At 66.2% G+C, this 57671-nt stretch carries 42 protein-coding genes and 4 pseudogenes (2 of these 46 running past the window's edge); 21 read left to right on the forward strand and 25 right to left on the reverse strand.

Annotated elements, in window-relative coordinates; genetic code table 11:
* Together CHB99_RS12230 and CHB99_RS12235 are read left to right on the forward strand one after the other, a co-directional pair.
* On the forward strand, window positions 1-2620 hold the 3' portion of the coding sequence (locus CHB99_RS12230) for an efflux RND transporter permease subunit (protein ID WP_042129304.1). Its footprint begins 560 nt before the window's first position; 2620 of the gene's 3180 nt are visible here — the last part of the coding sequence; its start codon lies off the left edge, out of view; it ends in the stop codon at window positions 2618-2620.
* The gene (locus CHB99_RS12235; protein WP_042129301.1) at window positions 2617-4041 is read left to right on the forward strand and encodes an efflux transporter outer membrane subunit; all 1425 of its coding nucleotides are present in this window, start codon (window positions 2617-2619) and stop codon (window positions 4039-4041) included. Before CHB99_RS12230 ends, CHB99_RS12235 begins: the two co-directional genes overlap by 4 nt.
* A gap of 114 nt (window positions 4042-4155) precedes the next feature.
* Here the strand turns inward: CHB99_RS12235 and CHB99_RS12240 are convergent, their stop codons facing one another.
* A complete protein-coding gene (locus CHB99_RS12240) occupies window positions 4156-4596 on the reverse strand; it encodes a nuclear transport factor 2 family protein (RefSeq protein ID WP_042129299.1) in 441 nt (146 codons plus the stop codon).
* 231 nt (window positions 4597-4827) lie between these two features.
* Between CHB99_RS12240 and CHB99_RS12245 the strand changes: the two genes are divergently transcribed.
* The 6 genes and pseudogenes from CHB99_RS12245 to CHB99_RS12270 all read left to right on the forward strand — a co-directional run bounded on the left by CHB99_RS12245 (window position 4828) and on the right by CHB99_RS12270 (window position 10264).
* A complete protein-coding gene (locus CHB99_RS12245; protein ID WP_042129297.1) occupies window positions 4828-5613 on the forward strand; it encodes a carbohydrate binding domain-containing protein in 786 nt (261 codons plus the stop codon).
* A gap of 120 nt (window positions 5614-5733) precedes the next feature.
* Window positions 5734-5964 carry a type II toxin-antitoxin system VapB family antitoxin gene (vapB, locus tag CHB99_RS12250; RefSeq protein ID WP_042129295.1) on the forward strand — a complete coding sequence of 77 codons (231 nt, stop codon included), beginning with the start codon at window positions 5734-5736 and terminating at the stop codon, window positions 5962-5964.
* Window positions 5964-6068, forward strand: a pseudogene (locus CHB99_RS30085) (VapC toxin family PIN domain ribonuclease); the annotation flags it as partial. The gene vapB and the pseudogene CHB99_RS30085, both read left to right, overlap by 1 nt.
* Window positions 6069-6494: 426 nt before the next feature.
* Window positions 6495-6800, forward strand: a complete 306-nt coding sequence (locus CHB99_RS12260; protein ID WP_084702955.1) for a hypothetical protein — start codon at window positions 6495-6497, stop codon at window positions 6798-6800.
* Window positions 6801-7017: 217 nt separating this feature from the next.
* A complete protein-coding gene (locus CHB99_RS12265; RefSeq protein ID WP_042129293.1) occupies window positions 7018-8073 on the forward strand; it encodes a HEAT repeat domain-containing protein in 1056 nt (351 codons plus the stop codon).
* 559 nt (window positions 8074-8632) lie between these two features.
* A complete protein-coding gene (locus CHB99_RS12270) occupies window positions 8633-10264 on the forward strand; it encodes an ATP-binding protein (RefSeq protein ID WP_052419544.1) in 1632 nt (543 codons plus the stop codon).
* Between the two features lie 82 nt (window positions 10265-10346).
* Here the strand turns inward: CHB99_RS12270 and CHB99_RS12275 are convergent, their stop codons facing one another.
* Complete coding sequence (locus tag CHB99_RS12275; protein ID WP_042129289.1) at window positions 10347-12413, reverse strand: ATP-binding protein; 2067 nt, start codon at window positions 12411-12413, stop codon at window positions 10347-10349.
* 25 nt (window positions 12414-12438) lie between these two features.
* Window positions 12439-12909 carry a nucleoside deaminase gene (locus tag CHB99_RS12280; RefSeq protein ID WP_042129287.1) on the reverse strand — a complete coding sequence of 157 codons (471 nt, stop codon included), beginning with the start codon at window positions 12907-12909 and terminating at the stop codon, window positions 12439-12441.
* Window positions 12910-13054: 145 nt separating this feature from the next.
* Between CHB99_RS12280 and CHB99_RS12285 the strand changes: the two genes are divergently transcribed.
* Window positions 13055-13768, forward strand: a complete 714-nt coding sequence (locus CHB99_RS12285; RefSeq protein WP_042129285.1) for a type 1 glutamine amidotransferase domain-containing protein — start codon at window positions 13055-13057, stop codon at window positions 13766-13768.
* Between the two features lie 128 nt (window positions 13769-13896).
* Window positions 13897-14694: a CSS-motif domain-containing protein gene (locus CHB99_RS12290; RefSeq protein WP_084702953.1), complete on the forward strand. Its 798-nt coding sequence runs from the start codon at window positions 13897-13899 to the stop codon at window positions 14692-14694.
* Between the two features lie 50 nt (window positions 14695-14744).
* Here CHB99_RS12290 and hppD read toward each other — a convergent pair whose 3' ends face one another.
* A complete protein-coding gene (gene hppD / locus CHB99_RS12295; protein ID WP_042129281.1) occupies window positions 14745-15821 on the reverse strand; it encodes a 4-hydroxyphenylpyruvate dioxygenase in 1077 nt (358 codons plus the stop codon).
* Between the two features lie 358 nt (window positions 15822-16179).
* On the opposite strand from hppD, the gene CHB99_RS12300 reads away from it, so the two are divergent.
* Both CHB99_RS12300 and rarD read left to right on the forward strand, forming a co-directional pair.
* On the forward strand, window positions 16180-17760 hold the full coding sequence (locus tag CHB99_RS12300) for an EAL domain-containing protein (RefSeq protein ID WP_042129279.1): 1581 nt from the start codon (window positions 16180-16182) through the stop codon (window positions 17758-17760).
* Between the two features lie 43 nt (window positions 17761-17803).
* Window positions 17804-18691 (forward strand): EamA family transporter RarD, encoded by an 888-nt coding sequence (gene rarD / locus CHB99_RS12305; protein ID WP_042129308.1) that lies wholly within the window; start codon window positions 17804-17806, stop codon window positions 18689-18691.
* On the opposite strand, the gene CHB99_RS12310 is transcribed toward rarD, so the two are convergent.
* The 7 genes and pseudogenes from CHB99_RS12310 to CHB99_RS12335 all read right to left on the reverse strand — a co-directional run bounded on the left by CHB99_RS12310 (window position 18654) and on the right by CHB99_RS12335 (window position 25962).
* The gene (locus tag CHB99_RS12310; protein WP_042129278.1) at window positions 18654-20225 is read right to left on the reverse strand and encodes a TerC family protein; all 1572 of its coding nucleotides are present in this window, start codon (window positions 20223-20225) and stop codon (window positions 18654-18656) included. The genes rarD and CHB99_RS12310 overlap by 38 nt on opposite strands.
* 725 nt (window positions 20226-20950) lie before the next feature.
* The gene (locus tag CHB99_RS12315; protein WP_042129271.1) at window positions 20951-21859 is read right to left on the reverse strand and encodes a LysR family transcriptional regulator; all 909 of its coding nucleotides are present in this window, start codon (window positions 21857-21859) and stop codon (window positions 20951-20953) included.
* Window positions 21860-22012: 153 nt separating this feature from the next.
* Window positions 22013-22768, reverse strand: a complete 756-nt coding sequence (locus CHB99_RS30570) for a methyl-accepting chemotaxis protein (protein WP_428977841.1) — start codon at window positions 22766-22768, stop codon at window positions 22013-22015.
* Window positions 22769-22930: 162 nt separating this feature from the next.
* Window positions 22931-23647 (reverse strand): annotated as a pseudogene (locus CHB99_RS30575) (cache domain-containing protein); the annotation flags it as partial.
* A gap of 145 nt (window positions 23648-23792) precedes the next feature.
* Window positions 23793-24056, reverse strand: coding sequence for a hypothetical protein (locus tag CHB99_RS12325; protein WP_042129268.1), 264 nt, complete (start codon window positions 24054-24056; stop codon window positions 23793-23795).
* Entirely contained in the window at window positions 23983-24828 is an 846-nt protein-coding gene (locus CHB99_RS12330; RefSeq protein WP_042129266.1) for a coiled-coil domain-containing protein, read from the reverse strand. The genes CHB99_RS12325 and CHB99_RS12330 overlap by 74 nt, the downstream gene beginning before the upstream one ends.
* A 126-nt stretch (window positions 24829-24954) precedes the next feature.
* Window positions 24955-25962 carry an AraC family transcriptional regulator gene (locus CHB99_RS12335; RefSeq protein ID WP_052419543.1) on the reverse strand — a complete coding sequence of 336 codons (1008 nt, stop codon included), beginning with the start codon at window positions 25960-25962 and terminating at the stop codon, window positions 24955-24957.
* A gap of 388 nt (window positions 25963-26350) precedes the next feature.
* Between CHB99_RS12335 and CHB99_RS12340 the strand changes: the two genes are divergently transcribed.
* The 5 genes from CHB99_RS12340 (at window position 26351) to dkgB (ending at window position 32022) form a co-directional block, all read left to right on the forward strand.
* The gene (locus tag CHB99_RS12340; RefSeq protein WP_042129264.1) at window positions 26351-27325 is read left to right on the forward strand and encodes a helix-turn-helix transcriptional regulator; all 975 of its coding nucleotides are present in this window, start codon (window positions 26351-26353) and stop codon (window positions 27323-27325) included.
* A gap of 97 nt (window positions 27326-27422) precedes the next feature.
* The gene (locus tag CHB99_RS12345) at window positions 27423-28298 is read left to right on the forward strand and encodes a transporter (protein WP_170946380.1); all 876 of its coding nucleotides are present in this window, start codon (window positions 27423-27425) and stop codon (window positions 28296-28298) included.
* Window positions 28299-28314: 16 nt separating this feature from the next.
* Entirely contained in the window at window positions 28315-29478 is a 1164-nt protein-coding gene (locus tag CHB99_RS12350; protein WP_042129262.1) for an MFS transporter, read from the forward strand.
* Window positions 29479-29513: 35 nt separating this feature from the next.
* Window positions 29514-30620, forward strand: coding sequence for a class II histone deacetylase (locus CHB99_RS12355; protein WP_042129260.1), 1107 nt, complete (start codon window positions 29514-29516; stop codon window positions 30618-30620).
* A 598-nt stretch (window positions 30621-31218) separates the two neighbouring features.
* The gene (dkgB, locus tag CHB99_RS12360; RefSeq protein WP_042130703.1) at window positions 31219-32022 is read left to right on the forward strand and encodes a 2,5-didehydrogluconate reductase DkgB; all 804 of its coding nucleotides are present in this window, start codon (window positions 31219-31221) and stop codon (window positions 32020-32022) included.
* A 1-nt stretch (window position 32023) separates the two neighbouring features.
* Here the strand turns inward: dkgB and CHB99_RS12365 are convergent, their stop codons facing one another.
* The gene (locus CHB99_RS12365; RefSeq protein ID WP_042130706.1) at window positions 32024-32275 is read right to left on the reverse strand and encodes a DUF2790 domain-containing protein; all 252 of its coding nucleotides are present in this window, start codon (window positions 32273-32275) and stop codon (window positions 32024-32026) included.
* A 151-nt stretch (window positions 32276-32426) separates the two neighbouring features.
* On the opposite strand from CHB99_RS12365, the gene pdxR reads away from it, so the two are divergent.
* On the forward strand, window positions 32427-33860 hold the full coding sequence (gene pdxR / locus CHB99_RS12370; protein ID WP_042130709.1) for a MocR-like pyridoxine biosynthesis transcription factor PdxR: 1434 nt from the start codon (window positions 32427-32429) through the stop codon (window positions 33858-33860).
* Here the strand turns inward: pdxR and CHB99_RS12375 are convergent.
* Window positions 33853-35067 (reverse strand): cyanate transporter, encoded by a 1215-nt coding sequence (locus CHB99_RS12375; RefSeq protein WP_042130711.1) that lies wholly within the window; start codon window positions 35065-35067, stop codon window positions 33853-33855. The two genes, pdxR and CHB99_RS12375, sit on opposite strands and share 8 nt — an antisense overlap.
* Window positions 35064-35522 carry a nucleoside deaminase gene (locus tag CHB99_RS12380; protein WP_042130712.1) on the reverse strand — a complete coding sequence of 153 codons (459 nt, stop codon included), beginning with the start codon at window positions 35520-35522 and terminating at the stop codon, window positions 35064-35066. The genes CHB99_RS12375 and CHB99_RS12380 overlap by 4 nt, the downstream gene beginning before the upstream one ends.
* Before the next feature lie 101 nt (window positions 35523-35623).
* Between CHB99_RS12380 and CHB99_RS12385 the strand changes: the two genes are divergently transcribed.
* Complete coding sequence (locus CHB99_RS12385) at window positions 35624-36463, forward strand: LysR substrate-binding domain-containing protein (RefSeq protein ID WP_042130714.1); 840 nt, start codon at window positions 35624-35626, stop codon at window positions 36461-36463.
* Window positions 36464-36805: 342 nt separating this feature from the next.
* Here CHB99_RS12385 and CHB99_RS12390 read toward each other — a convergent pair whose 3' ends face one another.
* The 10 genes and pseudogenes from CHB99_RS12390 to CHB99_RS12430 form a co-directional block, all read right to left on the reverse strand.
* On the reverse strand, window positions 36806-38284 hold the full coding sequence (locus tag CHB99_RS12390) for a TolC family protein (RefSeq protein WP_042129969.1): 1479 nt from the start codon (window positions 38282-38284) through the stop codon (window positions 36806-36808).
* Between the two features lie 50 nt (window positions 38285-38334).
* Window positions 38335-48480 carry a DUF4347 domain-containing protein gene (locus CHB99_RS12395; RefSeq protein ID WP_052419560.1) on the reverse strand — a complete coding sequence of 3382 codons (10146 nt, stop codon included), beginning with the start codon at window positions 48478-48480 and terminating at the stop codon, window positions 38335-38337.
* A 92-nt stretch (window positions 48481-48572) separates the two neighbouring features.
* A complete protein-coding gene (locus tag CHB99_RS12400; RefSeq protein WP_042129967.1) occupies window positions 48573-49109 on the reverse strand; it encodes a phage tail protein in 537 nt (178 codons plus the stop codon).
* Window positions 49110-49151: 42 nt separating this feature from the next.
* Window positions 49152-49478, reverse strand: coding sequence for a DUF6916 family protein (locus CHB99_RS12405; RefSeq protein WP_052419559.1), 327 nt, complete (start codon window positions 49476-49478; stop codon window positions 49152-49154).
* Window positions 49475-49972: a GNAT family N-acetyltransferase gene (locus tag CHB99_RS12410; protein WP_042129964.1), complete on the reverse strand. Its 498-nt coding sequence runs from the start codon at window positions 49970-49972 to the stop codon at window positions 49475-49477. The genes CHB99_RS12405 and CHB99_RS12410 overlap by 4 nt, the downstream gene beginning before the upstream one ends.
* A 118-nt stretch (window positions 49973-50090) precedes the next feature.
* Window positions 50091-52190 carry a site-2 protease family protein gene (locus CHB99_RS12415; RefSeq protein ID WP_042129962.1) on the reverse strand — a complete coding sequence of 700 codons (2100 nt, stop codon included), beginning with the start codon at window positions 52188-52190 and terminating at the stop codon, window positions 50091-50093.
* Window positions 52187-53191 (reverse strand): annotated as a pseudogene (locus CHB99_RS12420) (efflux RND transporter periplasmic adaptor subunit); the annotation flags it as partial. The gene CHB99_RS12415 and the pseudogene CHB99_RS12420, both read right to left, overlap by 4 nt.
* An 83-nt stretch (window positions 53192-53274) precedes the next feature.
* Window positions 53275-53506 (reverse strand): annotated as a pseudogene (locus CHB99_RS30580) (HlyD family secretion protein); the annotation flags it as partial.
* Window positions 53503-54264 (reverse strand): efflux RND transporter periplasmic adaptor subunit, encoded by a 762-nt coding sequence (locus tag CHB99_RS12425; RefSeq protein ID WP_042129958.1) that lies wholly within the window; start codon window positions 54262-54264, stop codon window positions 53503-53505. The pseudogene CHB99_RS30580 and the gene CHB99_RS12425, both read right to left, overlap by 4 nt.
* Window positions 54265-54342: 78 nt before the next feature.
* On the reverse strand, window positions 54343-54645 hold the full coding sequence (locus CHB99_RS12430) for a YdcA family protein (protein ID WP_377697295.1): 303 nt from the start codon (window positions 54643-54645) through the stop codon (window positions 54343-54345).
* A 191-nt stretch (window positions 54646-54836) separates the two neighbouring features.
* On the opposite strand from CHB99_RS12430, the gene CHB99_RS12435 reads away from it, so the two are divergent.
* Both CHB99_RS12435 and CHB99_RS12440 read left to right on the forward strand, forming a co-directional pair.
* Complete coding sequence (locus CHB99_RS12435; RefSeq protein ID WP_042129955.1) at window positions 54837-55556, forward strand: DUF899 domain-containing protein; 720 nt, start codon at window positions 54837-54839, stop codon at window positions 55554-55556.
* Between the two features lie 466 nt (window positions 55557-56022).
* Window positions 56023-57339, forward strand: coding sequence for a glycosyltransferase (locus tag CHB99_RS12440; protein WP_042128983.1), 1317 nt, complete (start codon window positions 56023-56025; stop codon window positions 57337-57339).
* Here the strand turns inward: CHB99_RS12440 and cobF are convergent.
* Window positions 57305-57671: the 3' end of a precorrin-6A synthase (deacetylating) gene (gene cobF, locus CHB99_RS12445; RefSeq protein ID WP_042128980.1), read on the reverse strand. 374 nt of this gene lie beyond the right edge of the window; the window shows 367 of its 741 coding nt (coding positions 375-741); the start codon falls outside the window, past its right edge; the stop codon is at window positions 57305-57307. The two genes, CHB99_RS12440 and cobF, sit on opposite strands and share 35 nt — an antisense overlap.

Raw genomic sequence — 57671 nt, forward strand, 5'->3', positions numbered from 1 at the left:
GCGGGTCTGGCTCGATCCGAACAAGACCGCCTCACGCAACCTCACCGCCAGCGACGTGGTCACGGCAATTCGCGAACAGAACCGTCAGGTCGCCGCCGGCCAGCTCGGCGCACCGCCCGCGCCGAACGCCACCAGCTTCCAGCTCTCGGTCAACACCCAGGGCCGCCTGGTCAGCGAGGAAGAGTTCGAGAACATCATCATCCGTTCCGGCGAAAACGGCGAAATCACTCGCCTGAAGGACATCGCCCGGGTCGAACTGGGTTCCAGCCAGTACGCCCTGCGCTCGCTGCTGAACAACCAGCCGGCGGTGGCCATCCCGATCTTCCAGCGCCCGGGCTCCAACGCCATCGAGATCTCCGACGAAGTGCGGACGAAGATGGCCGAGCTCAAGCAGAACTTCCCCGAAGGCATGGACTACAGCATCGTCTACGACCCGACCGTGTTCGTCCGCGGCTCGATCGAGGCGGTGGTGCACACCCTGTTCGAAGCGCTGATCCTCGTGGTCCTGGTGGTGATCCTGTTCCTGCAGACCTGGCGCGCCTCGATCATCCCGCTGGTGGCGGTACCGGTCTCGCTGATCGGCACCTTCGCCGTGATGCACCTGTTCGGCTTCTCGCTCAACGCCCTGTCGCTGTTCGGCCTGGTGCTGGCCATCGGCATCGTGGTGGACGACGCCATCGTCGTGGTGGAAAACGTCGAGCGCAACATCGAGCTGGGCCTGAAACCGCTGGAAGCCACGCAGAAGGCCATGGGCGAAGTGACCGGGCCGATCATCGCCACCGCCCTGGTGCTGTGCGCCGTGTTCGTGCCGGCGGCGTTCATCTCCGGCCTCACCGGCCAGTTCTACAAGCAGTTCGCCCTGACCATCGCCATCTCCACGGTGATCTCGGCCTTCAACTCGCTGACCCTGTCGCCGGCCCTGGCCGCCGTGCTGCTCAAGGGTCACCACGAGCCGAAGGACCGTTTCTCGCTGCTGCTGGAGCGTCTGTTCGGCGGCTGGCTGTTCCGTCCCTTCAACCGCTTCTTCGAGCGTGCCAGCCATAGCTATGTCGGCACCGTCGGCCGGGTCATCCGCCGCAGCGGCGTGGCCATGTTCGTCTACGCCGGGCTGATGGGCCTGACCTACCTCGGCTTCTCGTCCACCCCGACCGGCTTCGTCCCGGCCCAGGACAAGCAGTACCTGGTGGCCTTCGCCCAGTTGCCGGACGCGGCCAGCCTCGATCGCACCGAGGCCGTGATCAAGAAGATGAGCGAGATCGCCCTGAAACAGCCGGGCGTGGCCGACTCGGTGGCCTTCCCGGGCCTGTCGATCAACGGCTTCACCAACAGCCCGAACAGCGGCATCGTGTTCACCCCGCTCAAGCCGTTCGACGAGCGCAAGGATCCGAGCCAGTCGGCCGGCGCCATCGCCGCCGCGCTGAACGCGCAGTTCGCCGATATCCAGGACGCCTACATCGCCATCTTCCCGCCGCCGCCGGTACAGGGGCTGGGCACCATCGGCGGCTTCCGCCTGCAGATCGAGGACCGCGGCAACCTGGGCTATGAAGCGCTGTACAAGGAAGTCCAGAACGTCATCGCCAAGAGCCGCGGCGTGCCGGAACTGGCCGGCCTGTTCACCAGCTACCAGGTCAACGTGCCGCAGGTCGATGCCGCCATCGACCGCGAAAAGGCCAAGACCCACGGCGTGGCCATCAACGACATCTTCGACACCCTGCAGATCTACCTGGGTTCGCTGTACGCCAACGACTTCAACCGCTTTGGCCGTACCTACCAGGTCAACGTCCAGGCCGAACAGCAGTTCCGCCTCGACGCCGAGCAGATCGGCCAGCTGAAGGTGCGCAACAACCAGGGCGAGATGATCCCGCTGGCGACCTTCATCAAGGTCAGCGACACCTCCGGCCCCGACCGGGTGATGCACTACAACGGCTTCATCACCGCCGAGATCAACGGCGCCGCGGCCCCGGGCTACAGCTCCGGCCAGGCGGAAAAAGCCATCGAGAAACTGCTGAAAGAAGAACTGCCCAACGGCATGACCTTCGAGTGGACCGAGCTGACCTACCAGCAGATTCTCGCCGGCAATACCGCGCTGTTCGTCTTCCCGCTCTGCGTACTGCTGGCCTTCCTCGTGCTGGCGGCCCAGTACGAAAGCTGGAGCCTGCCGCTGGCGGTCATCCTGATCGTGCCGATGACCCTGCTCTCGGCGATCACCGGGGTGATCCTGTCCGGTGGCGACAACAACATCTTCACCCAGATCGGCTTGATCGTACTGGTGGGCCTGGCGTGCAAGAACGCGATCCTCATCGTCGAGTTCGCCAAGGACAAGCAGGCCGAAGGTCTCGACCCGCTGGCCGCGGTCCTGGAAGCCTGCCGCCTGCGTCTGCGGCCGATCCTGATGACCTCGTTCGCCTTCATCATGGGTGTGGTACCGCTGGTGTTCTCCTCCGGTGCCGGTGCCGAGATGCGTCACGCCATGGGTGTGGCGGTGTTCTCCGGGATGATCGGCGTGACGATCTTCGGCCTGCTGCTGACCCCGGTGTTCTTTGTCCTGATCCGTCGTTACGTCGAACGCAGCCAGGCACGCAAGGCCGCGCGGCTGCCGGCGCTGGAGAACCACGCATGAACGCTGCAACCCTGAACAGACTGTGGCTGCCGAGCCTGCTGGTGCTGGCCCTGAGCGCCTGCGCCGTGGGCCCGGACTACAAGACCCCGGACACCGCCGCGGCGCACCTGGCCGCCATCGACGGCCAGGCCGGCCTCGATCGCAGCCGCTTCGAAAGCGCCTGGTGGCACCAGTTCGAAGACCCGGTGCTGGACCAGTTGGTGACCCAGTCACTCTCCGGCAACCGTGACCTGCGCGTCGCCTTCGCCCGCCTCAAGGCCGCCCGGGCGATTCGCGATGACGTCGACAACGATGCCCTGCCGACCGTGACCAGCCGCGCCAGCAGCAACCTGGGCAAGGGCCAGGTTCCCGGGCAGACCGAGGACCGGGTCAACAGCGAGCGCTATGACCTGGGCCTGGACATGGCCTGGGAACTTGACCTGTTCGGCCGCATCCAGCGCCAACTGGAAGCCAGCGAGGCCCAGGAAGCGGCGGCCCAGGCCGATCTGCAGCAACTGCAGGTGAGCCTGATCGCCGAACTGGTGGATGCCTACGGGCAACTGCGGGGCGCGCAACTGCGCGAGCAGATCGCCCTGGCCAACCTCAAGACCCAGCAGGATTCGCGTGGCATCACCGAAAGCCTGCGCGATGCCGGGGTCGGCAACGAGCTCGACGTGGTCCGCGCCGACGCCCGTCTGGCAGCGGTGGAGGCCAGCGTGCCGCAGCTGCAGGCGGAACAGGTGCGGGCGCGCAATCGCATCGCCACCCTGCTCGGCCAGCGCCCGGATGCGCTGAGCGTGGACCTGTCGGCCAAGCAATTGCCGGCCATCGCCAAGGCCCTGCCGGTGGGTGATCCGGGCGAACTGCTGCAACGCCGCCCGGACATCCGCCGCGCCGAACGCCAACTGGCGGCGGCCACGGCGAACGTCGGCGTGGCCACCGCGGACCTGTTCCCGCGGGTCAGCCTCAGCGGCTTCCTCGGCTTCACCGCCGGGCGTGGTTCGCAGTTGGGCTCGTCAGCGGCGCAGGCCTGGGCACTGGGCCCGAGCATCACCTGGGCGGCATTCGACCTGGGCAGCGTGCGCGCCCGCCTGCGCGGCGCCAATGCCGAGGCCGAGGGCGCACTGGCGACCTACGAGCAGCAGGTGCTGCTGGCCCTGGAAGAATCGGAAAACGCCTTCAGCGACTACGGCAAGCGCCAGCAGCGCCTGCTCTCCCTGCTCAAGCAGAGCGAAGCGAGCCGCAAGGCGGCGGAGTTGGCGTCGATTCGCTACCGCGAAGGCACGGTGGACTACCTGGTGCTGCTGGATGCCGAGCGCGAGCGCCTGGCGGCCGAGGATGCCCAGGCCCAGGGCGAGGTCGAGCTGTATCGCGGGATTGTCGCGATCTACAAGGCGCTGGGCGGTGGCTGGCAAGCCGAGGCGGTCGCTTCGGTGAAATGATTGTGTGAGGCTCCTTTGGTTGGTTCATACCGACCTCTTTGCCCCGCGGGTTTCGGCCTGGCGGGGCTTTTTTTGGTCTTTTTGCACAAGACCGCCAGGTGCCTGTCTTGAGCCTTACAGCGCCCTCTTCAGGTGAAACCTCATCTCCCCCACCGCCTCCTGCAAGGTGTAGTCCCGGCAGGAAAACCGCCAAACCCCGTCCACCCGCTCGAACTCGTCGTGATAGCGCCCCGCCGTGATCGCCTGCAGCGGCAAGCCCTCGGTGGCCTGGAACACGGTGTAGTACGAACGTACCGTGGCACGATTGCCCGCCTCGTCGATGTCGATGATCGGGTTGCTGGTCACGTGCCGGGTACGTGGCGTCCCGCACGGGTAGAGGATCACCAGCTCACGGAGCAGAGCGAGCATGCCGTTCGAGTCGATCGGCGGCGCCTCCTTGCCGACCTTGATGCGCGCGTGCCGAAACAGCCTCGCAGCGCCCTCGAAATCGCCTGTATCCAGGCATTCCGCATACTGGTAAAGCAGGTTGCTGATGGCGATGGCACTGCTGCTCATACGGACCTCGTGCAAGGGGTGTGCGCGCATTGTCCTAGGGCCTTCGCCAGTCGGCATCGTCCATTCGGCCGAGGCCTTTTTCCACTTTCGCAAGGCACAAAAGACCACTAGATCCGCCTCTTTGCCCCTCCCTGTCAACTGTCAGAGTTGTCAGGTTTCAACGCCCGGAGCCCCGCATAGACTGCAAGTCCAACCCACAGTTGTGATTTACAGATCACGGAGACAGGCAACATGAACACAACCCGCAACTCCTCCCGCGCGGAACAGATCCGCAATGGCGACTTCTCGAATGGGGGCATCAACTGGCTGACCTACGGTGACGTCAATTTCAACGACCAGCGTTGCAATGTCGGCGTGAACGGTGTCGCCGCCCAGCCTATCCTCAGCATCCCGCCCGGACGCTATCGTCTCTCCTGCCGCGCGGCCCTGGTGACGGCGGGTGGCTTCCCCGGCGCGCAGTTGCGCCTGAGCTACAACACGGTGAACACCATCATCGACATCACCAGCACCACCCCGACCACCCACGAAGTTGATCTCGACATTCCAGCCGGCATCGGCAACATGGAGATCTACCTGGAGGGCCAGACGGCGGCCGCCTGGTTCGACGACGTGTCGCTGGATTTCGCCCCGCAAAGCGAAGAACTGATCCAGAACGGCGATTTCTCCGCGGGCGGCGAGCACTGGGAACTGACCGGCGCCAACTTCGACGCGCAAACCTGTGCGCTGCGCATGGACGACGTATCGCAGACAGTTGCCGTGCCGACCCTCGGCTACTACCAACTCACCGCCCGCGCCAAGGTCGGCGCCGGATCCATGGGCCGTCTGCAGGTCAAGCTGCTGCCGGATGGCGCGACGCAGTACGTACCGGTCAGTTCCACCGACTGGAGCGACTACGCGATCGACATCACGGCGATCCAGGGCGAAAGCGCGTTCAAGGTGTCGCTGATCCGCGTGACCGGGGATGACGTGCAGTTCGACGATGTGTCGCTGAAGCTGACCGCCGGCCTCGACGACTGATCGACGGGCAAGGCCCCGCGCTCTTTCGAGAGGGGCGCGGGGCCTTGCCCTATCCGATTGTCATCTCCCAGAACCTCACTATCTTGGGATATACGTTCGACATATCCCTAGAGGTGCAGGATGGAACAAGGTTCCGTATTCCAGAGCAACCGCAGCCAGGCAGTTCGGCTGCCGAAGGCTGTGGCATTTCCCGATGACGTGAAGCGCGTCGATGTGGTCGCCGTCGGCCGGTCGAGAATCATCACGCCCGCAGGTGAATCCTGGGACAGCTGGTTCGATGCCGAAGGGACAAGCGCCGATTTCATGGCCGAGCGTGACCAGCCTGTCGATCAGGAACGCGAGACGTTTTGATGCTCAGGTACATGCTCGACACCAACATCTGCATCTTCACCATCAAGAATCGACCGCAGGAAATGCGCGAAGCCTTCAAGCGGCATCACGGTCAGATGTGCATCGTATCGCCGGCAGGACGGGAAACACCGCCGTGTTCGTGAAAGCAGAGCAAGGAAATGCTCCCGTCAGACCGCACGCAATCGGAACCCGGTTGAACAACCTTCGATTCGGTGGTGTTGCATAGCGCCACAAAACTGCCTCTGGGTCCGACTTTCATGTAGGCAATTTCCCAAGCATACTTTTCCGCCTTATCAGTTGTTGCGCCCATGGAAATCGCTGCCTACGCTTCGCCGGTCGTTGCATACAACGACCGGTCTTGACGGGCCGACTCCACGGAATCGCCGACTGCTATGGCAGCTGTGCGTGTGGGCGCCTTCGGGCGCGCCGGGTTTTCTCTGTGGACCGGTCCGTCAACCCGCGCACAGTCGCCACCCTCCTGCTTGACGGCGGGTCTGTGGCGTTTCATTCCTCCACAGAGAAACGAAGTCATGAAAAAGCTGGTACCGGATCCTCCTGCCTCCACACTTCGTCGCACCACTGTCCACACTCACTTCGGCGCTTGCCACGGCGCGCACCCACCGTTGTTCTCGGTGTGCGAAGAGGCCGATATCGAAGATGCGCTGGTTCATCTTTCTGCTGCGCTCACGTCAGCCTTTGAAACCAACTGGCAGCTTTGCGAAGTACTGCCCCGACCTACCGCAGATGTGGCATGGGCTACGTGCCAATCACTGGAAATTTGTCAGGCAATTATCAAAGCATTGTTGAACAGAAGGGATTGCCAGCCAGAAGGATAAGAGTCAGCTTTTCCTATGCCAAAGAGGGATAGGTCTATTTCGTCGTCAAACGCCAAAACAGATCTGTCCTTTTCAACCCACATCAAGCTGCTGTCGGACGACGCGGACGGTGACCTGAGGGAATGCATCACCCCCCAACCAATACCCCACACATTGACTCAACCATTCGTCTGACCCAAGCTTGGCCCTTTTCCGCACGCCCCTTACCGGATCACGCATGCCCAGACCGCGTATCTACCTGTTCGCCGGCCTCGCCCTGCTGTTGTCGCTCGGGCTGGGCGCTTACCTGCTGCGCGACGATGCTCCCGTGCCCAATCCGGCGCTCAAGCACTCCTATGCCAAGGCCCTGGCCCAGGCCCACAACGGCCTGCCCGGCGCGGCGCGGGTGCTGTATCAGCAACTGGCCCGCGACGATCTGTCCGCGATCCGCCGCGCCAGCCTGTATGCCGAACTGCCCAACTACCCCTCTCCGCTGGCCCTGAAGCTGGCCAGCCAGGACCTGCGCCACGACGACCCGCTGGTGCGCCGCGCCACTGTCGAGGCGATCGCCGCCATGGTCCCCGCCAGCCAGCGCAGCCTGTTGCTCGGGCCGCTGCTGGACGACGAGGACGACAGTGTCCGCTTCGCCGCGGTAGACGCACTGGTGGGGCTGACGCCGGACGAGATCGGCCTGTACTACGGCCCGCTGCAGGAGGTCCTCGACCAGTATCAACTGGCCCTGCTGGCCAGGGGTGACGAGGTGCGCGACCAGGTCCACCTGGCCCGCCTGTATCTGTACGAACAGGACTTCACCTCCGCCACCACCGCGCTGCGGCGCGCCCTGGAGCTGGCCCCGGAAGACCTCGACGCGATCGCCACCCAGGTCCGCCTGCTCGACCGCCAGGGGCAGACCGACGCCTCCCGCGAGGCGCTGGCCAAGGCCCTGCAACGCCATCCCGATTCGGCGGCGCTGCAGTTCGAACTGGGCCAGTGGCTGCTGCGCCACGAGCAGGAGGAGTATGCCCTGCTGGCTTTTTCCCGCGCGGTGGAACTGGAGCCGGACAACAACGATTACCGCTACACCCTCGCCCGCACCCTGCACAGCCTCGATCAGCTCGATGCGGCGCAGAAACAGCTGGAAACCGTGCTCGCCCGGCAACCGGCCAACCGCAAGGCGCGGGCGTTGCTGATCGAATACTGGAAGGAAAGCGGCCAATTGCAGAACGTGCAGATCCTGCTGGCCCAGCTGGAGCAGCAGAATCCCGACGATCCGCTGGTCCAGCAGGGATTGTAGGAGCCTGGATGCACGGCGTGTCAGGCAAATTCGGGACTCAGGTTCCACGACGGCTGCGCCGCCGTTCGCGGCTGAAGCCGCTCCTACGCCGATTGCACCCGGCCTCACCAACGCCGCGATACCTGTAGGAGCGGATTTATCCGCGATTGGGCGCGAAGCGGCCATGAAACCTGGATGCACGGCGTGTCAGGCAAATTCGGGACTCAGGTTCTACGACGGCTGCGCCGCCGATCGCGGCTGAAGCCGCTCCTACGCCGATCGCACCCGGCCTCACCAACGCCGCGATACCTGTAGGAGCGGATTTATCCGCGATTGGGCGCGAAGCGGCCATGAAACCTGAATGCACGGCGTGTCAGGCAAATTCGGGACTCAGGCTCTACGACGGCTACGCCGCCGTTCGCGGCTGAAGCCGCTCCTACGCCGATTGCATTCAAGCAGAATCCTGCCCCGCCCTTTGCCCGTGAAACCCTCCGAAAAAACCGATTGAACCCGAGCTTTCACGCCGCGGTCCAGAGAGAGTGCACCCCGCATGGCAGGGCACTTTCCAAGGAGATCGACCGTGAACGATTCGTCAGCCAACAGCGAACGTGCGCTGATCCTGGCCCCGCCAGCGATCAGCGGACTGACCCTGAGCCTGCTGGACCAGGCCGGCGTCAGTGCGTTGGCCACCACCAGCCTGCAGGAGCTGGCCGATGCCCTGGACAGCGGCGCCGGCCTGGCCATTGTCGCCCATACCAGCCTGGACGGCTTCAATGAGTCGCTGTTCAAGCACTACCTGGGCAACCAGCCGCACTGGTCGGACCTGCCGGTCGTCCTGCTCGGCGACAGCCTGCATTCCATCAGCCAGAGCCCGGACCTGTGCCTGGCCCTGGGCAATCTGTTCATCCTGCCCTGCCCCTTCCCCGAACAGGATCTTCTCGACCTGATCCATGCTTCCCTGCGCGCCCGCCGCCGCCAGTACTTCAGTTGCCAGCAGGGCCTGGAGCTGGCCGACCTGCAACGCCAGACCGAGGAACGCGTGCGGCATCTGCGCGAGGAAGAACAGCGCCTGCGTCAGGAGGAGAAGATGGAAGCCATCGGCCAGTTGGCCGGCGGTGTCGCCCACGACTTCAACAACCTGCTCACCGGCATCGGCGGCAGCCTTGAACTGATCCGCCAACGCCTCGGCCAGCAACGTGTCGAGGACATTCCCAAGCTGGTGGACATGGGCCTGAAGGCAGTGCACCGCGCGGCCGGCATCACCCACAACCTGCTGGCGTTTTCCAGCCGCCAGTCGCTGGATGACCGGCCGGTGCAACTGGCCGCCCTGCTGGAACGCAAGCGCCTGGGTGAACTGCTCGGCCCCGGCGTGCATGTGCAGGTGCGCATCGACGACACCCTGTGGCCAGCCAAGGCCGACGCCCGCCAGTTGCAGGAAGCCCTCGACAACCTGCTGAGCAATGCCCGCGATGCGTTACCCGGCGGTGGCGAAGTGCGTATCGAGGTGAGCAATCGCCACTTGCCGCGGCCCTTGCCCGACGCCCATCCGCTGAGCGGCTCCGACTTCGTGCGCATCAGCGTCAGCGACAACGGTTGCGGCATGCCGCAGAACATCGTCGACCGCGCCTTCGACCCGTTCTTCTCGACCAAGCCCAGCGGTCATGGCACGGGCCTGGGGCTGTCCATGGTCTACGGCTTCAGCCGCCAGTCCCGTGGCCATGTCAGCCTGCACAGTCGGCTCGGCCAGGGCACCGAAGTGGAGCTGCTGCTGCCGCGCCACCACCCGGAGGACGCGCAAGGCCCGGTGGCCTCGGGCCGCCGGCGGTGCGCCAGCCACGAAAGGCGCATCCTCATCGTCGAATCCAACGCCACGGTGCGCCAGCTGATGCGCAACACCCTCGGCGAACGGGGTTACCAGTGCCAGGACGTCTCCGACGCCAACCTCGCCCTGACCTTGCTGCGCGCCGAGCGGCCCTATGACCTGCTGATCTGCAGTATCGGCCTGCCGGGCATGAGCGGGCGTCATCTGGCGGAGATCGCGCGCAAGCTGCGCAGCGGCCTGCGGGTACTGTTCATCACCGGCTACGGCGACAACGAGTCCGCGCATCTGAGCCGCCTCGACGCGGACATGCAGGTGCTGGACAAGCCGTTCAGCTTCGAACAGTTGCAAGAGCGGGTAGCGCGGATGCTCGCCGGCGAGGGTGTTCCCTGAGTCAGGTGCAACACCCGGTCGGGCGCCGATGACCGATGTTCGCCCAGGGACGCATGACGCTGCTGGAACGCCTGGCCCGGCGTCAGCGCGGGGGCGCTTTGGGGGCCTCGGCCGGGGGCTGTTCCGGCTGAAGCATGCTGGTGACCTTGTGCACCAGGCTGTCCAGTCCGAACGGCTTGGTCAGCAGCTCCAGGCCAGGCTCGAGCACGCCACCGCTGCTGAGGGACTCCTCGGTGAAACCGGTGATGAACAGGATGCGCTGGTCCGGTGAGCGTTGGCGCAAGGTCTTGGCCACATCGATGCCACTGACCCCACCGGGCAAGCCGATGTCCGACACCACCAGGTCGATGGGGCCGGCGCTGTCGTACAGGGCCAGGCCATTGTGCGCATCGTCCGCCTCCAGCACTTCCATGCCCTGGTCCTGCAAGGCTTCGCGAATCAGCATGCGCAGGGTCGGCTCGTCGTCGATGAGCAGGATCCGCTCGTGGCGCATCGGCATCGGCAGCGGCGCGGCAGGCACCTGGGGCACAGGCAAGGGTTGTGGCTCGCCGACGAAACGCGGCAACAGCAACTCGACACAGGTGCCGCTGCCCTCCTCCGAAGTGATGCGCACGCTGCCGCCGGACTGGCGGACGAAACCGTAGACCATCGACAGCCCGAGACCGGTGCCCTGGCCGGCCGGCTTGGTGCTGAAGAACGGATCGAAGACACGCTCCAGTACCTCCACGGGCATGCCATGGCCGCAGTCCTGCACGCGCAGGCAACAGTAGTCGCCGGGCGCCAGGTCGACGTTGGAAATCCCCGCGTAGTGCCGTTCGTTGCTGGTGCTGATCTTCAGGCTCCCGCGGCGGTTCATGGCATCGCGGGCGTTGGCGCAGAGATTGATCAGCGCGCTTTCCATCTGGCTGGTATCGACCAGCACCCACCAGGGCCGGGGGTCCACCTGCAGTTGCAGATCGATACCCGGGCCGATGGCCTGGAGAATCAGCGGCTCGATTTCCCCCAGCAGGTCGTTCAGGTTGGTCGGCCGCGGCGACAGCGGCTGGCGCCGGGCGAAGGCGAGCAGGCGATGGGTCAGTTCGCAGGCGCGGTCGGACGCCTGGCGAGCGGCCTGCAGATACTTGCCGATCTGCTCGGTACGGCCCTGGACGATGCGCCGTTCGAGCATTTCCAGGCTGGCGTTGAGACCGGCCAGCAAGTTGTTGAAATCATGGGCCATGCCGCCGGTCAGCTGACCGACGGCATCCATTTTCTGGCCGTGACGCAGCAGCGCTTCGGCCTGGCGCAGTGCCGCCTCGCGCTCTCGATCGAGGGTCACGTCGTGCCCCAGCAAGGTGGTGAAACCGGCCCCCGGCATGGCGCTCAGGGTGAAACGCCGGTAGTGGCCGTCGGCATGGCGCAGACGGCCTTCGCCGGCCGGTTGCGCGCCATCGAGAATGCCGCGCACCGCGTCGCGATCGTCCGGATGCAGCAGGGTGAGCAACGATTCGCGCTGCTGGTCGTCGTCCCAGCCGAGCAGTTGCCGGCAGGCCGGGTTGAACGTGCGCAGGCGCAGGTCGTCCTGCACCACCAGCATCAGGTCGCTGGACAATTCCCACAGACGATTGTGGTCAGCGGTACGCTCCTGCACCTGGCGCTCGAAGGAACCGGCCAGCTCGCGCCATTGCCGTTCCGATTCGACGTTGCTGGTGGTTTCCAGCAGCGTGTCGAGGAAACCGGCGACCCTGCCGCTCTCGTCCCGCACCGGGCTGAAGGAAAAGGTGAAGTACACCTGTTCGAGCACGCCGTTGCGGCTGGTGATCAGCGGGAAGTTTTCGAGAAAGACCGCCTCGCCCTCCATGACCCGGAAGACCAGCGCGCCCAACTCGCCCCAGACATCGCTCCACACCTCGTGGAACGGGCGCCCCAGAGGGCTGGGCTTGGTCCCGAGGATGGGCACGAACGCGTCGTTGTGCAGCGTGACCATGTCGCTGCCCCACACCAGGCAACTGGGGAAGCGCGAAGCCAGCATCAGATCGACGGCGATGCGCAGCGAACTGGGCCAGCGGTGCAGCGGCCCCAGCGAAGTCCTGCTCCAGTCGAACTGGCGGACCGCTTCACTCATTCCGCCTTGTAGAACCGGCCGCGGGGCCAGATGAATGATGTGCATGCTCGGCTCGCTTCCTTGACTGCTGTCAGCAATCGGACTCCTGGCCAATATCTTCGTTCCAGAGTGCCGGCCGCTCGCGGATGAAATCGTTCATCAAGGCAATGCAGCGTTCGTCCTGCAACACCGTGACCCGCACCCCGCGCTCGCGCAGCAGCGCCTCTTCGCCCATGAAGGTGCGGTTTTCCCCGACCACCACCTCGCCAATCCCGTACAGCAGGATCGCCCCGCTGCACATGGCGCAGGGCGACAGGGTGGTGTAGAGCGTGGCCTCGGCGTAGACCCGGGCATTCTGACGACCGGCATTCTCGAAGGCGTCCATTTCGCCATGCAGCACCACGCTGCCCTGCTGGACCCGACGGTTGTGCCCGCGCCCGATGATCCGCCCGCGGTGGACGATCACCGAACCGATGGGAATGCCGCCCTCCTCCAGCCCCTGGCGCGCCTCGTCGATGGCGGCCTGCATGAACTGCTGCGACTGCTGCTGGGCATCGACCATGGGTGAATCTCCTTGAACACGGGAACCATTCCAAAACGCTAGCACATAGCCATGGTTCGTGGCGGGCTTTTCCCTGGGGACTATGCTGTACAGTCTGAAAACCTCCCTCATCCCCGCGCAACCCCTCCCCCCGAGGATCACCGCAATGAGCAAGCAAGTTCTGGTGGTGCTGACCAACACGGCGAAATACCCGACCCTCAAACGTCCCACCGGCCTGTGGCTGGGGGAAGCGGTGCACTTCGCCGACGTCCTGCAGCAGGCCGGCTACCACGTGGATTACCTCAGTCCGGCCGGCGGCTACGTGCCCATCGACCCCCACAGCCTGAGCATGGCGCAGGACATCGACTGGCAGTGGTACAACGACAAGGCCTTCATGAACCGCCTGGGCAATACGCTGGCTCCCGGCCAGGTGCGCGCGCGGGATTACCGGGCCATCTACTATGCCGGCGGGCACGGAGTGCTCTGGGATTTCCCCGACAACCCCCAGTTGCAGGGCATCGCCCGGCAGATCCATGAAAACGGCGGCGTGGTGTCATCGGTCTGTCACGGCGCGGTCGGCCTGCTCAACATCAAGCTCAGTGACAACTCGTTGCTGCTGCGGGACCGCGAAGTGACCGGTTTTTCCAATATCGAGGAGCAACTGGCGGAGCTGGACAAGGTCGTGCCCTTTCTGACCGAAACCGAGCTGAGCGCTCGCGGCGGCCTCTATCGCAAGGCCGAGGATCCGTGGCAGCCCTTCGCCATCGCCGACCAGAAGGAAGGCCGCCTGATCACCGGGCAGAACCCGGCGTCCGGCGCCGCGGTAGGCCGCCTGGTCGTGGCGGCGCTGGAGCGCAGGGGCAGCGGCCCGGCGGCGTGACGAAACGAACTATCGCACAGCCCCTGTCCTGTGCTCTTACAGGAATCGGGTATAGCGCTCACTTATGCTGATCGGCTTCGGTCCAGCCCACGTCCAGTGGGCGAGACCCTCCTACAGATAGGTGAAAAATGCCCCCTCGTACCCCTCATTCCGGCCATGCGCTGCTCGCCTTGCTCACCACCCTGTTGATCGGTCTGGCGCCCGTCGCCTGCGGCCTGATGGTGATGGCCTGGCAGGTGAACAAGCAACTCGACGATTCCACCGACGTGGTCCTGCGCGAAACCCGCAAGGGCATCGACAGCCTGCTCGATGCCCTGCACGGCGCCAGCAACAAGGTGCTCAACCTGGCCGAATTTTCCTGCGAGAAAGCCCTGCCGCACCTGCACAGCGAGGTGGTGGCCAATCCGGAGCTGCGCTCGCTGACGCTGGTCCGCGAGAACCGCGCCTACTGCAGCACGCTGCGGGGCGAGTCCGGCCTGCTGGTCGATCCCGGCGAGTACTTCAACCATCGCCTGCGCCTGGAGCCGGGCAACGACAATACCCCGGACTCGGCGATCCTCTACTACCGCCTGCAGGAATACCCCTACGGCGTGCTCGCCGTGGCCGACGGCAAGCTGCTGCAGCGCGTGCTGCAAGGCACCCGCCAGCCAGACAGCGTCAGCCTGCAGTTCGGCCCGATGCTGATCGGTGCCAGCGGCGAGGTCATCGACGCCAACGGGCAGGCGCCGACGCCCTACCGCAGCCAGGTGTCACCGCTGTACGGCTATACCATCCACGTCAGCTACCCGCCGGGGCATGCCGCCGGCCAGCTGTGGGAAAGCAGCCTGAGCATCGCGCCGTCGTTGCTGCTGGTGGGGCTGATGACCGCTATGGGCAGCTACTGGGCGATGTACCGGCGCCGGCGCACACTCAGGCACCTGGTCTGAAATGCAAAAAGCCAGCTTTCGCTGGCTTTTTGTTGGCTACCGGGAACCGATCAGTCGGTGCTCAGTACACCCCGACGCACCTGATCCCGCTCGATCGACTCGAACAGCGCCTTGAAGTTGCCCTCGCCGAAACCATCGTCGCCCTTGCGCTGGATGAATTCGAAGAATACCGGGCCCATCAGGGTTTCCGAGAAGATCTGCAGCAGCAGGCGCTTGTCGTCCGGGTTGGACGAACCATCCAGGAGGATGCCGCGGCTCTGCAACTCGTCGGTCGGCTCGCCGTGAGCCGGCAGACGACCTTCGAGCATTTCGTAGTAGGTTTCCGGCGGCGCGGTCATGAAGCGCATGCCGAGCTTCTTCAGGGCATCCCAGCTCTTGAGCAGGTCGTCGGTGAGGAAGGCCACGTGCTGGATCCCCTCGCCGTTGAACTGCATCAGGAACTCTTCGATCTGCCCGGCGCCCTTGGACGATTCCTCGTTCAGCGGAATGCGGATCATGCCATCCGGAGCGGTCATGGCCTTGGAGGTCAGGCCGGTGTACTCGCCCTTGATGTCGAAGTAGCGAATCTCACGGAAGTTGAACAGCTTCTCGTAGAACCCGGCCCAGTAGGTCATGCGTCCGCGATAGACGTTGTGGGTCAGGTGATCGATGATCTTCAGGCCGGCACCGGCCGGGTTGCGCTCGACCCCTTCGATCCAGTTGAAGTCGATGTCGTAGATCGAGCTGCCTTCCTCGAAACGGTCGATCAGGTACAGCGGCGCACCACCGATGCCCTTGATCGCCGGCAGGCGCAGCTCCATCGGGCCGGTTTCGATTTCCACCGGCTGCGCACCCAGTTCGAGGGCACGCGCGTAGGCTTCGTGGGCGTTGCGCACGCGGAAGGCCATGCCGCAGACCGACGGGCCATGCTCGGCGGCGAAGTAGGAGGCGACGCTTTTCGGCTCGTTGTTCAGGATCAGGTTGATCCCGCCCTGGCGATACAGGTGCACGTTCTTGGAACGGTGAGTGGCGACCTTGCTGAAGCCCATGATCTCGAAGATCGGCTCCAGGGTGCCCGGGGTCGGCGATGCGAACTCGATGAATTCAAAGCCCATCAGGCCCATCGGGTTGTCGAAGAGATCTGCCATGTTCGTATTCCTCATCATCAAAACGGTTCAATAACGTTCGTTACCAGGCGGTCGATGCGAGTGAACGTGGAGGCGCGCAGGAGATGCCGCGAGTGCTGCGGGCAAGGTAGTCACCAAGAATCAGCTTGAAACCATGACACTTCATAGAAGACCCATTTTCGGCGGGCTTGATTCCCCGCGAGACGGAGAACCTTATTATTGTATGCGTAACCAGATTCTACAGTGCGTAAATCCATTTGTCGCGTGTCCTGTCAGAGTGTGGCCCAACTGACTCATCGTGGGCGCGCGCCCGCTCGCGAAAACCGTCGCAGAACCCGACTGACGCTATGCTGTGCGCAAGCCTTCACGGACCTGGCGCATGCCCCTGCACAAGACCCGCCATCGCCGCCGCACCCTGCGCCGCCTGCTGCCCTGGCTGGTGGGCATGCTGCCGGTGCTCTGCGGCCTGGCGATCATGCACTGGCAGGCCCAGCGCGAACTGGAGGCCCGCGCCCTGAACAGCGCGCGGCAGGTGGTCGAGCATCTGGAACAGTTGCTCGACAACGCCGCGAGCGCCGCCAACGCCCTGCTGCCGCTGGCCGGCAAACCCTGCGCGGACGTGACCCTGGCCCTGCGTGAACAGGTGACCCGACGCCCGTTCGTGCGCTCCACCAACCTGATCCATGCCAATCACCTGTACTGCAGCTCGCTGTTCGGCGACTTCAGCGAACAGGTCGATCCCGCCGACTACACCGCCGGCAGCCTGTGGCTGATGGACGGCAATTCGGTCACCCCCGGGCATCCGCTGCTGGTCTATCGGGCCAGCGACGGCGAGCGCGCGGCCATCGCCACCATCGACGGCACCCACCTGACCACCGCCCTGCGCCTGATCGCCCCGGACATCGAACTGCGCCTGCAGGTCGGCAGGCACTGGATCGACCGCGAGGGCAAGGTCAACAGCACTCCGGTACCGGGCTACACCGTCGCCGACCGGGTCCTCGCCTCGCAGCGCTACGCCTTTTCCCTGCACAGCGGTTTCGCCGCCGACTACACTTGGCGCCTGATGCGCAGCGAATACCCGGCGCTGTTCGGCCTGCTGCTGTTCCTCGGCGCCAGCGCCGGCGCCGCCTGCCACTGGCAACTGCGGCGTGCCTCGTCGCCGCGGGCCGAGCTGCAAAGGGCCCTGGAAGCCGACGAGTTCGTCGCCTATTTCCAGCCGGTGGTGCGCCATGGCGATTACCGCTGGTCCGGCGCCGAGGTACTGATGCGCTGGCACCATCCACGGGAGGGCCTGGTGCGCCCCGACCTGTTCATTCCCTTCGCCGAGCACAGCGGGCAGATCGTGGCCATGACCCGGCGCCTGATGGAGAAGCTGGCCAGCGACCTCGCGCCCTGGGCGGAACTGTTCGAGGACGGCTTTCACCTGGGCATCAACATCACCGCCGCGCACTGCCAGGACCTGACCCTGTGCGACGACTGCCAGGCCCTGCTCGACGCCTTCCCGCCGGGCCGCCTCACCCTGACCCTGGAGCTCACCGAACGCACGCCGATCACCCCCAGCGCCACCACCGACACGCTGTTCGAGCGTCTGCACGGCATGGGCGTGCTGCTGGCCATCGACGATTTCGGCACGGGCCAGTCGAGCCTGAGCTACCTGCGCCAGTTCAAGGTGGACTACCTGAAGATCGACCAGAGCTTCGTCGCCATGATCGGAGTCGATGCCCTGTCGCTGCACATTCTCGACAGCATCATCGAGCTGTCCGGCAAACTCGGCCTGGGCATCGTTGCCGAGGGCGTGGAAACCGTGGAGCAACGGGACTACCTGGCCCGCTTCGGGGTCGACTACCAGCAAGGCTACCTGTTCGGCCGCCCCATGCCCCTGAACGACTTCATCAAGGCCCTTGCCGACCAGCCCCGGGCCGCGGCGGTTGCCCAACCGGCGCCGCCCCTGAGATCATGAGCGGCCAATCCTTCCCCCCGCTTTACTGTTGTTCGAGGCCCCCTTGTCCAGAGGCATTGCTTTATCGGTGATGGCATCCTGCCTGTTCGCCGTGATGTACTACTACACCTCCCTTCTCGCCCCGCTCGATGGCGAGGAAATCTTCGGCTGGCGCATGCTCCTGACCCTGCCCTGCGCCACCCTGTTCATGATCGTCACCCGCGACTGGTCACTGGTGACCGGGCTGCTGCGCCGGGTGCGGCAGACACCCGCGCTGTTCTTCGGTCTGTGCGCGACCTCGGCCCTGGTAGGGGTGCAGTTGTGGCTGTTTCTCTGGGCACCGCTGCAAGGACGCAGCCTGGAGGTGTCGCTGGGCTATTTCCTGCTGCCACTGACCATGGTGCTGACCGGTCGCCTGGTCTACGGCGAACGCCTGTCACGCCTGCAGAAAGTCGCGGTCGCCCTGGCCGCCGCCGGTGTCGGCCACGAGCTTTACCAGCACGGCAGCTTCGCCTGGGAGGTGCTGGTGGTCGCGGGTGGCTATCCGATCTATTTCGTCCTGCGCAAGCGCCTGCGCACCGATCATCTGGGCGGCCTGTGGACCGACATGCTGCTGATGTCGCCCGCCGCCCTGTATTTCGTGATCAGCGGACCGCTCAACGCCAATGACCTGGCCACCCACCCGCAGCTCTACGGGCTGATTCCGCTGCTGGGGGCGATCAGTGCATTGGCGTTGATCAGTTACCTGCTGGCGAGCCGGCTACTGGCGTTCAGCCTGTTCGGCTTGCTCAGCTATGTGGAACCGGTGCTGCTGGTGATGGTGGCCCTGGTCCTGGGCGAAAGCATCGCCCGGGACCAGTGGCTGACCTACCTGCCGATCTGGTTGGCGGTCCTGGTGCTGGTCGTGGAAGGCGTCACGCACTTGCTGCGTCAGCGTCGACCGGCTGTTTGAGCCGGACCTGACGCACCCGGCGCTCCTCCACCGCGACCACGGTCATCGACCAGCCTTCCCAGTCGAGCTGGTCGCCGACCATCGGCAGGCGGTCCAGCAGGCTCATCACCAGCCCGGCGAGAGTCTGGTAATCGTCCGTCGGCTTGGCGGCGAAGCCGGTCTGGGCCTGGATCTGGCGCAGGTTGAGCGCACCGCTGACCAGATAGCCGTCCTGCTCGGCGACGATGCCCGGGCCTTCCACCTCGCTGGCGTCCGGCAGCTCGCCGGCGATGGATTCGAGGATGTCGGTCATGGTCAGCACACCAGTGAAGTCACCGAATTCGTTGACCACGAAGGCGATGTGGGTCGACTCGGCGCGCATCTGCTCCAGGGCGTTGAGGATGCTGAAGCTCTCCAGCAGGTTCAGCGGCGCGCGCATCAGTTGCTCCAGGTCCGGCTCGCCACCGGCCAGCAGTTCCTTGAGCAGTTCCTTCTTGTGCACGTAGCCCAGCGGCTCCTCGATGCGGCCGTCGCGGATCAGCGGCAGGCGTGAATACGAGGAGTTGACCAGCGCCTCGCGGATCGCCTCCGGCGCCTGCGCCAGGTCGATGGCATCGACTTCGGCACGTACCGTCATCACCGTCCTGATCGGCCGCTCGGCAAGGTTCAGCACACCGCTGATCATCACCCGCTCGCGGCGGTCGAACAGCACTTCCTCGCTGCCCTCGCCCACCAGGTCGGCGATCTCCTCGCCCACCTCGTCAGCTTCCACCCGGCGTCCGCCCAGCAGACGCAGCACGGCATGGGCGGTGCGCTCGCGCAGCGGCTTGTGCTGCTGCAGGCTGCGCTTGCGCCGGGCCCGGGCCAGCTGGTTGAACGCCTCGATCAGCAACGAGAAACCGATCGCCGCGTACAGGTAGCCCTTCGGAATATGGAAGCCCAGGCCTTCGGCGGTGAGGCTGAAGCCGATCATCATCAGGAAGCCCAGACACAGCATGATCACCGTCGGGTGGGCGTTGACGAAGCGGGTCAGCGGCTTGCTGGCGACAATCATGATGCCGATGGAGAAGATCACCGCGATCATCATGATCGACAGATGCTCCACCATACCCACCGCGGTGATCACCGCGTCGAGGGAGAACACCGCATCGAGCACCACGATCTGCATGACGATCGGCCAGAACGCCGAGTGCCGGACCGGCCCGCCGGCCTGCACCACATGGCCTTCGAGGCGCTCGTGCAGCTCCATGGTGGCCTTGAACAGCAGGAACACACCACCGAACAGCATGATCAGGTCACGTCCGGAGAACGACTTGTCGAACACCTCGAACAACGGCGCGGTGAGGGTCACCATCCACGAGATCGAGGCCAGCAGGCCCAGGCGCATGATCAGCGCCAGCGACAGACCGATCACCCGCGCGCGGTCGCGCTGATGGGGTGGCAGCTTGTCGGCGAGGATGGCGATGAACACCAGGTTGTCGATGCCCAGGACCAGTTCCAGGACAATCAGCGTGGCCAGACCCAGCCACGCGGTGGGGTCGGCTAGCCATTCCATGGATGGGCACTCATGCGGGAAGCGTCACGGGGACGGGAAACGAAGACAGGCCATGAAGGCCTGGTACTGGGGGGCTCCGAAGAGAAAGAAGTCATATCAACCTGAGATCAAAAAGGGACGTTGATCCTACAGTTGTAGCGGCGTTTTACTACAGGGAGAAAGTATTTCAATCTGTAGCAAGGGGTGATTGCTTCCCAGTTCCTCATCCGAATACCCCAACCCACACCGACAGCACCAGCACAGCGCCATCCCCCGGTTGAAGCGGCTTTGAAGGCTTGCCGGGGAATCGCATCAAGGCCGCCAAGTGCCTGCCTCGAGTCTTGCAGCGCCCTCCAGATCGAGCGCCGCCCGCGCGGCGCATCGCGGATGAATCCGCTCCCACATCTATTGCAACGTGCCATGGCCTGTGAGAGTTGAGTTGCCAGCCTTTATCTTGCGGCGATGCATCGCGGGGATGCTGTTGGGTTCGGCTCGGTATCGCGTCGTGCCAACAAGGCGGACAACCATGGCCTGTCAGGCATAGGTACGTTGCAACAAATGTGGGAGCGGATTCATCCGCGATGCGCCGCGCGGGCGGCGCTCGATCTCAAGAACACTGCACCTGTCACGGCAAGCACCTGGCAGCCTTGATACAGTTTCCCGCCAAGCCTTCAAAGTTGTGTAGTTACCCATACCTTCACGGGCAAACCACGCGCCTACGGGCAAAATGCACGCGGACCCGCAAATCAGGCCAGATGCGCCAGCTCCTCGCGACAGAAATCCACGAACAACTGCGCCGGCCGGGTCAATTGCACGCGCTTGAGCCGTGCCGCCACCAGTCCGGAGGTTTCCACCGGCTCGGTGATCTCCACCGCCACCACTTTCTGTCCGTCGTAGGTGCACTCGGAACTGGGCCGGGTGACCAGCAGGGAAAAACCGAAGCCCTGCCCAACCATGCCGCGGACCATTTCGATCGACGGCGAGCTGAAGACGATGTTCGGGGTCAGCCCCAGCTCGTTGAACAGGCTGACGAAGTAGGTGCGACTCGGCGCCACGTCCAGAAGGATCATCGGCTCCGGGCACAGGTCGCGCAGCGACACCTGGCTCTGGCTGGCGAAGCGGTGCTTGTGCGGCAGCAGCACATAGGGCTTCTGCGGCGGCATCAGCGGCTCGGTCTCGATGGTGTTGTCCAGGTAGTGATCGTAGAGGAAGGCCAGGTCGAAGGCGCCCGAGGTCAGGCCCTGGATCAGTTCCTGCTGCTCGCCATCGCGCAGGCGGATGTCGACGCCGGGATAGCGCTCGCGAAACCCGGCGATCAGCCGCGGCAGGTACAGCGGCGCGACAGTCTCGAACACGCCGATGTCGATCTGTCCGGCCACGGTGTCGTTGTCGGCCAGGGCGTTCTGCTCGAACTCCCGGGCCATCTGCAAAAGCGCCTTGGTCTTGCTGTAGAAGCGCTTGCCGCTGGGCGTCAGCGACACGCCCTGGGCGTGATGACGGATGAACAGCTGCACGCCGAAGCTTTCTTCCAGGCTCTTGATCGCCGTGGAAATCGAAGGCTGGGCAATGTACAGCTGGCGCGAGGCCTCGGCGACGCTGCCGGCCTCGACGGTGGTGACGAAATACTTGAGTTGCCGCAAGGTGTAGGAAGCCACGTGAACCTCTCCTGCCCGGCTGCCGGCTCCGTCCCGCAGCGTTCTGTCGTTGTGCCTGACACCTTAGCGCAGACGCAGCGCCCGAAGGGCGGCGGCAAACCAGCATTTTCCTGCGCAGGGAGCATATTTTTGCTGGGTTAGCGCGGATGACCGCTAGATCACCACCCTGGCCACCTGCTCCTGCAACAGCCGCGACACCCGCTTCAGCCCCTCGCAGGCCTCCCCCGTCTCCAGCAGGGTGCGGGTTCCGGTCGACGCGGCCGCGTGAATCCGCGTCATGCTGCGGTTGATCTCGTCCGCTGTGGCCGCCTGCTCCTCCGAGGCACTGGCGATCTGCAAGGCCATCTGGCTGACCGTGGCCGCCGAGCGGGTGATGCGCTCCAGGGCCTGACCGGCGCGGGCCGAGGCCTGTACCGGATGCTCGGCGGCGGCGACGTTGCTGCCGATCTGGCCAGCCGCCTCGCCGGCACCGGCCTGCACCCGCTCGATGATCCGCTGGATCTCCAGGGTCGACTGCTGGGTACGCATGGCCAGGCCACGCACTTCGTCCGCCACCACGGCGAAACCGCGCCCGTGCTCGCCCGCCCGCGCCGCTTCGATGGCGGCATTGAGCGCCAGCAGGTTGGTCTGTTCGGCGATGGCGGTGATCACGTCCAGCACCTGGGCGACGCTGGCGGAATCCACCGCCAGCTGGTCCACCACCCGCCGACTCTGCTGCAGCCCCTGGGCCAGCACGCCAATGGCATCGACCGTCTCGTCCACCGTGCCGCGCCCCTCGCTGGCCTGGCGCTCGGCATCCTCGGTGGCACGGGCGGCGACGCTGGCGTTCTGCGCCACTTCCTGCACGGTGCTGGCCATCTGGGTCATGGCCGCCACCACGCTGTCGGTTTCCGTCTGCTGCCGGGCCATGTTGTCCTGCGCCGCGCGGGTGATGCGGTCGAGGTCGTCACTGGCGCGGGCGATCGCCTGGCTGGCATCGACCACGCTGGCGGTGACGTCATGCGCGGCCAGCACCAGGCTGTTGAAGCTGCGCGACACCTGGGTCAGTTCGTCGCTGCCCTCCACCGGCAGGCGCAGGGTCAGGTCGGTGTGTCCGTGGGTGGCACGGGCCAGGGCATCGACCGTGTCGTTCAGCGGGCGAGTGATACTGCGCACCAGCAACCAGGCGAACAGCACCAGCAAGACCAGCGCCAGGCCAACCACCAGCGCCGGCAGGCGCAACACCAGATTCACCTCGTCGCGCACGTCCTGGGGATGGATGCCGCTGGCCAGTACCCAGCCCCAGGGCTTGAACAGCAGCACCTCGGAGACCTTGTACTCCGGCTCGCCACCGGCGGCCCGCGGGAACCAGTAGTCGACCGTGCCACGCCCCTGGCTGCGCGCGGTTTCGATCATCTCCCGGGCGAACGGCTTGCCGTGGACGTCCTTGAAGTCCGCCAGGCGCTTGCCGACCAGCGCCGGCGCGGTCGGGTGCATGAGCATGCGGTGGTCGAGGTCGAGCACCAGCAGGTAATTGTCGCCCAGGTAGCGAATGGTGCTGACCGCCTGCAGCGCCTGGCGCTGCGCTTCCTCCTCGCTCAGATGGCCGGCGCTGGCCTGGCGCTGGTAGTGACCGAGGATGTTCGACGCGGTGTTCAGCGCGGTGCCGACCCCGGCCATCTTTTCCGCCAGCAGGCTGCGCTGCAGGGTCAACCCCAGCCAGCCGCTCAGGCACAGGACGAACAGGGACATGCACGCCACCAGCAAGGTGACGCGGGAACTGATGCGCAGCGTTCTCAACCCGGACATGGAATGCCTCGTTCTTGTAATAAGTGATGGCAGGCTTGCCTGCGCCGGCAAACATACACTTATGTACTTTGATTTACGAGGCTGATCACGCGAAAACTGGCAATTATCTGTCGGATAAATCGGCACTCAACAGCCGCATCAACATTCACATCTGTTTTTCAGAGTCCGCAGGCGCCGGCCGTTCATCCGGGCGCACCAGGCGCAACGCCGGGCGCCCCGATGGCCGCGCCCGCGCCTGGCGCTTCTCGCTCAACTGGTGCAGTTGCGCCTCCAGGCGATTGGCTTCCCGGGCCAGTTGCCGCAGCGCCTCGACCAGCGCCTGCGCCGGTTCGTCGTCAGTGCTCGGCGGTGTGCGGCGCAGGCTGCCCAGCCAGGCCTGGCAATGCCGCAACAGGGTCTTGAACAGCATGTTTTTCATCTCCGGCATCCTGTTGGAGGTCACGCATACGGGCGTCCAGCCGCTGTGTCCCGGCCTGCAGCGCCTCGCTGGCGGCACGCGCCTGGCGCGAACGCCAGGCCGAGGTGAGGACCAGTTGCCGGGCATCCTCCAGCGCCGCGTCGAGTACCTCGATCCCAAGCGCCTGTGCCTCGCAGGCCACCACAAGCGACAGGCCGCGTTCTTCGATACCGCTCGCCGCCGCGCCGACGCCGGCCAAGGCCAGGTTGGCGTCATAGGTCTGGTCGCGCCCCTGCCGGGCCAACACCCTGACCTCCTGGCCGAGCGCCGCCGCCGGCATGGCGACCAGGGCCCGGTCCACGCTGCGCAGGGCCATCAGGGTGGCGCTGAGTCCGGCCTGCCCCCTGGCGGCCAACTGCAGCGACTGTCGCGCTTCGCTGCCCACCTGACGCGCGTCCTCGGTCAGTTGCTGACTCTCCACCTTGATCCGCTGCAAGGCCGCCGCGACCTGCTCAAGCGTGCCCTGTTGTTGTTGCAACGCTGTGTCGCATTCGGCGCTGAACAGGCTGACCTGATCGGCCAGCCCGGCCAGGCCTTGCAGCTCCCCGCGCATCTGGCCGAGCGCGGCCCTGGCAGCGCGCTGCGCGCTTGCGTTGCGCTGGCGCAGACGGCGCATCCGCGCGTGCTGGCGGCGCAGTCGCCAGCACAGGTGCCAACCCAGCAACAGCAGGACGAGCAGGACAGACAGCAGGAGAAACGTGAACGGATGGGTGAGGCCTGGCATACGGGCAGAAGGTCCTTCGACAGCTGCGCAAACGTGTGCGCCATAGTGTGGCGGCTTTTCCCGCGGTGCAGGTCCGCGCGCTGGCGGGGGATAAATGAATGCGCCGCGCGGATAAACGAAAGCCGTTCAGCACTGCCCCTGCTCGCGATAACGCCCCGGCCCGACACCGAACCAGCGCTCGCAGGCCTTGTTGAAGGCGCTCTGATGCCGAAAGCCGACCCGGTAGGCGATCTGCTTGAAGCTCAGCGCGCTGTTGCGCAGCAACTGGTGACTGTCGCGCAACCTGACTTCGTCGAGCAGGCGCAGGAAACCATGGCCCTCGCCCTCCAGGCCGCGGCTCAGGCGGTGCGGGCTGAGCAGCAGCGCCTCGGCCACCCCCGCCAGGGTCACCGGCCGGCCCAGGGCCAGTTGCTCGCCGATGATCCCGCGCACTTTCAGGCTCAGGCGATCGCCACCGACCTGGCGCTGCCAGCGCGCCAGGTACTGGCCATGCACCGCATGCAGCGCCGGATCGTGGCTGGCCACCGCCAGCGCGGCATCGGCGTGGCTGAACAACAGGGCGTTGCGCGCCGTGTCGTACTCGACCTGCGTCCCGTAGACCCGTTCGCTGGCACGACAGTCGACGGGGCGCGGATAACTCAGTTCGGCACGCAACGGACGAATCACCCGCCCCGGCACCAGCCAGCACAGCAGGCCCAGGGTAATCGCCGCCACCGCATCGATGAACACCCGCGACAGCGGCCGTTGCCCGGTGCCGCTCTGCACCCCGACCAGGCGCACGCCCTCGACGCGCTCCTCGACGAACAGACAGAAGCCGGTCCCGACCAGGTGGTGATGCTCGGCCAGGGCGACCAGCACGCTCTTGATGGTCGGGCTGGACATCAGCGCATAGCCCAGCGGCCCGAGATTGGCCGGATGGGCGTGATCGAAGGCACGCAGGCCGATGCCCGGATCACCACTGAGCAGACTGGCCTGCTCGAACACCCCTTCGACGGCGGCGAGAGGAACGAAAGCCGGCCCCGAGGCCGTCAACAGCGGTGCGCCAAGGCGCTGGCAGAGGTCGCGCACGGCGGGCTGGGAGCCGCCCAGGGCGGTGGTCAGGGCGGCAGCGAAAGCCCGCGAAACGGTAGGCATGAAGGAAGTCCGAAGAGCGAAAGAGTCGAGCGTAGTCCAGTCAGTCATACGACCACTGTCACGGTGTCTGACTCAATTGATCGTCGTCCGCTTCACAACCTTTAATGGCGTAAGGCTTTTCCCGAGCGCGGTGCAACGGCTTAGGGAAAACCATCAGGCGCGCACGGCGCAGGCAGTTGTCCGACCACTAAGCCCCACCGGCCCAGGCACGGGAACACAGCACTTGCCAACCAACAGACACCCCACCATCGTGCATCTGCAGGATAGTGATCCAGCAGCATTTCGCCGACACTCGCTACCAGGCCCTGCCAACGTCCCCCGTGACGCCCCGGTCCTTCTCGAACCCCTGACGAAACCAATAACAACAGTCGCACAGAGGTAGCCGCCAATGACCCGGCACGAATCCGCCACCGCCCGCCTGTTGCAGGCGTTCAGCGACATGACCCTGGAACTGCAGCGCCTGGCGCAGCACCACGATATCGAGGGTTTCCACCGCCCGGCCCTGGACTGCATCGGCCAGGTGCTGCCCTTCGCCAGTGCCTGGTGGGGTCGCGCCGCGCTGATCGACGGCCTGCCCGAAGAACACAGCTCGTACCTGTACAACCTGCCAGCCAGCTACCTGACGGACTGGCAGTCCATCCGCCACATCGATGTCACCGTCGGCCGCGTGCATGCACATCCGGGTCACTCGGTCATCGTCGACATGGCCGACCCGGCCAATGGCGCCGGGCTCAACTGGCTCGGCCAGCGCCATGGCATCGGCGAACTGCTCTGCGTGGTCTACATCGACCCGCAGACCCACCTCAGCGATCACCTGGCCCTGTACCGCGCCCCCGGCGCGGCGCGCTTCAGCGAGCAGGACCGGCTGCTGCTGGACAACGCCATGCTGCACCTGGTGGCCGCGGTGTCGGCCAACCATATCCGCACCCTGGTGGCCAAGCGCGAATCCCTCACCCCCTCGCGCAACCTGGCCCTGGCCGTGTGCGACCAGCGCGGCACCCTGCACTGCGCGGAAAAGGGCTTCGTCGATCTGCTGCTCGGCGAGTGGCCGGACTGGAGCGGTCCGCTGTTGCCCGTCGCGCTGGATCGCGGGCATGACGGCAAGCACCTGCAGATCGAAGCCTCGGCGGTCGGCGACCTGTTCCTCCTTGCCGCCCGCGCACGCACGCCCCTGGCGCAGTTGAGCCCGCGGGAGAACGATGTCGCCCAGGGCTTCGGCGAAGGCAAGACCTACAAGGAAATCGCCCGCGACCTGGGGCTGTCACCGAATACCGTGCGCCATCACATCCGCGCCATCTACCACAAGCTCGGGGTCAACGATAAGACCCGCATCGCCCACCTGCTGCACTCGCCCCCCGACTGACCTGAACCGCTGATCCGTACCCAGCGCCTCGCCGGCCTTTCGCCGGTGATGGCCGCGCTTTGCCTGCCATTTGCCAACAACATCAAGAAGAGACGCAATGCCCATGACCCACACCCTGTTCCGCGCCCTGGCGCTGGCCGGCGGCCTGTCGAGCCTGCACGCCGGCGCCGCCGACCTCAATGCCCGCGACTTCTTCGGCGCCCCGTCCGGCACCAGCCTCGGCGTGCTGTACCTGCCGGCGACCCGCGCCGACGACTTCCACGGCCCGGCCGACAGCACCGGCAAGGCCGAGCTGAAGGTCAATGCCATGGCTTACCGCCAGGTATTCTTCACCGACCTCTGCGGCACCCTGTGTACCCCGCAGTTCATCGTGCCCTTCGCCGATATCGAGGCGCGCCTGCCCGGCGCGGCCCGCCATCGCGGGGAAAGCGGTTTCGGCGATCCGCAGGTGGGCGGCACGCTGTTCTTCATCAATGACGCGGCGTCGCGCACCTACAGCGGCCTGCTGACCCTGATCACCCTGCCGGTCGGCGAGTACCACGCGCAGAACCCCGACGTGTCGCCGGGCGCCAACCGCTGGGGCGCGACCTTCGTCTACAACTACACCCAGGGCATCGGCGAGAAGTGGGTGCTGGAAGCCAACCTCGAAGCCCAGCTCTACGGCAAGAACGACGACTACTTCGGCAGCGACCTGAAACAGGATCCGCTGTACCGCCTGCAGGCCTTCGCCTCCTACGACTTCACCCCCGCCACCTATGGCGCCCTGCGCCTGATCCACGCCGACGGCGGCGAACTGCGCATCGACGACCGGCGCATCGACGACACCCACAAGCGCTACACCCAGGTCGGCTTCGAGGTGGGTCACTGGCTGGATAAGCAGAACCAGCTGATGTTCAGCCTTTCGCAGAACGTCGCCACCGACAACGGCTACCACGGCACCGATGCGCTTTTGCGTCTGGTGCATGTGTTCTGACCCCGGGGAGATGAGCATGACCACCGACTCCAAACCGCTGTCCGCCGCCCGGCCCCAGGCCTCGGCGCAACTGGCCCTGCTCGCGGCCATCGTGCTGTTCGCCGCGATCACCCCGACCATCCTCATGACCGCGCCGGCCGTGGCCGCGCAACTGGCCACGCAATGGCAGCTCGGTCCGGCGCAGATCGGCGACCTATTCTCCGCCGAACTGGGCGCCATGAGCCTGGCCACCCTGCCCGCGTTCTACTGGCTCAAGCGCGTCGACTGGCGCCGCGCGGCGCTGCTCGCCGGGGTCGCTTTCATCGCCGCCAACCTGCTGTCGATCTGGGCCAGCGGCTATTCCACCCTGCTCGCCCTGCGTTTCTGCAGCGCCCTGGCCGGCGGCTCGCTGATGATCGTGTGCCTGTCCAGCGCCGCCTCCACGGCCAACCCCAGCCGGGTCTACGGCCTCTGGGTGATGGGCCAGCTGGTGGTCGGGGCGATCGGCCTGAGCGTGTTGCCGCGCCTGTTCGAGCACTACGGCCTGGCGGCCTGCTACCTGCTGCTGGCCCTGCTGATGGCGCTGTTCCTGCCACTGGCACGGTACTTCCCGCGGGGCGCGCCGGTCACCGCACAGGCCGGCGAGGCAGCGGCGCCGCTGGCCAAAGGCAAGGTCGCCCTGGGCATTCTCGGCATCCTGGCTTTCTACATCAGCCTCAGCGGAGTCTGGACCTTCATCGGCGCCATCAGCGCCGGCGCGGGCATCGCCGCCGAGGCCAGCGGCGAGGTGCTGGCCATCGCCACGGTGATGGGCATCGTCGGCGCCGGCTGCGCCTCGCTGATCGGCGACCGCCTGCCGCGCGGGCTGCTGTTGCTGCTGGGCTACGGCCTGATGATCGGTTCGCTGCTGCTGTTGCTCGGCCAGCCGCCCCTGGCGCGCCTGGCCCTGGCGGCGCTGGCCTTCAAGTTCACCTGGACCTTCATCCTGCCGCTGATCCTCGCCTGCCTGGCCGACCTCGACCGCTCCGGCAAGCTGATGAATGCCTCCAACCTGGTGATCGGCGGCGGCCTGGCCATCGGCCCGGCGATCGCCGGACGCCTGATCGAAAGCAGCGGCGGCTTCCAGCCACTGCTGATCGGCGCCGCCGTCACCACCCTCACCTCCCTGCTGCTGATCCTCGGCTGCCGTCGCGGCGCCTGAGCAGCCTTCCCCTACCCTGGAAAAACGGAACCACCATGAGCCGAAACACTGCCTTCTTCTTCGACGAACTGAGCCTCTGGCACAGCGCCGGCCTGCATGCCCTGACCCTGCCCGTAGGCGGTTGGGTGCAGCCGCCCACCGCCGCCGGGCATGCCGAATCGCCGGAAACCAAACGGCGCCTGAAAAGCCTGCTGGACGTTTCCGGCCTGAGCCGCCAGCTGCAGGTGCGCGGTGCCGCGCCCGCCAGCGAGGACGACCTGCTGCGCGTGCATACGCCCGGCTATCTGCAGCGCTTCAAGGCCCTCAGCGATGCCGGTGGCGGCGAGCTGGGCCAGCATGCGCCGATCGGTCCGGGCAGCTACGAGATCGCCAGGCTGTCCGCCGGCCTGGCCATGGCCGCGGTGGACGCGGTGCTCGCCGGCGAGGTGGACAACGCCTACTCGCTGTCACGCCCGCCGGGGCATCACTGCCTGGCCGATGGCGCCATGGGCTTCTGCTTCCTCGCCAATATCGCCATCGCCATCGAGGCGGCCCAGGCCCGTCGCGGCCTGGGCAAGGTGGCGGTGATCGACTGGGACGTGCACCACGGCAACGGCACCCAGGCGATCTTCGAAGAGCGTGCCGACGTGCTGACCATCTCCCTGCACCAGGACGGCTGCTTTCCGCCCGGCTACAGCGGCGAGGAGGATCGCGGCCGTGGCGCGGGGCTGGGGGCGAACATCAACATCCCGCTGCCGCCGGGCAGTGGCCACGATGCGTATATCCACGCGATGGAGCGTATCGTGGTGCCGGCGCTGGAGCGTTTCGAGCCGGAGCTGATCATCGTCGCCTGCGGCTACGACGCCAACGCGGTGGACCCGCTGGCGCGGATGCTGCTGCACAGCGACTCGTTCCGCACCATGACCCGCCTGGTCCGCGAGGCCGCCGAGCGGCTGTGCCAGGGGCGCCTGGTGCTGGTGCATGAAGGCGGCTATTCGGAAGCCTACGTACCGTTCTGTGGGTTGGCGACGATCGAGGAACTGGCGGGGATCAGGACCGCGGTGGTCGATCCGATGCTGGAGTTCGTCCGGTTGCAGCAGCCGAACGAGGCGGTGACGGCGTTTCAGCGGGAGGTGGTGGAGAGGATGCAGCTGGCCTTGTAGGTGGTGGCTGGCCTGCGAAAGGCATGGGTATCTGAAAACCTGGCGGAAACCGCATCAAGGCCGTCAGGTGCCTGTCTTGAGCCCTGCAGTGCCCTCAAGATCGAGCGCCGTCCGCACGGCGCTTCGCGAGCAAGCTCGCTCCCACAGTTTGTTGCAACGAACCTATGTCTGATAGACCGCCATTGACCGCTTTGTGTGTTCGACTCGATACCGAGTCGAACCCAACAGCTTTCCCGCGATACATCGCAGTAAGACAAAGGCTGAACACCCAAATCTCACAGGCCATGGCGCGTTGCAACAAACTGTGGGAGCGAGCTTGCTCGCGAAGCGCCGCGCGGGCGGCGCTCGATCTGGAGGGCGCTGCAAGACTCAAGACAGACACCTGGCGGCCTTGATGCGCCCCCCAGACAAGCCTTCGAAGATATGCAGATACCCACACCTTCCCAGGCACATCCCGTTTCACAGACACACCATCACCCAGGCCGTACCGGGGATTCATGCCCAAAACGCAAAACTCCCATTCCCCACCAGCGGTTTTTCCACCCACTCCGCGCCCGGATACTACCCTCATTCCCTGCCCATCCAATGAGGACATCCCATGACGCTTCCCCTGTTCGGCCTCGGCACCTTCCGCCTCAAGGACCAGGTGGTCATCGACTCGGTCAGCCAGGCCCTGGACCTGGGCTACCGGGCCATCGACACGGCGCAGATCTACGGCAACGAGGCCGAGGTCGGCCAGGCCATCGCCGCCAGCGGCGTGCCCCGCGACCAGCTGTACCTGACCAGCAAGATCTGGACCGAGAACCTCGCGGCCGAGCGCCTGATCCCCAGCCTCGAAGAGAGCCTGCGCAAGCTGTGCACCGACCACCTCGACCTGACCCTGATCCACTGGCCCTCGCCCAACGGCGCAGTGCCGGTCGCCGAATTCATGGGCGCGCTGCTGGAGGCCCGGGCCCGTGGTCTGACCCGCGAGATCGGCGTGTCCAACTTCACCATCGAGCTGCTGCGCCAGGCCATCGCCGTGACCGGTCCCGGGCAGATCGCCAGCAACCAGATCGAACTGCACCCGTACCTGCAGAACCGCCGCCTGGTGGAATTCATGCAGAGCCAGCAAGTGGCCGTGACCTCGTACATGACCCTGGGCTACGGCAAGGTCCTGGAAGACCCGCTGATCAAGGAAATCGCCGCGCAGCACAACGCCACCCCGGCGCAGATCACCCTGGCCTGGGCCATGCAACTGGGCTACGCGGTGATCCCGTCCTCGACCCGGCGGGACAACCTGGCCAGCAACCTCAAGGCCGTCGGCCTGCGCCTGAGCGACACGGACATGGCCCGCATCGCCACGCTGGACAGCGGCCTGCGCCTGACCGACCCGGCCGGACTGGCGCCGCGCTGGGACTGACTCAGCCCTGGTCGGAGCACTCTTCGGCAAGCTTCAGGTAGCGCAAGGCATGTTCCTGGCCATGGGAGTCCAGGTAGGTCATGGTCGCCTGGACCACCTTGCACTGCTGGTCGCCCGCGGGCTCGCGCAGGTCGAGGACCTTGGCGATATCCAGCGGCATGCCGTAGCGGTAGTCGACCGGGGTGGGCGTCTGCGCGGCCTGGGCGGCAGCGGACAGAAGCAGGACGGGAAGCAACATCACACGCACTTTCATGGCGAATCTCCTTGGTTCAAGGTCATGCACCGATCTGCGCTCACATCACCCTTGAGTGTGGATTCGCCCCGCGGACTCCGTGGTTCGAGGGGATCAACGGCAGGAAAATCGGTTAACCTGACCCACCGCCCGCCCCGGAAACCGCTCCCCCATGGAACTGCACATCGCCCTGCACGGCCGCAAGGACCTCGCCGAGCAGTTGTACCGGCAATTGCGCGACGGCATCGACAGCGGCCGGCTCGCCGCCGGCACGCAACTGCCGCCGACACGGCTGCTGGCCGAGCAACTGGGGGTGTCGCGCAAGACCGTGGCCGAAGCCTATTCGCGACTGAGCGCGGACAACCTGCTCAGCGGTCAGGTCGGGCGCGGCACCTTCGTCACCCCGCAACCACTGGTCACCCCACCGAGCGCCCGCCAGGCCCCGCTGGCCAGCGCCGACAGCCTGGCCCGCTGGCGCGCGCGCGGCATTCCTATGGGCCGCTCGGCGCTGGCACAGCCATCGCGCTACGACTTCGTCGGCGGTGTATCGAGCAAGGCGCACTTCCCCTTCGATGTCTGGCGCCAGTGCAGCCAGCACGCCCTGCGCCAGTGCCAGCGCAGCACCACACGCTACGGCGATGCCCAGGGCGTGGCGGAATTGCGCGAAGCCATCGCCCGGCATATCGCCTTCGCCCGTGGCGTGCACTGCACCGCGGGCGACGTGCAGGTGTGCAACGGCGCGCAGCAGGCCCTGGACCTGATCGCCCGGGTACTGATCGAGCCGGGCTGCCGCGTGGCCATGGAAGACCCCGGCTATCCGCCGGCCAGGCACCTGTTCGAAGCCCTCGGCGCACGCATCCAGCATGTGCCGGTGGACGCCGACGGCCTGTGCGTCGACCTGATCGAGGCCGGTGTGCGCCTGATCTACGTGACCCCGTCGCACCAGTTCCCGCTGGGCATGCCCATGGGCCTGGCGCGGCGTCACGCCCTGCTGGCGCGCGCCGCCGAACTGGGCGCGGTGATCATCGAGGACGACTACGACAGCGAGTTCCGCTACGAGGGACGTCCCACCGACGCCCTGCAGAGCCTCGACCAGCAGGGCCTGGTGGCCTACGTCGGGACCTTCTCCAAGACCGTGCTGCCGGAACTGCGCCTGGGCTATGCGGTGCTGCCGCCGGCGCTGCTGGAGCCGGTCAGGATCGCCCGGCAGTTGAGCGACTGGCACACCTCGACCCTGAGCCAGTGGACCCTGGCGCACTTCATCGGCGAAGGCCACCTGGTCAGGCATATCCGCCGCTGCCACACGCTCTACGCGGCCCGGCGCGAGCGCATTCTGCAGCGCCTCGACGACGATCTGCAGCCATGGTTCGAGGCGGTGCCGAGCAGCGCCGGCTATCACCTCAGCGCCCTGGCCCGGGGCGCGCTGGACGTGGAGTTCGTCATCGCCCTGGCGCGCAAGGTGGAAGTCGGCCTGTATTCGCTGCGCCCGTTCTACAGCGAAGCCACGCCGCGCCCCGGTCTGCTGCTGGGCTTCGGCGCTATCGAACGGCTGGATATCGATCCGGCCCTGGACCGTCTGCGCGATACCCTGCAATCGCTCAGTTGAGGGCGCCGACCGGTGTGTCGCGGGCAACCATGGCGGCGGCATAGCCACGCGGCGCGAAACGCCCGGTGACCAGCAGCATCAGCAGCACGGTGAGCGTCAGCAGGGTCCAGGAGGCCTGGAAGTCACCGCTGATATCGCGCAGCCAGCCGGTCAGGTAGGGCACCAGGCCCGTGATGATGAAACCGATGCCCTGGACGAAGGCCGCCAGCCCGCCGGCCTGGCGCGGGTCCTTGAGGTGCTCCAGGGTCAGCGTCAGGCTCAGGCTGAAACAGGCGCCGAGGCCGAAACCGATCAGGCCGACCCACAGCCCCGGCGACAGCGCCGGATCCAGCAACAGGCCGGCGAAGCCCACCAGTTGCGCGGTCAATGCCAGCCACAGGCCCGGACGCCGGTCGGCAATCCGCCGCAACAGCAACGGCAGACCGAGGGCACCCAGCACCTGGAAGATGGTCATCAGCCCCACCAGCTCACCGCCGCCGCGGGCACTGCCGCCGACCTGCTGATAGTAGGCCGGCAGCCAGGCCACCATGCTGGTGTAGCCGCCATTGATCAGGCCGAAGTACACCGCCAGGAGCCAGGCCCGGCGATTGCCGAAGAAGTGCCCGCCGGCAGTGCCGACACGGCCGGCGGCGCCTTCCAGGTTCGGCCCGATCAGACCGAGCAGCAACAGCGCCAGCAGCACCGGCAGCAGCCAGACGCCCAGCCCGGCCTGCCAGTGCCCGAAATACTCGGCGACCCGTGGCCCGAGCACCGCGGCCAGGCCACCGCCACTCATCAATGCCGCCGAATACACCCCCATGGCCAGGGCCAGACGCCGGGCGAACCAGCGATTGACCAGCCCCGGCATCAGCGCCTGGACGAAAGCCACACCCAGCCCGGCCAGCACCGCACTGACGATCAGCGCGCCGCCACTGCCCAGCAGCAGGCGCCACAGGCAGGCAAGGCCGATGGCGGCGAGGCCGAGCAGCAAGCCGCCCTGCTCGCCCAGCCAGCGCCGCAGCCACGGCTGCGCCAGCGGCACCAGGCCCATGCACAGCACCGGCAAGGCGGTGAGCAGGGCCGCCTGCTGATAACCGATGCCGGTCCCGGCGCGGATGTCCTCCAGCAGCGGACCGATGCTGGTGAGGATCGGACGCAGGTTGAGGGTCACCGCGATGACCAGGACCATCAGCGCGGTGCCGCGCCAGCGCGAAGTCGTCTCGGTCATGCCGGGCGCACCCGCTGCCAGAGCGCATAGAGCCCCTCCTCTCCCGCCGGCTTCAGCGGCCGCAGAGGCACGGCCTGCTGCCCCGGCGCACGCGCCATCTGCGCGTACACCGCCGCGGTGGACAGGCCGTAGGGCTCGCCTTCGGCGTTGTCATAGGCGAACCAGGCGCGCTCGATCCCGCACAGGTGCATGGCGGCCAGGCACATCGGGCACGGATGGCCGCTGGCGTAGATCTCGCAGCCGTCCAGACGGGGCCGGCCGAGCACCTGGCTGGCCTGGCGGATCGCCTGCAGCTCGGCGTGGGCGGTGGGGTCGTTGCTGGTGTGAATCTGGTTGACCGCGCGGGCGATCACCTGGCCCTCGCGCACCAGCACCGCGCCAAAGGGCCGGCCACCGGCGTGGATGTTGTCCCGGGCCAGGGCCAGGGCTTCGCGCATGAAGGCTTCGTGGGCCATGTTCGACTCCTGCGGATCGGCGGACGAATGAAGCGCGATTATCCCGGGCGCCGGGTGTAGCATGAAATTAATTGATTTCATGCATACCAGTGGATTTGCGCATGCTCGACCCTCTCCTGCTCCGTGCCTTCGTCACCGTGGTGGAAACCGGCAACTTCACCCGTGCCGGTGAACGCCTGCACCTGACCCAGTCCACCGTCAGCCAGCAGATCATTCGCCTGGAACAAAGCCTGGGCAGCCGCCTGCTCGACCGCAGCCAGCGCCAGGTGTGGCCGACCGAGGCCGGCGAACGCCTGCTCGGCTATGCCCGGCGCATCCTGCGCCTGGAGGAGGAAGCACGCCTGGCCCTGAGTCCGGCCCAGGCGCAGACCGCCCTGCGCCTGGGCGCGCCGGAGGACCTGGCCGGCGAACTGCTGACCGAAGCGCTGCGCGGTTTCATCGGCGAACGACCGCACCTGCGCCTGGAAGTGGAAAGCGGCCTGAGCAATCCGTTGTTGCACCTGTACCGCAATGGTGAGCTGGACATGCTCCTGGTCAAGCAGTGGGGTGCCGATCGCGATGCCCACGCACGCTGGAAGGAGCCGTTGTCCTGGGTGTGCAGCGCCCGCGGCCTGCTGGCCCGGGAGCCATTGCCGCTGGTGGTGTTTCCGGTGGGTGCGCTGTATCGCCAGGAAATGATCCACGCCCTGGAAAGCAGCGGGCGGCCGTGGCGGATCAGTTATTCCAGTACCAGCCTGGCCAGCCTGGGTGCGGCGGTGAGTGCGGGACTGGGGGTCAGCCTGATTCCCTCGCGGTGCGTGCTGCCGGGGCATCGGGTGCTGGGTGTGGACGACGGCTTCATGCCGGTGGAGGGGCTGGAGCTGGCGCTGTATGCGCGGGCGGGGCTGGATGAGGATGGGCTGGCGTTGCGCGAGTTGCTGGCGCGGGTTGGCTCGTCTTGAAATAGGCAGCGTCCTCCAGATCGAGCGCCGCCCGCGCGGCGCATCGCGAGCACGCTCGCTCCTACATTTTGTTGCAACGTGCCATGGCCTGTGGGATTTGAGTTGTCAGCCTTTGTTTTTTCGGCGATGCATCGCGGAGAGGCTGTTGGGCTCGACTCGGTATCGTGTCGTACCAACAAGGCGGACAACCATGGCCTGTCAGGCATAGGTACGTTGCAAAAAATGTAGGAGCGGATTCATCCGCGATGCGCCGCGCGGGCGGCGCTCGATCTGAAGGGCGATGCAAACCCGAAGGCAGGCACCCAGGGTTCCGCGCCAGATTGCCCGGCACGGATCACACCATCAGCGGTTCCAGTTCGCCTCGCCGTTCTGCAGCGCCGTGGCGATGGTCTGCAGGCTGTTGTCCGGTAGGCTGTCCGGCAGCAGCAGATCGGTACCCGAGCTGACATACAGCTGCGCATAGGCATTGCGCAGTTCGGCGTAGGCCAGGTCGCGCTTGAGCTGGGTCTGCAGGTTGTTCAGTTCGCCCTGGATCAGCTCCAGCTCACCGATGTTCTGCGTCTGGTAGCGGTTGCGCAGCTGCTCGGCGATCTGTCCGTCGAGGGTCGCCAGCTCTTCGCTGGTACGGAACTGACGCACCGACTCGTTGTAGTTGGCGTTGGCCACGTACAGCTGGGCCAGCACCGCCATGGACATGGCCTGACGCCGTGCCGCGGCGACGTCTTCGCCGGCTTCGGCAACCTTGATCGCCGCCGGTGCCGAGAGCACGTTGAACAGGTTCCAGGTCACCTTGACGCCGTAGTCGGCCCAGCTCTGGTTGGTCAGGAACGAGTTGCTGTCGTAGTGACCACCGGCCGAGAACTCCAGGCCCGGCAGCATGCGCAGCATGGCCTTGCGGGTTTCCGCGGCGCTGATGCGGGTCTGGTAGTCCTGCTCGCGCAGTTCCGGACGGTTGGCCAGGGCCTGCTCTTCCAGCTGGTTCAGGTTGCCCTTGAACTCCGGCACCGCGTAGCCCTCTTCCGGAGCCAGGGTGAAATCGGTGTTCAGCGGCAGGTTGATCAGCGCGGCCAGTTCGGTCTTGGCCAGGGACAGCGCGCGACGCTGCTCTTCCAGCTGGCGGGTGGCCTCGATCAACGCGCGCTGGTAGCTCAGGGTCTGCACCGGATCGCCGACACGCTGCGCGCTCATGCTCTGGCTGTTGCCGCGGGCTTCATGGATACGCCCCATGAGGTTGTCGATCTGGTTCAGCAGACGCTGCGCCGCCACCGCCCGCCAGTACGCCGAGCGCACGTCCTGGGTGATGGTGTGGACCACCTTGCGCTTGCGCTCCTGGAGGATCAGGCGCTGGTCGGCCTGCTGCTTGGCACTGACGTAGCTGACGCCGAAGTCCAGCACGTTCCACACCATGGTCAGGTCGGCGACTTCGCGGTCGCGGTCCTGGGAGGTCGAAGGTTCCAGAGACGTGCCACCGGTCTCGATGCTCCGGCTGCTGGAGGCGCTGACATTGTTGCGCCCGGCGTAGCCGGCTTCCATCGCCATGCGCGGCAGCATGTCGAAGCGGGCCAGATCGACCTGGCGCTCGGCCAGGGCTTCTTCCATCACCTTCAGGCGCGATTCGAGGTTGTACTTCACCGCGCGGGCCATGGCCTGGTGCAGGGTCAGGGGCCCGCCAAGGGGCTCCTGGTCCTTGAACATGCTGGCCAGGTCGGTGCGCGCGCGCTCCTCGCTGGCGCTGCGGTCGATCGGCTCGCTGGTCACGGCACATCCGCTGATGGCCAGTGCCAACAGGCTGGCGGCAAACAGTTTGTGGCTTTTATTCATCCTTGGGCCGCCCCCTGGTACGGCTTGGTTATCGAGTTTTGCTCTGTATGTCATGCCTGCTGCCCGATCTGTGCCGGTTGCGCCAGGGCTTTGGCCAACTCGCGCACATGGCGCTGGTCGGCTTCGTTGAGTTGTTGCAGTTGCTGGCCGAAGGTCGGCGAGCCGAACACCCCGCGCAGTCCATGATTGATATCCGCCGGGCGCCACTGGCTGCCGTTGAACACGCTCATCTCGCTGACGCCCGGTACGTCGTGGCTGAAGATCGTCGACAGCGTGCTGCCGCCGAATACCCCGCCGCTGCCGCCGCCGAAGCCGAGGAAGCCGCCCGGGCCGCCAAGGCCGGCACCGCTGTCGCTGCTGCCGAAGACCTGGGCGATGAAGCTCGGTGCGCTGTTGGCGTTGCCGAGGAAGATGGTGCCCAGCGGCTGGATATCGCCGCCCACGGTACGCACCTCGAACAGCGAACCCGGAACCAGCGGCGACACGCTGTCGTTGACCACCAGGTTCGGCACCTGTGGCTGGATCACCGCTGGCAGTGGCTCGGCGACGATCTGTGGCGGATTGATGCGGTAGTCCAGATCGCCGACATCCTGGGTCTGGATCGACTGCGCCTGGCCGACCAGGTTCACCGCCATCTGGTTGCCGGCGCCGTCCTGGATGCCGCTGCCCAGGGCATTCAGGCGCAGGGCCAGGCTGCCCTGGCCGCGCAGGTCGCCGACGACGATGCGGTAGGTCCGCGCATCGACTTGCTGCACCGACTGCACCACGCCGCTGGCGCTGCTGGTGCCGAGCACACTGAAGTCATTGGCATCGACACCGCTGACCGCCTCGTCGAAGGTCAGGGTGAAGCTGAGGCTGCGGTCGGTCGGCAAGACCGGCCCGTCGACCACGATGCTGCTCGGCCGCGGCGCGCGGGCATCGACGAGGATGCCGCTGGTGCTGCCGACGTTGTTCAGGCCGGTCTGCGCATCGTTGCCACGGGCGTCGCGGATGGTCGCGCCGTTGAGGTCGATGCTGGAGGCGACATTGAAGTTGCCATTGCCGGCCATGCCGCTGGTGACGTTGAGGCGGAACACCAGGGCGGTACCGCCCGAACCGGACAGGTAGTCGGCGTAGACCACACGGCCGTTGTCCAGGGTGATGGCCAGGCGTGGCGCGCCGTCACCGGTATCCACCAGCACCGCTTCGCTGGTGTTGACGGTGAAGTCCAGCTGCGCACCGGCGACATAGGTACCGGCCGGCGGAACGCCGACACTGCTGACCGATGGCGCCACGCGGTCGATGCTGTAGCTGCTGCCGGCCAGGCCGCCGGTGATCGGGTTGCCCGCCACGTCGCTGATGCCGGTGCCGCTGGCGTTCAGGTCGAGGCGCACGTTGCCGGCGCCGGACAGGTTGTCGACGAGGATCACGTAGGTACGCCCGTTGACCTGCTGCACCGAGGCGATGCGGCCATTGGCACTGCCGGTGAAGGCCAGGCTGAAGTCGGCGCTGTCCACCCCGGAGACGCTTTCGTCGAAGGTCACGGTGTAGCGCACCGAGCCGGCGCTGGTCGGCGTGGTGTCGACGCGGACGATATCGCTGACCTGTGGTGCGGTCGTGTCGATGACGATGCCGCTGCCACTGCCCGGGTTGTTCAGCGCCAGGTTCAGCGCGTTGCCCGCGGCGTCACGGGCGGTGCCGCCGTTGAGGTCGATGCTGCCGCCCACGGCGATGCCACCGGCGGCGTTGTTGCCCGCCTGGATGGTGTAGGCGAAGACCAGCGCCGAGGTACCGGAGCCGGACACATACTCGGCATAACGGGTCACGCCGCCGATGTTCACTGCTACCCGCGGCGTGCCGCTGCTGGTGTCGATGATCACCGGCTCGCTGGTGTTGACGGTGAACCGCAGGACATCGCCGGCGTTGTAGGCACCCGGCACCGGCACGCCCACGCTGGCAACGCTCGGCGCCACGGCGTCGATCAGCACGCCATCGGTGGGCGGCAGGCCGTCGAGGCCGAGTTGCGCATTGTTGCCGACGGCATCGCGCAGGGTCGCACCGTTGAGCTGGATGGCCGTGCCGACGCTGATGCCGTTGCGGTCGAGCTGGCCGGTGCTGACGGTCAGGCGGAACAGCAAGGCGTTGCTGCCGGCACCGGAAACGTACTCGGCCCAGGCGGTCTGGCCGTTGTCCAGGAGCACTTGCAGACGCGGCGAACCGTTGCTGGTGTTCAGTTGCACCGCTTCGCTCAGGTGCACGGTGAAGTCGAGGTTCTGGCCGGCGACGTAGGTGCCGTTGGCCGGTACGTCGACGCCAGTGACCTTCGGCACGTCGCGGTCGATGCTGTAGTTCACACCCACACGGCCACCCGGTACCAGGTTGCCGGCGGCATCGGCGATATCGGTACCCGGCTTGAGGTCCAGGCGCACGGTGCCGGTGCCGATCAGGCTGCTGACCTTGACGGTGAAGGTCTTGCCGTCCACCGCCGTCACGCTTTCGATGCTGCCGGCGACGCTGCCGCCGAAGATCAGGTTGAAGTCGCTGATATCGACGTTGCCGACGTTCTCGCTGAAGGTCACGGTGTAGCTGACCGAGCCACTGTTGGTCGGGGTGGCGTCGACGCGGGTGATGTTGGTGGCGTATGGCGTGGTGGTGTCGACATTGATCCCGTCGGTGCCAGGCAGGTTGTTCAGCGGCAGCTTGATCGCATTGCCCGCTGGGTCGCGCACGGTACTGCCGTTGAGGTCGAGATTGCCAGCGAGGCTGACGCCGTTGCCGTTGTCTCCCGATTGCACGGTGTACTGGAGGGTCAGCGTGTCGGTACCGTTGCCGGATACATAGCTGGCGTAGCGGGTGACGCCGCCGATGGTCAGTTCCAGGCGCGGGCTGCCGTGGGTGGTATCCACCTGCACCGCTTCGCTGACATTGACGGTGAAAGTCAGCACGTCGCCAGACTTGTAGCCGCCTGCGGCCGGCACCGTGACGCTGGAAATCTCGGGGGTCACAGCATCGATGCGGGTGTCGGTCTGGATACCGACGCTGGCGAGAATGGCACTTGCATCGTTGCCCGCAGCATCGCGCACAGTGGTGTCTGAAAGCTCCATCTGGCTCCCCAGGAGGATGCCATTGCGGTCCAGCATGGGCGCGGTTACCGGCAGGCGGAACACCAGCGTGTCGCTACCCGAGCCTGACACATACCGCGCGAAGATCAACATTGGGAACTGAGCGCCGTCGTGAATCACCACGCCCAGTCTCGGAATGTCAGTGACGTAGACCACTTCGCTTAGCTTGATACTAATATCGATGTTCTCGCCGGCCACATAAACATGGCCATTGGACGGTGCCGTCACCGATATCGCATAGGGGCGCGATTGGTCAACGGTGTAGACCGCGCCGCTCAGGCCGCCAGTCACCCGATTGCCGGCGTTGTCGTAGACGGTGGCGTCGTTGCGCAGATTCAGCCCCAGGGTTCCATCGCCGATGACGTTACCGAGCTGGACGGTGTAGGTCCGGCCATCGACGCGGGTGATGCCGGTGATCGTGCCCGACGCATTGCCGGTGGTCATCAGGTTGAAATCCGCTGCGTCCAGTCCGGTCACGTCCTCGTCGAAGGTCACGGTGTAGCTAAGGACGCTCCTGTTGCTCAGCAGAGGATCGACACTGACGATACCGGTGACGCTCGGCGCCGTGGTATCCACCAGCACCGCGGTGGTGCTGCCGACGCTGTTGAGGGTCAGGTTCAGATCGTTGCCGGCGGCATCCTTGACGCTGCCGCCATTGAGGTCGAGGCTGCTGCCGACACTGATGCCATCGGCATCGGTTTCACCGGCCTGCACGGTGTACTGGAAGACCAGGGTCGAGCCACTGCTGCTGCCCGGTACCAGCGTGGCGTAGCGGGTAATCCCACCGACATCCAGGGCCAGGCGCGGCGAACCGCTGGCGAATACCGCTTCGCTGGCGTTGACGGTGAAGCTCAGCACGTCGCCAGCCTTGTAACCGCCGTTGGCCGGCACGCTGACAGTGGCCACCGTCGGCACGATGCCATCCACCAGGATGCCGCTGCTGCTGCCCGGAACGAGCGCCGTGGCACTGTCGTTGCCGGCCAGGTCGCGCAGGCTGCCGCCGTTGAGCTGGATGCTGTTGCCCACGCTGATGCCGTTGCTGTCCTGCTGGCCGCTGGTGACCACCAGGCGGAACACCAGGGCGCTGGTGCCGCTGCCGGAGACGTACTCGGCATAGGCGGTGCCGCCGGTGTCGAGGGTCACTTCGATACGCGGAATGCCGCCCCCGGTATTGACGCTGACCACTTCGCTGAAGTTGACGGTGAAGTCGAGGTTCTGCCCGAGGCGGTAGCTGGCATCGCCCGGCAGCACGATGTTGCCGATGCTCGGCGCCACACCGTCGATCACGATGGCCTGCTGGCCGGCCAGCGAGCTGGCGCCGCCCAGGGTCGGCAGGGTCAGGATCGCCGCGTAGCCCTGGGTGCTCTGCAGTACCGCACCGTTCAACGACAGCCCCGTGGTGCTGGCGTAATCGAGGTCGCCGCTGACGTCGCCGGCCTGCACGGTGTAGCGGAAGGTCAGCTGGGTGGTGCCCGAGCCGCTGACGTACACCGCATCACGGTCGATCGCACCGGTTTCCAGCAACAGGGTCGGCCTGCCGCCGGTCAGGTCGACCACCACGTTGTTGTCGAAGTTGACCACGATGTCGATCTGGTCGCCGGCCTTGTGCAGGCCATTGCTGCCCGGGGCCGCCACCACGCCGGTGATCTTCGGGTTGATCGGCGAGATGGTGATCGCGAGGGTATCGACGTCGGTCTTGGCACCGCCGCTGCCGGAGTAGCCCTGGTCGTCGCTCTCGAAGGTGATCGAGCCAGGACCGTTGTAGCCGGCATCCGGAATGAAGGTCAGGCCGTTCAGGGCGGCGTTGATTGCAGCCAGGGTGCCGGTGAAGGCCATTGCCGCGTCATTGATGCCATCGCCGGTGCTGAAGAACAGCCCGACGAGCGAGCCAAGGGTCATCTTCCCATTGACGGCGGTCAGGGACAGCTTCATGAGGTTGCCACCGGCATCCACGTCGCTGATGGTGATCAGGTTGCCGTGGGTGCTGCTGAACACCAGCGAGCCATCCTGCGGCACGGACTGCGCTGCCGGCAGGTTGTTGACCGGCGCGTCGTTGACCGCGGCAATGACCAGCGAGACGCTGACGGCGTCCTGCAGCGCGCCGCCGCTGCCGGTGTTGCCATTGTCGTTGATCGAGATCGACATGGTCTTGAGCCCGGTGGCGTTCAGCGCGCCGAGGTAGGTCAGGTGACCGTTGCTGACCAGGGTGTTGATGTCGGCGACGGTCCCTTCCAGGGTGATGGCGTTGGTACCGTCGTTGCTGATGGTCACCCCGCTGCTGGCGGTAGCGCTGAAGGTGCCGTTGCCGTTGGCCACGCTGAAGATCACCCGCACGCTGCCGCTGCCGGCGTCGACATCGCTGAAGGTGATGCCGGCCATGGACGTGGCCACGTCCTCGGTAACGTTGATGCTGACCGGGCTGCTGATGGCCGGCGCGTCGTTCACCGCGGTGATGTCGAGGGTCAGGTTGCGCGTGTCGGTACCGACGCTGGTGGTGTCCAGACTCAGGCCGAGGGTCACGCTGGTGTTGGAGTTCAACGCCGGCGTGTACTTCAGGCTGCCGGCGGCAATGAAGTTGTTGATCGCGGTCAGGGTACCGCTCAGGGTCAGCGCCGAGCCGGTGCCGTTCACAGTGACGCCACTGGCGCTGACGCCGCTGAGGGTGCCCGCGCCGACGGTCAGGGTCAGGGTGCCGCTGCTGGAGTCGACATCGCTGAGGATGATGCCGGTGACCGGCGACAGGGTGTCCTCGGTCACGCTGACGTTGGTCGGGGCGCTGATCACCGGCGCGTCGTTGACCGCGGTGATAGTGACGTCGCGGGTCACCAGGAGGGAGTCCAGGCTGCCGTCGTTGACCTTGAACGACACGGTGCGGGTGGTGGTGGTCGGGGTGTCCGAGTCGTTGGTGTAGGTGATCGAACGCAGCGCTGCCTGGAACTGCGCCTGGGTCGCGCCACCGGCGGAAGTCAGGGTCAGGATGCCGTTGACGGCGTCCCACGAGCCAATGATGTCGCCCATGGTCGCCGGAATGTTGGTGAACGCCAGGGTATCTTCGCCAAGGACGTAGGTGCCGCCCAGGCTCACGGTGGCCGAGGCGATGCTCGGACCGTCCGGGTCGGAAATCACGAGAAGGTTGTCGATCGCCACCGGGGTGGAGACGACGTTGTTACCCTCGGTCCAGCCCACACTGCCGCCGCTGCCGGTCAGCACTGGCGCATCGTTGGCCGCGGTGACCACCACGCTGGCGGTGTCGGTGCCGCTGGAGAAGGTGTTGCTGCCACCGAGGAGGCTGGTGACGTTCCAGCGGGTGCCCTGCTGGCCGAGGGTGCCGTTGGTCTGGTCCCAGGCCCGGTAGGTGATGGTGGCGGTCTCGCCATGCAGGCCATCCGGCACGAAACGCACGCGGTCGCCCGAGCGCAGGACCAGCGCGGAGGCATCCGAGGCGCTGACGATGTCCGTCCAGTTGGTCCCGGCGTTGATGCTGTACTGCCATTTGCCGTAGGTGCTGGTCAGGCCGGTGATGGCCATGCCCTTGATGGCGCCGGTGTCGACATCGGTCAAGCCACCAAGCAGTGAGCTGACCGCGTCGCCGCTGTTGTTGGTGGAGGTGTCGGTCAGGCCGGTCAGGGTCGGGTTGACCGGGGTCATCACCGGCGCGTCGTTGACCGCGGTGACGATCAGGGTGGCCTGGGCGCTGCCGGTGGAGTACGCGGTGCTGCTGCCGTTGACGGTGGTGTCGCCGGTGCTGGGCGAGCCGTAGGTGGACGCCGCGCCGCTGGTGCGGTCCCAGCCGCGGTAGGTGAAGGAGACGTTCTCGGCGTTGGCGTTGTCCGGGATGTAGCGGACCTGGCTGCTGGATGTCAGCAACAGCGCGCTGCTGGTCGAGACCGTGCCGAAGGCGGTCCAGTTGGTGCCGTCGGTGGAGTATTCCCAGGTGCCACGCCCGACGGTGGCGATCACGGCGATGCCGGAGGCGGCACCCGCGTCCGCGTCGGCATAGGTGGCGCCGGCCAGCACCGTGGAGACGGATACCGCGCCGCTGGTGGTGTTTTCGTTGGTCGAGGTGATCACGTACGGACCGCCGCTGAGGGTCGGCGCATCGTTGACCGCGACCAGGGTGACGATACTGGCGACGTTGACCGCGACAGTGTTCTGCCCGCCGTTGGCGAGGCCGCCGCTGTCGCGCACGTTGCTCAGGGTGACGGTGCGCGAGGTACCGGTCGGGGCGTTGCTGTCGTTGCGATAGGCGATGTTGTTGACGATGGTCTGCGCGGTCGCGGTGGACAGCCCGGCGTGGCCCAGGCTCACGGTGGCGGTGCCGGCGCTGACCGAGACCGAAACGGTCGCGCCGTTGTTCAGGGTGAGCAGGTTGGTGCCGTTGGTCAGGGTCACGTCGGAGCCGTCGATCACCAGCTTCTCCGAGGGGCCGTTGGCCAGGTTGGAGACGCTGATGGTTATCAGGATGATGTTCTGCGTGGACTCCACGGTGTTGATGCTGGCACCGCTGAACATGGCCACGGCCGAACCGTCCTCGGTGAAGGTCGGGTTGGTGCCGGTGGCGCTGACCACCGGCGCATCGTTGACCGCCAGGATGTTGGCCGTGACCGTGGACACCGTGCTGGTGGTGCCGGTCTCGTCGGTCACCGTGATGCTGAGGGTGCGTGCGCTGGTGTTCGGCGTGGTGGTGTTGCTGTTGCTGTACTGCAGGTTGCGCACCAGCGCGGTGACCGCGCTGGCGTCGGCGTTGGCATTGAGGGTGATCACCAGGGCGGTGCCGCCGGTGCCGCCGGCGACCGTGCCGATGGTGAGACCGCCGTACAGCACGTTGCTGCCGGAGACGGAGATCTGCCCGGGGCCGGCGCCGATACTGTAGACCGACAGCACGTCTTCGCTGGTCACGGCGTTGCCGGTGACCGCGACGCGCACATTGCCACCGTTGAAGTTGGCCGAGTCGGCGTCGGTGACCGTGGCATTGTTGTTTCCGTCGAGGAGGATGCCACTGCTCTTCTCGACGTAGTTGGCCGCGTCGCCATTGAGGTTGGCGATCACCGGCGCCGCCAGGTTGGCCGCGGTGAAGTTCAGCGTGGTGTTGTCGCTGATGCCCTGGAACACGATGCCGGCGGTGTCGACGAAGGTCCGCGAGTCGATGCGCACTGCATAGCTGACCCCGCCGACCAGGGTCATCGACGGATCGATGGTCCAGGTGGCGCCGGAGCCGGCGACCCGGCCACTGCTGACCGGGATGGTCTCGACGATCTGGTTGTCCGAGGTACGGACGATGTAGATGTTGCCAGTGCCCTTAATCACCGATTCGCTGAACGTCAGCACGATGTTGGCGCCCGGGCTGACGCCGGTGGCGTTGTCGCTCGGGGTGGAGCTGAGCAGCGTAGGTGGACGATCGGTCTGCAGCAGGAGGTTGCCGGAACTGCCGTTGGTGGCGAAGAAGATATCCACGTCACCGTCGCCATCGAAGTCGCCGACCCGGTAGTTGCTACCGGTGTGGTCGGCCAGGCTCATGCCGGTGAAGGGCGACGAGCCCAGGGCCACGATGTTGAACGTACCATCGCCGTTGCTGCGGGCGTACTGGAACGGGCTGCTGGTGTTGGCGGTCTGGTAGAGGATGTCGGCATCGCCATCGCCGTCGAAGTCACCCACCAGCATCCGGCCGTTGAAGGTCGGAGCGGGGAACGTGGTGGTGGACTGGGTGCTGAAGCTGGCGCCATCGTTGCGCAGGTAGGTGCCGGTGGCGGTGCTCACGGCGGCGAGGATGTCGAGGTCGCCGTCGCCATCGAAGTCGGCCACGTAGTAGTTGTTGCCTGCATGGTCAGGCAGGGCCAGACCGGCGAATGGCGAGCTGCCGAAGCTGACGTTGGTAAAGGTACCGTCGCCGTTGCTGCGGTAATAACCCCAGGGACTGGTGTTGCCGGCGGTCTGGTAGAGGATGTCGGCGTCACCGTCACGATCGAAATCACCCACGACCATGCGTGAGCCGATCCCGGGCGAGGGGAAATTCGCGCTGGACTGGCTGCTGAAGGTTGCACCATCGTTGCGGAAATACTGCCCGCTGCTGCCGTTGACCCCCACCAGCACGTCGACGTCACCGTCACCGTCGAAGTCGCCGACGAAGTAGTTGGTGCCCGAGGCATCGGGCAGGGCCAGCCCGGCGAACGGCGATTGTCCCAGGGTCAGTTGGGTGAAGGAGCCATTGCCGTCGCTGCGCGCATAGGCGAATGGAGTGCCGGTGCCGCCGGTCTGGTAGAGAATGTCGGTATCGCCATCGCCATCGAAGTCGCCGACGATGGTCCGCCCGGCGTTGACGATGGTGGTGCCCAGCGGCGTGTTGCCGGTGGTCCAGGAACTGGCCAGGACACCCTCGTAGCCGGCCACCGCCAGGGCGGAGGTCTGGATCTGCCCGCTGCTGCGCTCCAGGCTCCAGTTGCCGCCCAGCGCCGCGGCACCGGTATCGTCCGCGGAGGCCGCGACGTCGGCACCGGTGATCTGCGCCAGCGCGTCGATGAAAGCCTGGCCCTGGCTGCTGTCGCCAACCTTGCAGCCGTAGAGCATCAGGTCGCCATCGGCCTTGAGCGCGGCACCGATGCTTTCCAGCGCGGCACTGTGCTGGGCAAGGTTGCTTTGCGCCAGCCAGACGTTGCCGGCCTGCACCGTGCCGTCCGCACCGTGGGACAGCAGGTGGATGGCATCGAGGTTTTCGCGGCCCTTGAGGTAGTCGGCCATCTGCTGCAGGCCGTCCTTGCTCGGGTCGAGCACGACGATCTCGGCATTGGGCGACAGGCCGGTCAGCATCTGGTTGACATTGCCGACCTGGCCGTCGACGAACACCACTTCCTGGCGCTGGCTGCTGTCGCTGCTGCTGGCGCGGGTGTCGGCGCTGGCGGCGGCCGGGCTGGCGTTGTCAGCGGAGGTGCTGTCCTTGGCCGGCTCGGCGGTGGCCTGATCGGCCTCCTGCGCGACCACGGCCACGGACGCATCGAACATGATTCGCGGTTCGAGTGCCACCAGCAAGGGTGCGGCGCCGGGCTCGGCGGGCGGCACTTGCGGGGCTGGCTTGCGCGAGAAACGTTCGATGAATTTCATGGTGCACCTCCTGGTATACGTCCGCCCGGCACAGGCTGTGCCGGGCGGACAGAATAAGTGGCGGCCCCCTGGGAGGCCGCCGGTTGTCGCTATCAGTTACGCGTAGGGAACAGGCCTTCGGTCGCGATGATGAAGGTCACGGTGAGGAACGGGTTGCGCAGCCCGACCGGCTGGGAGCCGCCGGCGATGCCGACGCTCTGCTGGCTCAGTATTACGTTCGGAGCCGCGGCGACGTACAGGTTCACCGGGTTGCCGTCCTTGTCGGTCGCCGCGCCGAACGACGTACCATTGCCTGGGCTGGGGAGGTTGGCCTCGGCAGTGGAGACCCCCAGCGGGTGCACGTGCATCGGCATCTGCGAGGAGAGCAGCGTGACCGATTCGGAACCCGACGCTTCACCCAGGACCATAGTGCTCAGGCCTGGGCCCTGGCCCTGATGGATCGGGCTGCGGCCGCGGAAATCAGGCAGGCCGAAGGTGGACTGGCCATTGCCGCCGAAGGTGGTCCCGAGAATGGAGAACAGCGCCGTGTTCTGCGAAATCGACAACAGCTGGCCGCTGCACATGGCATAACCGCGAGGCGCAAAGTTGCCGCCGAACATCTTGATCTCGCCGAGATAGGGTTCGCTCATCGGATGCTTCCTTGTTGTTAACTTGCGTTGTTGGAAAAACGTTTACGCGGTTGCGCTGACTTCCCGGTGGATCACCGCCTCGAGGATGTGCCGGCCATCCGGATCGGGCAGAAGCGGTGTCATCAACAGATCCCAGTGCCGCCCGTCAGGACCGAACAGGCGATACACCTCCTGCATCATGGCGACGCCGAGCGGCAAGGCGATCATCAGGGAGTAGCATTCGAAGCGGTCATTCATCGCCACGCCCTCGCGCACATCGACGAGGGTGACGCGGATGCCCTGCTCCGGCGCGACCTGCAGGACGAAGCCCGCCGGGTCGGCACCGGCCAGGTCGGCGCGGGATGGAATGGCACTGGAAATCGGGTTCATGAAGCGATCCTCGAAGCGCCGCGAGCCTCGCGGCGCAGGCGCAGGTAGACCCCGGATTCCTTGATGACCTGGAAGCCGAGACGGGCGTAGAGACGCTGCGCGGGGTTGTAGGTTTCCACCGACAGTTCGATCGCCAGGCCCTGTTCGTCGGCACGGTCGATCAGCGGCTGCAGCAATGCGCTGCCGATGCCCTGGTTCTGCCATTCGGGCAGCAGCGCGATATCGATGAGATTGAGCGTGGTCTGGCCCCAGAACAGATAGAGGCGGCCGATGGCCTGCCCCTGGTGTTCGATGATGAAGAACTCACCATCGGCGAAGTGGGCCTGGTAGTAGGTGTGCTGAGCGTTGAACTGCTGGTGAAGGAACGCTGCGATCTGCTCGGCGGGCCAGCCGCTATGGGACATTTCTTCGGCCCGCGTGCCAGCGTACAGGCGTTCGATGAAAGCCATATCGTCTGGATGCAAGGCACGGAGTGTCGCAGCATACTTCGACATCAAAGCAAACTTCCCTGTAAGTGATACTTTGTGGGCCAACTATTTATGTGACGAACATCACAGCAACATGCATGGCTAATTGACAGCAGATTACCTCAATTGCCTTGCAATCACACTACTAAAATCCACTTTCCCGCACCCCGATCGCCGCCATACGCCGCCATGCCGCGGACAGCAGCGATTCGCCCTCTCCGTCAAGCACGACGAGGCCTCGCAGCGGATGGCCAATGGCCTCGGAGGCACCCTTCCCGAGCACGAACTGCGCGCCATACTGCGCTTGCAACGGTTGTGCCCTTTTCTCTTCATCACGTCTTATTGCAATGGGCCCCTTGTGATCGGAAACCAGCGATTCCTGATCGATATAAGAAACGCCATTGGCATCAACTTCTTTAAGCGTTACCGCAATTGAAGTGCGCAATACATCGTCGGCGACAAAGTGCCCGATAGTGCCCGGTGTCACCCGCCACAAATCCGCCTCCGCCAGATAGCCACGCAGGCGCAAACCCTCGTCGGTGATCTGCGCCAACGGCAGTTCGGCACTGACCCAGCGTCCGGGCGTGAGGCTGTCGGCCAGATCGCGCACGCTGCCGGCATGCGGCGCGCGCAGGTTGAGGCGTTCGCGCTGCGCGGCCAGGCCGCGGTATTCGGCCAGCGATTCGGCGAGGCGCTGTTCGAGGATGCCACTGTCGGCGGCGGTGCTGCTGCGGCTGGACTGGCGACGCAACTGCAATTGCAGGATCTCGATCTCGCGCCGGGTGATGCTCAGGCGCGACTCCAGGTCGGGCGACTCCAGCTCCACCAGCACCTGGTTCTCCGCCACCCGCTCGCCATCCTTCACCAGCACCTGACGAATCCGCGCCGCCGCCGGCGCATGCAGGGCACTGACCCGCGAGGCTTCGAGCATCGCCGGCACTTCCACGCCGCTGCGCCATGGCACCAGCAGCAACGCCAGCAAGGCCAGCAGGCCGCCGCCGACGAACAGCACCTTGCGCGGATGGGCCTGCTCGCGGTGCTGCCACCAGTGCCCCATCTCCTTGCAGATCGGCAGGAAGATGAACCACGCCAGCTCGACGATCATCAGGAAGATGCCGAGCACCTTGAAGAACATGTGGTAGACCGCCAGGGCGATACCGAAGAACAGCACCGCGCGCCAGATCCACGAGGCGTAGCCCCAGCACAGCAGACGCTTGCGCAGGGCCGGCGACCAGCGCTCCGGCGCGGGCTCGCCGTAACCGAACAGGGTCTCGCGCAGGTGCCAGCGGCACAGGGCGTAGCCGCGCCCCTGGAGGTTGTCGACGCCCCACAGGTCGCTGAGCAGGAAGTAGCCGTCGAAACGCATCAGCGGGTTGACGTTGATCACCACCGTGGTGATCCAGGTGGCGCTGGCCAGCATGAACGCCGCCGTGCGCCCTGCCCCGTCGGGCAGCAGCGACCAGGCGAGCAAGGCGATGCAGGCCAGGAGCATTTCCGCCAGGACTCCGCCGGCGCCGATCAGCAGGCGGGTGCGCCGGTCCTGCACGCGCCAGGCATCGCTGACATCGGTGTAGAGCATCGGCAACAGGACCATGAACGCCACGCCCATGCTCGGCACCCGGCAGCCGGCGCGCTTGGCCATGTAGGCATGGCCGAACTCGTGGCAGAGCTTGGCGAAGCCCAGGGCAATGGCGAACGCCGCCGCGCCGCCGAGGCTGAGCAACTGCGGGAAGGTGGCGAGGAAACGCTCCCAGTCGCGCATCACCAGGAAGGTACCGAGCAACAGCACCAGCGGCAGGCCGAAACGCAGCAGGTTCGGACCGAAGCGCTCGAGCCACGGCCAGGTGCGATTGAGAAAGGCATCCGGCCGCCACAGCGGAATCCGGAAGAACAGGTACTTGTGCAGGAGCTGCGTCCACAGGCCCTGGCGCCGGCTGGCCGCCTTGGTCGCGTAGCTGGCGCTCTGCTCGGGATCGCCGCCGCTGATCAGGTCGTGGCCGCGCAGGAACTTGAGCAGCTCGTCCAGCGCCTGTGGGGTCAGCGGCGCGCCGGGCTCGGCATTGGCCGCCTTGAGCACCTGCAGGGCATCGCCCAGGGCCCAGTTGCGCAACAGGCGCATGGCCGGCGCGCCAAGCTTGAAGTACTTGCCCCGCAGCGGATCGGCCAGGGTCCATTGCGGCGAGCCGTCCAGCCCCGGTGTCGCCACCGAGAGCTGCAGGTCCGGGCGCAGCGCCGGGAGCATCACAGGCCCACCGCCTGGCGCAGGGCCGCCAGCGGCCGGCGCAGCAGATACAGGGCCAGTGGCGCGCGCGCGCCGAACAGCTTGGCGGTGCCGCGCAGGCCGATACGCGGCGGCGCGTGGTCGAAGGTGGCATCGAGACGATAGGCCAGTTGGCCGGCCGCGGTGCTCTGTGCCTGGTACGCGGCGCGCTCCAGGGTCGCGCTGTGCCGGTTCAGCGGATCGCTGTCGAGGAACAGGGCGACTTCGGCGCCGTTGTCCAGGCCGATGGCATCGGCCACCGGCAGCTCGATGCGCAGCTCGGCCTGGGCCGGGTTGGCGATGTCCATCAGGCGCTCGCCGGTGCGCACCGGCTTGCCGATGAGCCGCTGGGCATCGGCGAACACCGCGATACCGTCGCGCTCGGCGCGGACTTCACTGCGCGCGAGCAGGTCGCGGGCGTAATCGCGCTCGGCGCGTTTCTGCTCGACCCGGGCCGCCAGCAGGTCCAGGCGGGCGCTGGAATCGGTATCGGAAAATGCCCGCTGGGTGTTGGCCTTGAGTTCCGCCTCGGCCACGCCCAGGGTGCGTTCGGCGACGTCGGCCTGGGCCTTGAGACTGGTGGCGTCGAAGCGCACCAGCACCTGCCCGGCCTGCACCGGCTGGTTGGGCTTGACCAGGAATTCGGCGACCACGCCATCCAGCGGCGCGGCGACCACCTGACCGTTGCGCGGCACCACTTCCGCCGGCGCCAGCACCGACTGCCGCACCGGCACCAGCAGCACCAGCAGCAGCGCGCCGGCCAGCGCCCAACGGGTCCGTGCCGGCCAGCGCAGGCGCCATGGCTTGCCAGGCTGCAGGGCACGCCAGGCGTGGCTGTAGCAATCGCCCAGCTGGGCCAGCAGGGCCTGCTCGGCCTCGCTCCAGGGGGTGTCGCGAGCCAGCCAGAGACCGCCGAACACCTGGTCGTCGCGGTCCTTGAGCGGCAACCAGAACGCGTGAGGCGCCGAGAGTGCCTGCCAGTCGTCGCGACTGGCCTGATCGACGCTCTCCGGCGGCACCGCGCCAGGCAGGGCGAAACGCTCGCCCGCGGCAAGACGCGCGGCCATGCGCTCGATGAACACCACGAACGGCGCGTTCGGCTCGACCACGCTGATGCCGGTCAGCGCCCGCACCTTGCCGGCGATCAGCAACGCGCCGTGGCGGTAGCCGAACAGCGGCTGGCTGTCGTTGACCATGCTGAACGCCAGCACCTCGGTGGACGCGGCGGCACGGGCCTGGCGCTCCAGCTTGAGGTAGTGCGCCAGCAGCTGTTCGAGGGCGCCGGGGACAGGAGCGTTCATTGCGGCTCCGCGAACTGCGCGCTACCGCTCATCCCGGCCAGCAGGCCCGGGGTATTGGCCGGCACGCTGGCGATCAGCAGGAGGGTCTGGCTGCCTTCGTCGATGCGCGCACCGAGGCGCTTGACCACCGCCTCGATCGGCTTGCCGGTTTCATCGGGAATAAAGCTGAAGGTCTGCTCGGGCTTGAGCTTGCCGAGCCAGCGCGAAGGCACCAGCAGGTGGATTTCCAGCGAGCGGTTGTCGACGATCTCCAGCAGCGGCGCGCCGCTGGCCACGCTTTCGTGAGCCTGCACGCGGCGTGCGACCACCTGGCCGTCGAATGGCGCCTTGACCTGGCAACGCTGCACCTGCACCTGGTAGACCTGGGATTCGGCCTGGGCCTGGGCCTGACGGGCCTCGGCCAGGGCCACTTCGAAACGACCGACGGAGTTCAGCGCCGCCAGTTGCTGCTTGTTGCGCAACTCTTCGCGGGCGGCGCGCACGGCGGCGCCGGAAGCATTGGCCTGGGCCTGGTAGGCACTGCAGTCGAAGCGCACCAGCACATCGCCCTTGCTGAACGACTGGCCCTCGGCATAGGGCATCTCCACCACCCGGCCGGGCAGCTCGCTGGCCAGTACCGCCTGGGAGCGCGCGCGCAGTACGCCACGGACCTCGCTGGCGGCAGAGGTGGCGCCTTCGAGCAAGGGGTCGCCCTCGGTCGCGGCCTGGGCCACACCACTGATCAAGGCCAACGCCGCCCACCACACTGCCTGCTTCATTTCGCTACGTCCCTGTAAGGTCTGGATTGTGTCTAATTGGATATCGGCCGCCGGACGGCGAACCTGAATCGCCGTTGGTCAGTGTCGGCGATAGCTTTTCTGGCCGCCTGGGGTCAGGCAGTACACCCCGCCCCGGGGGCCGGTGCAGAAGGTCCCCGACGCGCAGCTGCACTCAGTGCTGGCACCTTGCAATGATTGCGCCACTGGCCGCGGGTTGCGGTTCCCGGTGTAGGCGCTGCAGCTTTTCTTCGAGGCGCTGACCGAGCCGTCATTGCACAGGAAGGCATCGCCGGCGCAGCCCGCGATACCGCCCTTGCGCCCGGAGCAGGGCGTATTGCCAGCCCAGGACGCATTGGCGAGGAAAACCAGGGCCAGGCTCAGGCCGGCGAGAAAAGAGAAACGCGTCACAAAAATGACTCGTGGAAAAGTGGCCGGATGCTATCAATGTTTTCCACGGGCAGGAAGCTTTCCACTCGTCGGTTTCATGAAGATTGGGTGATCGTTGTGTCGAACGGTGACAGCGCCAGACGACCAGAAGAAGAACAGACACCCCCCACCCCGGAGTCATCCAGATGAACAACGATCGCAAGCACCCGGTGGTCACCCGGCGGGAATGGCTCGGCGCCCGGCGCCAGTTGCTCCTGCATGAAAAGGCCTTCACCCATCAACGCGACGAACTCAGTGCCGCGCGCCGTGCCCTGCCCTGGGTCAAGGTGGAAGAGGACTACCGCTTCCAGGGCGCCGAGGGTGAAGTCGACCTGGCCGGGCTGTTCGCCGGGCGCAGCCAGTTGCTGGTCTATCACTTCATGTTCGCCGATGGCTGGGCAGAAGGCTGTCCCGGCTGTTCGTTCCTTGCCGACCATTTCGATGGCGCCAACCTGCACCTGGCCCACCATGATGTGTCGCTGGTGGCGGTGTCGCGGGCGCCGTACCCGCAGTTCCAGGCGTTTCGCCAGCGCATGGGCTGGCGCTTCCCCTGGGTGTCGTCCCATGGCAGCAGCTTCAACCGGGATTTCGGCGTGACGCCGGCGGCCGAAGGTGCCGAGTACAACTATGAGCCCTATGCGGGCAGCGAAACCGAACTGCCCGGACTCAGCGTGTTCTGTCGCGGCGAGGCCGGGGAAATCTTCCATACCTATTCCAGCTATGCCCGTGGCCTCGACATCCTGGTGGGCACCTACAACTTCCTCGACCTGATGCCCAAGGGCAGGAACGAGGACGGCACGATGGACTGGGTACGGCATCACGATCGCTACGAGGAGGCGCCGGGGCAGAAGTCTTGCTGTCATTGACGCCTGTGCGATGGGCATGGAGCCTTGCAGCGCCCTCCAGATCGAGCGCCGCCCGCGCGGCGCATCGCGAGCGCGCTCGCTCCTACATTTTTTGCAACGTACCTATGCCTGACAGGCCATGGTTGACCGCCTTGTGTGTACGACGCGGTACCACGTCGAGCCCAACAGCCTCCCTGCAATGAATCGCCAGGCCCCAAAGGCTGGCAACGCCGCTCTCACAGGCCATGGCACGTTGCAATAAATGTAGGAGCGAGCGCGCTCGCGATGCGCCGCGCGGGCGGCGCTCGATCTCAAGGGCGCTGCAAGACCCAAGACAAGCACCTGACGACCTCGATGCAGTTTCCGCCAGGTTTTCAGAGACGTGTAGATCCCTATGCCAACGGGGCCGCTTTGCGCCCTTCGCGTTTCTTGCCGCATGCAGCCCGAGCGTTTCTAATACGCCCTTTTGCCCCAAGGCCCCTCGCGCATGTCCGCCTCCTCCCTGCACGTCCTGGTCATTGGCTACGTCTGGCCCGAGCCCAACTCCTCGGCCGCCGGCGGGCACATGATGCAGATTCTCGAAAGCATCCTTGCCCGCGGCTGGCGCGTGACCTTCAGCAGCCCGGCGGCGCTCAGCGAATTTCGCGCCGACCTGCCCGCCCTGGGCATCGCCGAACAGCCCATCGTGCTCAACGACAGCAGCTTCGACCGCTTCGTCGGCGAACTCGCCCCGGACGTGGTGCTGTTCGATCGCTTCATGATGGAGGAGCAGTTCGGCTGGCGCGTCGAGCAGCATTGCCCGAACGCCCTGCGCGTGCTGGAAACCTCCGACCTGCAGAGCCTGCGCGAAGCCCGCCATGTCCTGCTGCGCCGGCGCCTGGCCGAGGGCCTGGACCCCAACGACTTCCGCGCCCTGTTCGCCACCTCCGGCCCCGACCTGTACCGGCAGATGGCCCCCGCCGACCTGACCCAGCGTGAACTGGCATCGATCTACCGCAGCGACCTCAGCCTGATGATCTCCGACGTCGAGATCGACCTGCTGGTCAACGGCTTCGCGGTCCCCCCGGCGCTGCTGCACTGGTGCCCGCTGATGCTCAAGACGCCACAGACCCCGGCGAAAACCTTCGCCGAGCGCGAGCACTTCCTCAGCATCGGCAACTTCCGCCATGCACCGAACTGGGATGCGGTGCTGTGGATGAAGCACAACATCTGGCCGATGATCCGCCGCCGCCTGCCCGAGGCGCAGTTGCACCTCTATGGCGCCGACACCCCGCCGAAAGCCACCGCCCTGCACGACCCCGCCGGCGGCTTCCTGATCCTCGACCGCGCCGAGGACGCCCTCACGGTCATGGGCAAGGCCCGCGTGTGCCTGGCTCCATTGCGCTTCGGCGCCGGGATCAAGGGCAAGCTGACCGACGCCATGCTGGCCGGCACGCCGAGCGTGACCACCCCCATCGGTGCCGAGGCGATGCACGGCGCCCTGCCCTGGCCGGGCCTGGTCTCGACGACCGCGGAAGGCCTGGCCCAGGCCGCCGTCAGCCTGTACAGCGACGAGACACGCTGGAACCAGGCGCAGCGCGATGCCCGCCGCCTGCTCGAAGCCCGCTATGACTGGCACTGGCACAGCACCGCGCTGGTCGAGCGCATCGAGCAGACCCTGATGCAGTTGGCCGACCAGCGCCTGTACAACTTCACCGGGGCCATGCTGCGTCACCACCAGCACAAGAGCACCCGGTACATGGCCCAGTGGATCGAGGCGAAGAACCGGGTCAGTGGCGGCGACGCAGCAGATACGTGTCCATGATCCAGCCCTTGCGCGCCCGCGCCTGTTCGCGGGCGGCGAGGATCCGCGCCTTGACCTCGCGCAGCGGCCCGCTGATGAGGATCTCGTCCGCGCTGCCCAGGTAGGCGCCCCAGTAGATGTCCAGGTCGGGGTCGTCGAGGTCGGCGAAGGCACACTGGCCGTCGAGCATCACCAGCACGTTGTCGATCCTCGCCACTTCGGCCAGGCGCCTGCCGGGGAGGATCTGCACCGGCTCGCCGATCCGGTTGAGCGGAACCCGATGACGGGCCGCCAGCGCCTGCACGCTGCTGATCCCGGGAATGACCTCAAGGGCAAAGGACTGCTCGTCGATC

The organism is Pseudomonas japonica, assembly GCF_900188455.1.
GTDB classification, from domain to species: domain Bacteria; phylum Pseudomonadota; class Gammaproteobacteria; order Pseudomonadales; family Pseudomonadaceae; genus Aquipseudomonas; species Aquipseudomonas japonica.

Bases quoted from the DNA above. Each gene is read 5' to 3' on its own strand.
- hppD (WP_042129281.1), bottom strand. From the start codon at position 15,821: ATGGCAGATCTCTTCGACAACCCGATGGGCCTGATGGGCTTTGAATTC.
- CHB99_RS12260 (WP_084702955.1), top strand. From the start codon at position 6,495: ATGAAAAAGCTGGTACCGGATCCTCCTGCCTCCACACTTCGTCGCACC.
- CHB99_RS12375 (WP_042130711.1), bottom strand. From the start codon at position 35,067: ATGACCGAGACGACTTCGCGCTGGCGCGGCACCGCGCTGATGGTCCTG.
- dkgB (WP_042130703.1), top strand. From the start codon at position 31,219: ATGACGCTTCCCCTGTTCGGCCTCGGCACCTTCCGCCTCAAGGACCAG.
- CHB99_RS12300 (WP_042129279.1), top strand. From the start codon at position 16,180: ATGCCCCTGCACAAGACCCGCCATCGCCGCCGCACCCTGCGCCGCCTG.
- CHB99_RS12290 (WP_084702953.1), top strand. From the start codon at position 13,897: ATGCCCCCTCGTACCCCTCATTCCGGCCATGCGCTGCTCGCCTTGCTC.
- vapB (WP_042129295.1), top strand. From the start codon at position 5,734: ATGGAACAAGGTTCCGTATTCCAGAGCAACCGCAGCCAGGCAGTTCGG.
- CHB99_RS12235 (WP_042129301.1), top strand. From the start codon at position 2,617: ATGAACGCTGCAACCCTGAACAGACTGTGGCTGCCGAGCCTGCTGGTG.
- CHB99_RS12440 (WP_042128983.1), top strand. From the start codon at position 56,023: ATGTCCGCCTCCTCCCTGCACGTCCTGGTCATTGGCTACGTCTGGCCC.
- CHB99_RS12275 (WP_042129289.1), bottom strand. From the start codon at position 12,413: ATGCACATCATTCATCTGGCCCCGCGGCCGGTTCTACAAGGCGGAATG.
- CHB99_RS12410 (WP_042129964.1), bottom strand. From the start codon at position 49,972: ATGTCGAAGTATGCTGCGACACTCCGTGCCTTGCATCCAGACGATATG.
- CHB99_RS12325 (WP_042129268.1), bottom strand. From the start codon at position 24,056: ATGCTGTTCAAGACCCTGTTGCGGCATTGCCAGGCCTGGCTGGGCAGC.
- CHB99_RS12285 (WP_042129285.1), top strand. From the start codon at position 13,055: ATGAGCAAGCAAGTTCTGGTGGTGCTGACCAACACGGCGAAATACCCG.
- CHB99_RS30570 (WP_428977841.1), bottom strand. From the start codon at position 22,768: ATGGCCCGGCAGCAGACGGAAACCGACAGCGTGGTGGCGGCCATGACC.
- CHB99_RS12350 (WP_042129262.1), top strand. From the start codon at position 28,315: ATGACCACCGACTCCAAACCGCTGTCCGCCGCCCGGCCCCAGGCCTCG.
- CHB99_RS12340 (WP_042129264.1), top strand. From the start codon at position 26,351: ATGACCCGGCACGAATCCGCCACCGCCCGCCTGTTGCAGGCGTTCAGC.
- pdxR (WP_042130709.1), top strand. From the start codon at position 32,427: ATGGAACTGCACATCGCCCTGCACGGCCGCAAGGACCTCGCCGAGCAG.
- CHB99_RS12390 (WP_042129969.1), bottom strand. From the start codon at position 38,284: ATGAATAAAAGCCACAAACTGTTTGCCGCCAGCCTGTTGGCACTGGCC.
- CHB99_RS12435 (WP_042129955.1), top strand. From the start codon at position 54,837: ATGAACAACGATCGCAAGCACCCGGTGGTCACCCGGCGGGAATGGCTC.
- CHB99_RS12265 (WP_042129293.1), top strand. From the start codon at position 7,018: ATGCCCAGACCGCGTATCTACCTGTTCGCCGGCCTCGCCCTGCTGTTG.
- CHB99_RS12380 (WP_042130712.1), bottom strand. From the start codon at position 35,522: ATGGCCCACGAAGCCTTCATGCGCGAAGCCCTGGCCCTGGCCCGGGAC.
- CHB99_RS12385 (WP_042130714.1), top strand. From the start codon at position 35,624: ATGCTCGACCCTCTCCTGCTCCGTGCCTTCGTCACCGTGGTGGAAACC.
- CHB99_RS12240 (WP_042129299.1), bottom strand. From the start codon at position 4,596: ATGAGCAGCAGTGCCATCGCCATCAGCAACCTGCTTTACCAGTATGCG.
- CHB99_RS12335 (WP_052419543.1), bottom strand. From the start codon at position 25,962: ATGCCTACCGTTTCGCGGGCTTTCGCTGCCGCCCTGACCACCGCCCTG.
- CHB99_RS12395 (WP_052419560.1), bottom strand. From the start codon at position 48,480: ATGAAATTCATCGAACGTTTCTCGCGCAAGCCAGCCCCGCAAGTGCCG.
- CHB99_RS12355 (WP_042129260.1), top strand. From the start codon at position 29,514: ATGAGCCGAAACACTGCCTTCTTCTTCGACGAACTGAGCCTCTGGCAC.
- CHB99_RS12405 (WP_052419559.1), bottom strand. From the start codon at position 49,478: ATGAACCCGATTTCCAGTGCCATTCCATCCCGCGCCGACCTGGCCGGT.
- CHB99_RS12400 (WP_042129967.1), bottom strand. From the start codon at position 49,109: ATGAGCGAACCCTATCTCGGCGAGATCAAGATGTTCGGCGGCAACTTT.
- CHB99_RS12330 (WP_042129266.1), bottom strand. From the start codon at position 24,828: ATGCCAGGCCTCACCCATCCGTTCACGTTTCTCCTGCTGTCTGTCCTG.
- CHB99_RS12425 (WP_042129958.1), bottom strand. From the start codon at position 54,264: ATGAAGCAGGCAGTGTGGTGGGCGGCGTTGGCCTTGATCAGTGGTGTG.
- CHB99_RS12310 (WP_042129278.1), bottom strand. From the start codon at position 20,225: ATGGAATGGCTAGCCGACCCCACCGCGTGGCTGGGTCTGGCCACGCTG.
- CHB99_RS12280 (WP_042129287.1), bottom strand. From the start codon at position 12,909: ATGGTCGATGCCCAGCAGCAGTCGCAGCAGTTCATGCAGGCCGCCATC.
- CHB99_RS12345 (WP_170946380.1), top strand. From the start codon at position 27,423: ATGCCCATGACCCACACCCTGTTCCGCGCCCTGGCGCTGGCCGGCGGC.
- CHB99_RS12245 (WP_042129297.1), top strand. From the start codon at position 4,828: ATGAACACAACCCGCAACTCCTCCCGCGCGGAACAGATCCGCAATGGC.
- CHB99_RS12365 (WP_042130706.1), bottom strand. From the start codon at position 32,275: ATGAAAGTGCGTGTGATGTTGCTTCCCGTCCTGCTTCTGTCCGCTGCC.